The organism is Streptomyces sp. NPDC020742, assembly GCF_040641675.1.
Lineage (GTDB): Bacteria > Actinomycetota > Actinomycetes > Streptomycetales > Streptomycetaceae > Streptomyces.
In genome coordinates this window covers 395,411-452,266 of the sequence record NZ_JBFAEA010000002.1, presented here as the reverse complement: position 1 = coordinate 452,266, position 56,856 = coordinate 395,411, and the positions used below count along the sequence as shown (strand labels likewise).

The 56,856-nt window shown below is 69.5% G+C and carries 49 protein-coding genes and 7 pseudogenes (2 of these 56 only partly in view); 25 read left to right on the top strand and 31 right to left on the bottom strand.

What is annotated here, in order from left to right:
• A protein-coding gene (locus tag AB0G84_RS06050; protein ID WP_361316126.1) for an NmrA/HSCARG family protein crosses the window boundary here: on the top strand, positions 1–387 show its final stretch. 465 nt of this gene lie to the left of the window's left edge; 387 of the gene's 852 nt are visible here — the last part of the coding sequence; its start codon lies off the left edge, out of view; the stop codon is at positions 385–387.
• A 636-nt stretch (positions 388–1,023) separates the two neighbouring features.
• Here AB0G84_RS06050 and AB0G84_RS06045 read toward each other — a convergent pair.
• Positions 1,024–1,515, bottom strand: a complete 492-nt coding sequence (locus tag AB0G84_RS06045) for a hypothetical protein (protein ID WP_361316123.1) — start codon at positions 1,513–1,515, stop codon at positions 1,024–1,026.
• A 407-nt stretch (positions 1,516–1,922) separates the two neighbouring features.
• Between AB0G84_RS06045 and AB0G84_RS06040 the strand changes: the two genes are divergently transcribed.
• Positions 1,923–2,099, top strand: a complete 177-nt coding sequence (locus AB0G84_RS06040; protein ID WP_361316121.1) for a hypothetical protein — start codon at positions 1,923–1,925, stop codon at positions 2,097–2,099.
• Between the two features lie 118 nt (positions 2,100–2,217).
• On the opposite strand, the gene AB0G84_RS06035 is transcribed toward AB0G84_RS06040, so the two are convergent.
• Together AB0G84_RS06035 and AB0G84_RS06030 are read right to left on the bottom strand one after the other, a co-directional pair.
• Positions 2,218–3,879 (bottom strand): MFS transporter, encoded by a 1,662-nt coding sequence (locus AB0G84_RS06035; RefSeq protein WP_361316118.1) that lies wholly within the window; start codon positions 3,877–3,879, stop codon positions 2,218–2,220.
• Complete coding sequence (locus AB0G84_RS06030) at positions 3,876–5,426, bottom strand: FAD-dependent oxidoreductase (protein WP_361316116.1); 1,551 nt, start codon at positions 5,424–5,426, stop codon at positions 3,876–3,878. Before AB0G84_RS06030 ends, AB0G84_RS06035 begins: the two co-directional genes overlap by 4 nt.
• Positions 5,427–5,736: 310 nt before the next feature.
• On the opposite strand from AB0G84_RS06030, the gene AB0G84_RS06025 reads away from it, so the two are divergent.
• Positions 5,737–7,170, top strand: a complete 1,434-nt coding sequence (locus AB0G84_RS06025; protein ID WP_361316113.1) for an aminotransferase class V-fold PLP-dependent enzyme — start codon at positions 5,737–5,739, stop codon at positions 7,168–7,170.
• A gap of 169 nt (positions 7,171–7,339) precedes the next feature.
• Here the strand turns inward: AB0G84_RS06025 and AB0G84_RS06020 are convergent, their stop codons facing one another.
• On the bottom strand, positions 7,340–8,785 hold the full coding sequence (locus tag AB0G84_RS06020; protein ID WP_361316110.1) for an oxygenase MpaB family protein: 1,446 nt from the start codon (positions 8,783–8,785) through the stop codon (positions 7,340–7,342).
• A 412-nt stretch (positions 8,786–9,197) separates the two neighbouring features.
• Here AB0G84_RS06020 and AB0G84_RS06015 point away from each other — a divergent pair, with 412 nt between their 5' ends.
• Complete coding sequence (locus AB0G84_RS06015) at positions 9,198–10,550, top strand: cytochrome P450 (RefSeq protein WP_361316107.1); 1,353 nt, start codon at positions 9,198–9,200, stop codon at positions 10,548–10,550.
• Positions 10,551–10,737: 187 nt separating this feature from the next.
• Here AB0G84_RS06015 and AB0G84_RS06010 read toward each other — a convergent pair whose 3' ends face one another.
• From AB0G84_RS06010 to AB0G84_RS05990, 5 genes and pseudogenes are all read right to left on the bottom strand, one after another.
• Positions 10,738–11,922: an SGNH/GDSL hydrolase family protein gene (locus tag AB0G84_RS06010; RefSeq protein ID WP_361316104.1), complete on the bottom strand. Its 1,185-nt coding sequence runs from the start codon at positions 11,920–11,922 to the stop codon at positions 10,738–10,740.
• 78 nt (positions 11,923–12,000) lie between these two features.
• A pseudogene (locus tag AB0G84_RS06005) lies at positions 12,001–12,196 on the bottom strand (TetR-like C-terminal domain-containing protein); the annotation flags it as partial.
• A gap of 160 nt (positions 12,197–12,356) precedes the next feature.
• On the bottom strand, positions 12,357–13,049 hold the full coding sequence (locus AB0G84_RS06000) for a DUF4232 domain-containing protein (RefSeq protein WP_361316101.1): 693 nt from the start codon (positions 13,047–13,049) through the stop codon (positions 12,357–12,359).
• A 268-nt stretch (positions 13,050–13,317) separates the two neighbouring features.
• Positions 13,318–13,458, bottom strand: a complete 141-nt coding sequence (locus AB0G84_RS05995; RefSeq protein WP_361316099.1) for a hypothetical protein — start codon at positions 13,456–13,458, stop codon at positions 13,318–13,320.
• A 79-nt stretch (positions 13,459–13,537) separates the two neighbouring features.
• A complete protein-coding gene (locus AB0G84_RS05990; RefSeq protein WP_361316096.1) occupies positions 13,538–13,897 on the bottom strand; it encodes an excisionase in 360 nt (119 codons plus the stop codon).
• A 67-nt stretch (positions 13,898–13,964) separates the two neighbouring features.
• On the opposite strand from AB0G84_RS05990, the gene AB0G84_RS05985 reads away from it, so the two are divergent.
• Both AB0G84_RS05985 and AB0G84_RS05980 read left to right on the top strand, forming a co-directional pair.
• Positions 13,965–14,936 (top strand): Clp protease N-terminal domain-containing protein, encoded by a 972-nt coding sequence (locus tag AB0G84_RS05985; RefSeq protein WP_361316093.1) that lies wholly within the window; start codon positions 13,965–13,967, stop codon positions 14,934–14,936.
• Between the two features lie 182 nt (positions 14,937–15,118).
• Entirely contained in the window at positions 15,119–16,234 is a 1,116-nt protein-coding gene (locus AB0G84_RS05980; protein WP_361316090.1) for an FAD-dependent monooxygenase, read from the top strand.
• Between the two features lie 262 nt (positions 16,235–16,496).
• On the opposite strand, the gene AB0G84_RS05975 is transcribed toward AB0G84_RS05980, so the two are convergent.
• Both AB0G84_RS05975 and AB0G84_RS05970 read right to left on the bottom strand, forming a co-directional pair.
• Positions 16,497–17,423, bottom strand: coding sequence for an immunity 49 family protein (locus tag AB0G84_RS05975; protein WP_361316087.1), 927 nt, complete (start codon positions 17,421–17,423; stop codon positions 16,497–16,499).
• 447 nt (positions 17,424–17,870) lie between these two features.
• Positions 17,871–18,221, bottom strand: coding sequence for a hypothetical protein (locus AB0G84_RS05970; protein WP_361316084.1), 351 nt, complete (start codon positions 18,219–18,221; stop codon positions 17,871–17,873).
• 378 nt (positions 18,222–18,599) lie between these two features.
• Here AB0G84_RS05970 and AB0G84_RS05965 point away from each other — a divergent pair, with 378 nt between their 5' ends.
• The gene (locus AB0G84_RS05965) at positions 18,600–20,120 is read left to right on the top strand and encodes an FAD-dependent monooxygenase (protein ID WP_361316081.1); all 1,521 of its coding nucleotides are present in this window, start codon (positions 18,600–18,602) and stop codon (positions 20,118–20,120) included.
• Positions 20,121–20,614: 494 nt separating this feature from the next.
• Here the strand turns inward: AB0G84_RS05965 and AB0G84_RS05960 are convergent, their stop codons facing one another.
• Positions 20,615–21,220: a hypothetical protein gene (locus AB0G84_RS05960; protein WP_361316078.1), complete on the bottom strand. Its 606-nt coding sequence runs from the start codon at positions 21,218–21,220 to the stop codon at positions 20,615–20,617.
• Positions 21,221–22,674: 1,454 nt separating this feature from the next.
• On the opposite strand from AB0G84_RS05960, the gene AB0G84_RS05955 reads away from it, so the two are divergent.
• From AB0G84_RS05955 to AB0G84_RS05945, 3 genes and pseudogenes are all read left to right on the top strand, one after another.
• Entirely contained in the window at positions 22,675–23,703 is a 1,029-nt protein-coding gene (locus tag AB0G84_RS05955; protein ID WP_361316075.1) for a sporulation protein, read from the top strand.
• A gap of 96 nt (positions 23,704–23,799) precedes the next feature.
• Positions 23,800–23,913, top strand: a pseudogene (locus tag AB0G84_RS05950) (Tn3 family transposase); the annotation flags it as partial.
• Positions 23,914–24,002: 89 nt separating this feature from the next.
• Complete coding sequence (locus AB0G84_RS05945) at positions 24,003–24,626, top strand: histidine phosphatase family protein (protein ID WP_361316072.1); 624 nt, start codon at positions 24,003–24,005, stop codon at positions 24,624–24,626.
• Between the two features lie 146 nt (positions 24,627–24,772).
• Here AB0G84_RS05945 and AB0G84_RS05940 read toward each other — a convergent pair whose 3' ends face one another.
• The 3 genes and pseudogenes from AB0G84_RS05940 to AB0G84_RS05930 form a co-directional block, all read right to left on the bottom strand.
• Positions 24,773–25,135, bottom strand: a complete 363-nt coding sequence (locus AB0G84_RS05940) for a DUF6193 family natural product biosynthesis protein (RefSeq protein WP_361316069.1) — start codon at positions 25,133–25,135, stop codon at positions 24,773–24,775.
• 308 nt (positions 25,136–25,443) lie between these two features.
• A pseudogene (locus AB0G84_RS05935) lies at positions 25,444–25,655 on the bottom strand (pyridoxamine 5'-phosphate oxidase); the annotation flags it as partial.
• Between the two features lie 327 nt (positions 25,656–25,982).
• A pseudogene (locus AB0G84_RS05930) lies at positions 25,983–26,612 on the bottom strand (condensation domain-containing protein); the annotation flags it as partial.
• 1,137 nt (positions 26,613–27,749) lie between these two features.
• Between AB0G84_RS05930 and AB0G84_RS05925 the strand changes: the two are divergent.
• A complete protein-coding gene (locus AB0G84_RS05925; protein WP_361316066.1) occupies positions 27,750–28,292 on the top strand; it encodes a DM13 domain-containing protein in 543 nt (180 codons plus the stop codon).
• Positions 28,293–28,508: 216 nt separating this feature from the next.
• Here AB0G84_RS05925 and AB0G84_RS05920 read toward each other — a convergent pair whose 3' ends face one another.
• A complete protein-coding gene (locus tag AB0G84_RS05920; protein WP_361316064.1) occupies positions 28,509–28,766 on the bottom strand; it encodes a hypothetical protein in 258 nt (85 codons plus the stop codon).
• 309 nt (positions 28,767–29,075) lie between these two features.
• Here AB0G84_RS05920 and AB0G84_RS05915 point away from each other — a divergent pair, with 309 nt between their 5' ends.
• Entirely contained in the window at positions 29,076–29,291 is a 216-nt protein-coding gene (locus AB0G84_RS05915; RefSeq protein ID WP_361316062.1) for a hypothetical protein, read from the top strand.
• 13 nt (positions 29,292–29,304) lie between these two features.
• Here the strand turns inward: AB0G84_RS05915 and AB0G84_RS05910 are convergent, their stop codons facing one another.
• The 7 genes and pseudogenes from AB0G84_RS05910 to AB0G84_RS05880 all read right to left on the bottom strand — a co-directional run.
• A complete protein-coding gene (locus AB0G84_RS05910) occupies positions 29,305–30,063 on the bottom strand; it encodes a class I SAM-dependent methyltransferase (protein ID WP_361316059.1) in 759 nt (252 codons plus the stop codon).
• A 508-nt stretch (positions 30,064–30,571) separates the two neighbouring features.
• Positions 30,572–31,231 carry a YceI family protein gene (locus AB0G84_RS05905; protein WP_361316056.1) on the bottom strand — a complete coding sequence of 220 codons (660 nt, stop codon included), beginning with the start codon at positions 31,229–31,231 and terminating at the stop codon, positions 30,572–30,574.
• A 260-nt stretch (positions 31,232–31,491) separates the two neighbouring features.
• Positions 31,492–31,605, bottom strand: a pseudogene (locus tag AB0G84_RS05900) (VOC family protein); the annotation flags it as partial.
• A gap of 129 nt (positions 31,606–31,734) precedes the next feature.
• Positions 31,735–32,121 (bottom strand): annotated as a pseudogene (locus AB0G84_RS05895) (hypothetical protein); the annotation flags it as partial.
• A gap of 76 nt (positions 32,122–32,197) precedes the next feature.
• The gene (locus AB0G84_RS05890; RefSeq protein ID WP_361316053.1) at positions 32,198–32,662 is read right to left on the bottom strand and encodes a MarR family transcriptional regulator; all 465 of its coding nucleotides are present in this window, start codon (positions 32,660–32,662) and stop codon (positions 32,198–32,200) included.
• A complete protein-coding gene (locus AB0G84_RS05885) occupies positions 32,662–34,104 on the bottom strand; it encodes an MFS transporter (RefSeq protein ID WP_361316050.1) in 1,443 nt (480 codons plus the stop codon). Before AB0G84_RS05885 ends, AB0G84_RS05890 begins: the two co-directional genes overlap by 1 nt.
• Positions 34,105–34,275: 171 nt before the next feature.
• Positions 34,276–34,632 (bottom strand): annotated as a pseudogene (locus tag AB0G84_RS05880) (Tn3 family transposase); the annotation flags it as partial.
• A 288-nt stretch (positions 34,633–34,920) separates the two neighbouring features.
• Here AB0G84_RS05880 and AB0G84_RS05875 point away from each other — a divergent pair.
• The 7 genes from AB0G84_RS05875 (at position 34,921) to ppk2 (ending at position 41,631) form a co-directional block, all read left to right on the top strand.
• Complete coding sequence (locus AB0G84_RS05875; RefSeq protein ID WP_361316047.1) at positions 34,921–35,535, top strand: DUF1326 domain-containing protein; 615 nt, start codon at positions 34,921–34,923, stop codon at positions 35,533–35,535.
• On the top strand, positions 35,532–36,290 hold the full coding sequence (locus AB0G84_RS05870; protein ID WP_361316044.1) for a DUF2182 domain-containing protein: 759 nt from the start codon (positions 35,532–35,534) through the stop codon (positions 36,288–36,290). Before AB0G84_RS05875 ends, AB0G84_RS05870 begins: the two co-directional genes overlap by 4 nt.
• A gap of 610 nt (positions 36,291–36,900) precedes the next feature.
• Positions 36,901–37,944, top strand: a complete 1,044-nt coding sequence (locus tag AB0G84_RS05865) for a PP2C family protein-serine/threonine phosphatase (RefSeq protein WP_361316041.1) — start codon at positions 36,901–36,903, stop codon at positions 37,942–37,944.
• A 326-nt stretch (positions 37,945–38,270) separates the two neighbouring features.
• The gene (locus AB0G84_RS05860; protein ID WP_361316038.1) at positions 38,271–38,975 is read left to right on the top strand and encodes a CBS domain-containing protein; all 705 of its coding nucleotides are present in this window, start codon (positions 38,271–38,273) and stop codon (positions 38,973–38,975) included.
• A complete protein-coding gene (locus AB0G84_RS05855) occupies positions 38,972–39,838 on the top strand; it encodes a universal stress protein (RefSeq protein ID WP_361316036.1) in 867 nt (288 codons plus the stop codon). The genes AB0G84_RS05860 and AB0G84_RS05855 overlap by 4 nt, the downstream gene beginning before the upstream one ends.
• Positions 39,839–39,891: 53 nt before the next feature.
• A complete protein-coding gene (locus AB0G84_RS05850; protein ID WP_361316033.1) occupies positions 39,892–40,632 on the top strand; it encodes a pyridoxamine 5'-phosphate oxidase family protein in 741 nt (246 codons plus the stop codon).
• A 171-nt stretch (positions 40,633–40,803) separates the two neighbouring features.
• Complete coding sequence (gene ppk2 / locus AB0G84_RS05845; RefSeq protein ID WP_361316031.1) at positions 40,804–41,631, top strand: polyphosphate kinase 2; 828 nt, start codon at positions 40,804–40,806, stop codon at positions 41,629–41,631.
• A 142-nt stretch (positions 41,632–41,773) separates the two neighbouring features.
• On the opposite strand, the gene AB0G84_RS05840 is transcribed toward ppk2, so the two are convergent.
• The 3 genes from AB0G84_RS05840 to AB0G84_RS05830 all read right to left on the bottom strand — a co-directional run bounded on the left by AB0G84_RS05840 (position 41,774) and on the right by AB0G84_RS05830 (position 44,960).
• Positions 41,774–42,532 carry an STAS/SEC14 domain-containing protein gene (locus AB0G84_RS05840; protein WP_361316028.1) on the bottom strand — a complete coding sequence of 253 codons (759 nt, stop codon included), beginning with the start codon at positions 42,530–42,532 and terminating at the stop codon, positions 41,774–41,776.
• A 248-nt stretch (positions 42,533–42,780) separates the two neighbouring features.
• Positions 42,781–44,229, bottom strand: coding sequence for a HAMP domain-containing sensor histidine kinase (locus AB0G84_RS05835; RefSeq protein ID WP_361316025.1), 1,449 nt, complete (start codon positions 44,227–44,229; stop codon positions 42,781–42,783).
• A complete protein-coding gene (locus tag AB0G84_RS05830) occupies positions 44,226–44,960 on the bottom strand; it encodes a response regulator transcription factor (protein WP_361316022.1) in 735 nt (244 codons plus the stop codon). The genes AB0G84_RS05835 and AB0G84_RS05830 overlap by 4 nt, the downstream gene beginning before the upstream one ends.
• A gap of 144 nt (positions 44,961–45,104) precedes the next feature.
• On the opposite strand from AB0G84_RS05830, the gene AB0G84_RS05825 reads away from it, so the two are divergent.
• The 3 genes from AB0G84_RS05825 to AB0G84_RS05815 are packed head-to-tail and all read left to right on the top strand — an operon-like array spanning position 45,105 to position 47,712.
• The gene (locus AB0G84_RS05825) at positions 45,105–46,478 is read left to right on the top strand and encodes a ferredoxin reductase family protein (protein ID WP_361316019.1); all 1,374 of its coding nucleotides are present in this window, start codon (positions 45,105–45,107) and stop codon (positions 46,476–46,478) included.
• Between the two features lie 9 nt (positions 46,479–46,487).
• Positions 46,488–46,928 carry an FMN-binding protein gene (locus AB0G84_RS05820; protein WP_361316016.1) on the top strand — a complete coding sequence of 147 codons (441 nt, stop codon included), beginning with the start codon at positions 46,488–46,490 and terminating at the stop codon, positions 46,926–46,928.
• On the top strand, positions 46,921–47,712 hold the full coding sequence (locus AB0G84_RS05815; protein WP_361316014.1) for an FAD:protein FMN transferase: 792 nt from the start codon (positions 46,921–46,923) through the stop codon (positions 47,710–47,712). The genes AB0G84_RS05820 and AB0G84_RS05815 overlap by 8 nt, the downstream gene beginning before the upstream one ends.
• Positions 47,713–48,032: 320 nt before the next feature.
• On the opposite strand, the gene AB0G84_RS05810 is transcribed toward AB0G84_RS05815, so the two are convergent.
• The gene (locus AB0G84_RS05810; protein ID WP_361316011.1) at positions 48,033–48,983 is read right to left on the bottom strand and encodes a DJ-1/PfpI family protein; all 951 of its coding nucleotides are present in this window, start codon (positions 48,981–48,983) and stop codon (positions 48,033–48,035) included.
• A 364-nt stretch (positions 48,984–49,347) separates the two neighbouring features.
• On the opposite strand from AB0G84_RS05810, the gene AB0G84_RS05805 reads away from it, so the two are divergent.
• The gene (locus AB0G84_RS05805) at positions 49,348–50,148 is read left to right on the top strand and encodes an alpha/beta hydrolase (protein WP_361316009.1); all 801 of its coding nucleotides are present in this window, start codon (positions 49,348–49,350) and stop codon (positions 50,146–50,148) included.
• A gap of 102 nt (positions 50,149–50,250) precedes the next feature.
• On the opposite strand, the gene AB0G84_RS05800 is transcribed toward AB0G84_RS05805, so the two are convergent.
• The gene (locus AB0G84_RS05800; RefSeq protein WP_361316007.1) at positions 50,251–50,673 is read right to left on the bottom strand and encodes a hypothetical protein; all 423 of its coding nucleotides are present in this window, start codon (positions 50,671–50,673) and stop codon (positions 50,251–50,253) included.
• 651 nt (positions 50,674–51,324) lie between these two features.
• On the opposite strand from AB0G84_RS05800, the gene AB0G84_RS05795 reads away from it, so the two are divergent.
• A complete protein-coding gene (locus AB0G84_RS05795) occupies positions 51,325–52,362 on the top strand; it encodes a LysR family transcriptional regulator (protein ID WP_361316005.1) in 1,038 nt (345 codons plus the stop codon).
• A 242-nt stretch (positions 52,363–52,604) separates the two neighbouring features.
• Here the strand turns inward: AB0G84_RS05795 and AB0G84_RS05790 are convergent, their stop codons facing one another.
• Positions 52,605–53,057: a hypothetical protein gene (locus AB0G84_RS05790; RefSeq protein ID WP_361316003.1), complete on the bottom strand. Its 453-nt coding sequence runs from the start codon at positions 53,055–53,057 to the stop codon at positions 52,605–52,607.
• A gap of 425 nt (positions 53,058–53,482) precedes the next feature.
• A complete protein-coding gene (locus AB0G84_RS05785; protein ID WP_361316820.1) occupies positions 53,483–53,935 on the bottom strand; it encodes a PHP-associated domain-containing protein in 453 nt (150 codons plus the stop codon).
• A gap of 578 nt (positions 53,936–54,513) precedes the next feature.
• Between AB0G84_RS05785 and AB0G84_RS05780 the strand changes: the two genes are divergently transcribed.
• Positions 54,514–56,217, top strand: coding sequence for a cholesterol oxidase substrate-binding domain-containing protein (locus AB0G84_RS05780; protein WP_361316001.1), 1,704 nt, complete (start codon positions 54,514–54,516; stop codon positions 56,215–56,217).
• Between the two features lie 48 nt (positions 56,218–56,265).
• Here AB0G84_RS05780 and AB0G84_RS05775 read toward each other — a convergent pair whose 3' ends face one another.
• On the bottom strand, positions 56,266–56,856 hold the final stretch of the coding sequence (locus AB0G84_RS05775) for a M1 family metallopeptidase (protein WP_361315998.1). 753 nt of this gene lie beyond the right edge of the window; 591 of the gene's 1,344 nt are visible here — the last part of the coding sequence; its start codon lies off the right edge, out of view — the gene reads right to left on this strand; it ends in the stop codon at positions 56,266–56,268.

The following is a 56,856-nucleotide window of genomic DNA, read 5'->3' as shown; positions in this document are numbered from 1 at the left end:
GCGGAGCGCATCCGCAGCGGCGTTCTCGATCTGCCGATGCCGCCCGACCGGCCGTTGCACCAGTTGGCGCGCCCTGACCTCGGTGCGTTCGCGGCAGAAGTTCTGCTCAACCCCGCCCCCTACGTAGGGCGGCGGATCGAGCTGGCCAGCGATGCGCCCACGCCCGCCCAGATGGCGGCCGCGCTCAGCGCGGCGCTGGGCCGGGAGGTCCGCCATGAGCACGTACCGCTGACGGCAATCAGCAATCCGGACATGCATGCGATGTGGACGTTTCTGAACGGACCTGGCTATAGCGTCGACATTCCCGCACTGCACGACGCTCATCCGGAGATCCCCTGGACCGACTTCGCCGACTGGGCGCACGGCACGTTCGCGGGGGCCCGCTGACGAAGCCACGGTCCACGGGCGCCATGGCGGTGGTACGGAAACTGACGCGTGACCGCCCTGTTCGGCAAGCTGCCGGCTGTTCTCTACGGTCGATGGACCTGACACCCTGTCGGGTCGGCAGAACCTCTGGTTGGGCCGCCTCCGGCGCGGGGGGGGCCGCACCTGCTCGGCGCTCTCCTGCGGGTCCACCATGCGCATGACCTCGCCGGGCTCGTGCAAGGTGTGTTCCTCGATGGTGTAGACACGCACCTCGTGACCATCGGGGTCATGCAGCAGCGGCAGCAGCCATCCGCGCAGGCCGCACCAGACGCCGCCGTGCGGCTCACCGAGGACCTCCATGCGAGCGGCGAGCGCCTCGCTCGCGGCGCTGTCGGGCACCGCGAACGCGAAGTAGTCGAAGCCGGCGGCGGCCTCGGCCCGGCCCGGGTCGAGCCGCAGCGCCAGGTCCGGTCCGCCGGTCGGATAGCTCAGCACCATCTCCATCAGAGGCCTCGTTCACCCGCGGACGATGCCACAGGGTCGGGTCAACTGCCAGACGTCGCAAGGACGTTGCTGGTTCCCGCGCGACTCTCCGTGCGGCTTGCCCGGCCGGGGTGGTGCGGTACGCCGCGCGTTCCGATGGGAGACCTGCCACGCCTAACCCTTGCAGCTCTTCCCCCATTTGCGCAGCTGGGAGACGCCCATCGCCAGGAACACCAGCCCGAAGCCCAACCACAGTACGGACCCCAGGACCGCCCCGATGCCGACCTCCCGGAAGCGGCCGTCGCTGCCCACCCAGGACTCGACCACGTCATACTTCTCACCGGCAGCGTAGTCGCCCGCGTCCTCGAGCCTTCCGCTCCACCCGTCGTCGGCACTCCCGCCGCGAGGGGTGAAATCGCCACCGCACTCGTAGTCCGCAGTCTTCCCGCTGCGATTGGTATCGATGCAGTAGCCGACGGTGAAGGTACCGCGCGTGCCCACTAGGCCGGTGGCCTGCACCCCCTGGACGGCGTTGAGAAGGACACCTCCGGCGCCGACGAGGGTGAGGACGAGACCGAGCACCAGCCCGGTGATCCGCCACCCCAACGCCGGCTTCGGCTCTCGCTGCCGCTTCTTGCTCGACCCACGCGATATCGCACTGCTCACTCCAGCACCCTAGCGGTCAGGAGAGGCTGTCCACGCTTCGCGCAAGCGTCGCTGGGCGGCAGCAGCGGGACGTGGCCGTGACGCCCCGGACCCGGCCGTGAGGTGCTCGGATCGCGGTGCGGAAGGCACGGGTGGACCGCCGAAAGGATGAGACGGCCGCCGTCTCGCAGGAGGGTACCCACCGTCCGGTGGATGCCCGGCGGCCCGTCCGTCGCCGAGGGGGAGGTCATGGACGACGACTCCGCGCCCACCTCCGCAACCCACCCCGCACCCCGCCCGGGAGCGAGTCCCCGCCGGGAGCGCCGCCGCCCCGGGCCCGTGAGAGCGGGCGCGCTCGGAGCAGCCCTGCTCACGGTCGCGGCGGTCACACCGCCGAGGACCGGGTGCGGCTCCGGGTCGCGCCGCTGGTGTTCGAGCACGATCTGATGCCGATGCGGCGCATGATGACGGCCGATCACACCGCCGAGCCGGCCGAGGTGGAACGCGGCAGGCGCTACGACACCTCCGCGCAACCACGCCCGTACGGTCCGGAGAAGCCGTGTTCCGTCACGACCTGCGGCGCGGCCTCGACCGGGCCGGATTGACCGCCCCCTGGACAACTACCCCACGGGCGACGACGTCTGGTGCAGGACCTGTTCAGTCGCCAAAGGATGGCAGGGGCCGCACGTACCGCATCGCCCGTCCTCTCCCTCTCCCCTCGGGCTATGTACGGGCGACCGTCAGGTCCTGGCTGATCTCCTCAAGGGAGCGCTGTTTGGTCTCCGGGCATCCCCAGGCGAACACCAGCGCCGCCAGCAGCAGGGGAACCGCGCCGATCAGCGCGGTGGTGGCGATGGAGGGGACGGTGGCCGCGGCGACGGTGAGCGCGAGGATGAGGACGCCACCTGCTTTGGTCATCGCGGCGGCCAGGCCGGTGCCCCGCGAGCGCAGCAGGGTCGGATACACCTCGGCCGCGTACCCCGTCACCACGGCCGCCAGCGAGCTGACCCCGGCCAGCGGCACCACCAGCAGCAGCGAGAGCAGCAGTTGCCGGTCCGCCAGTGCGTCGCCGCCAACCACGAACCCCAGCAGGGGGACCACGGTGATCCCACTCACCGTGACGATGGTCTTGCGGCTTCCCCAGACTCCGTACATCCATGCCGTCAGCACGGTGAACGGCAGGCCCAGCAGGGCGGCGTTGCGTACGACGTAGTTTGATTTGACCGTTGAGTAGCCGAGGTGTTGCAGGTTGGTCGGCACCCACTGCTGGAATCCGTAGGTCATCAGCCCGACGCCGATGCCGAGGACGGTGATCCCGACGGTTGATCCCAGCAGCGGACGGCGGAAGAGCGTGCGGTAGCCGGCCTGCTTGAGCGGTACGTGTGCCTCGGCCTCCTCCGGCTCGGTCTCCTGCACCGCGGCGCCGTAGCGGGCCATGACGGCCTCGGCCTCCTCAGTCCGCCCACGGGCGAGCAGGAAGCGGGGCGACTCGGGGATCCAACGGTTCAGTGCGATGAAGATCAGCCCGGTCGGCAGGCCGATCAGCCACAGGATGCGCCAGCTGTAGGTGGGGATCAGCCATCCCGCCAGCCAACTCGTGATGATGTACGCCCCGGCGATGTTTCCGCCGATGAGCACCATCAGCCAGCCCCGGTGCCGGGCCGGGATGGTCTCGGCTATCAGAGCAAAGGTGATCGGCAGCATGCCGCCCGCGCCGATGCCCATAAGCAGGCACATCACCAGGTTCCAGGTGAAGCCGGGCATGGCCCCGCAGATGCTGGTGGCAACGAAGATCATCCCGGCGAAGATGAGTGAGGCGCGGCGTCCGATCCGGTCGCCGAGCGCGCCCCAGATCCACGAGCCGATGACGGTCCCGGTGATGCCGGCCAGCGGCAACCAGGAGACCGGGATGGTTCCTTGCGGATTGGCGGGCGACTTCAGCCCGTACTCCTCGGCGAAGCCCGGGGCCACAAAGGCCAGCGAGGTCGGCTTCATCACGTCGATCGTCACCGCGATCACCAGGACAATGACCAGTGCGATATGCGCGGGCCGGATCGGTGCGTCGTCCATCGCCCGGACCTGGATGCGGCCCGAGGAACGTTGGATCTCCCTGCTGCGCCGGGGAACGAGCCCGTACAGCGAGGCAAGCAACCCGGCGACGATCAGCACCATGCCGACGATCATTGCCGGGTCCGCCGGCATCCCGACGAGCTGGTAACCCATGTCGCTGGCGTGCAGATACATCGGAAAGTGCAGCAGCACCCCAGCGGTACAGGCCAGCGCGCCCGCCCAGAACGCCAGCGGATGTTCGAACCCGCGGCCAGTCGATGCGCGATGCCCGGGCTTTCTGCGCGTCGAGCCCGCGAACGCTGAGCCCTTCTTCATCGGACCCCTGCCGGCAACATCTCGGCGACCACGGCACGCACCGGCTCGTGGTACGTCTTGTGGTCGGTCCATTCGTTGTAGGCGTGCTCCGGCAGGTGTGTCACCGAGACCAGCTCGCCCGCGCGATAGCGGCGCACGACCGGATGCATATAGAGGGACTCATTCGCCGGATCGTCCTCCCACGCCCGGCCGGTCGCGATGTCGAACGGGTCGATCGCCGGGTATCCAGAGCCGTACTCCACATTGACGATGAGGTAGTCCTGGCCCGCACCGAATTCGGGACGGTGCGCGAGCTGGACGGGCACCTCTTCCCGTAGCCGCGAGGTGCCGTCGTCGTGCAGGACGAGGACGTCGCCGAGGAAACCGAACTGGTTCCACAGCCCGGAGCTACGGTTTATCCGCGCGAGCACGGCGTCCGCCACGGCGCTGGCGTCTGCCGGCAGGTCCTGGCCGGGCCAGGTACGGCCCTCGTAGCGCTGCTCCAGGAAACGGTGCAGCGCACGGGTGGAGTAGCGGAATCCGTGCAGGACACTGCTCGTGTATTTCCTGCGGTCGAGTACTTGGGTGATGGTCCCGGCGAAGAACAGGTCGGGTACGTTCGTCGACTCCCACGCGGGTGTTATCTCCGCGAACCGGTCGTTGAGGGCGAGCCGGGGACGGGCGCTGTCGGTGAAGATCGTCGTGTCCATCTTGAAGCCGGTGCACACGATGACCCGGTCGTAGACATGGGTCATGACCTTGGGCCGCCGGAGATAGCGCTGGGTGACATGGTATTCGGAACCATGCCGCTCGATCCGGTCGATCGTCGCGTCCATCACGAGGTTCTGGGACTTGAGTTGGTAGGTGTCGAGGAAGTTGTTGTTCACTGCCCGTAGATCGCCCGCGAAGTGGGTGCGCCAGGCGAAGGTCAGCGGCTTGGGGCCGAGGACGTGGATGACCGCGGCGTGCGCGATGAGGTTGTCGGCAGTCTCGAAGGCCGAATTTCCCTTGCCGATGATGAGGACGCGCTGATCGTTGAATTGATGCGGGTCCACGGACACATCGTTGTAGGACTCCGCCAATTCGATTCCGGGGATGTCCGGCACATACGGCAGGGCCAGCCCCGTCGCGACCACGACCCGCCTGGCCTGGAACGTCGTGCCGTCCTGCGTGGACACGTGGAAGTGGTCGTCACGAGTGATCCCGGTGACGCGGGTGCCGTACTGGATCCGGACCCCGGTCTGCGCCGCGAAGTCGGCGAAGTAGTCGACGAGCAGGTCCGCGTTCGGGAAGTAGTCCTCGCTGTACCGGGTGAAGCGCAGCTCAGGGTCGTCACTGAGCAGTGAATTCCAGTCCATGCGCAGGTTGAGTTCGGGGTCGCTCCAGCCCGTGTGCGGCTTGTTGATGGAGATCAACTGGCGGTGCCGGGGGAACCTCCGGAAGTAGGCTCCGGGCACGTCTTCGGCCTCAAGTATGAGGTAGTCGCGCCCGGTCTTCTCGAGGAAATAACCGAGTTGAAGACCAGCGGGCCCAGCACCAATCACCAGGTAATCAGTGGGTTCCGTCATCGCTCACTCTCCGTCTGCGCTCGTCGGGGATTCACGCAGGCGCGCTTCAACCCGAAGGGGGTCTGACGTCACGGCAATTGGACTGAGGGTGGCCGCGCGACCGCCGAGGGTCAACAAGTCTTGATATCTAGGCCAATTGACCTCTCGGTCACCGAGTGGACACGCGTGGTGCCTCCAGCAGGTGTGGCTGTTGCCGCCGGAATGAATGTACGCGACACGGCGCCATTTGCGCAGTGCGGGTGAACTCGGACTCTGGGCAAACTTCTAGACTTCCTGCCGCTTTCGGGAGAAGTCCCGTACGGTGTTTTCCGTGAGCCACCACTTCCCTCTGGAGCCGGACCGCGCAACCATGGCAGAGATGGGCGGTCTCGTCCTGGATCACGTCATGGATTTCATAACGGAACTGACGGATCGTCCGACAAACAATCCCGTTGGGCCGGCGGCGACAGCCGGCCTGGTAGCGGACTTTCTCGCAGCACCGCCGGAGCAGGCAGGAGACCTGGAAGAGCTGCTCGGCCGGCTCGGTCTTGCCGTCAATTGCGCGCTGGAGACCGCAGGTCCCGGCTACCTTGCCTATGTGCCAGGCGGTGGTCTGTACACCTCAGCGCTCGCCGAGTTCTACACCCTGGGCGTCAACCGCTACGGCAGCATGGCCTTCACCGCACCAGCGTTGGTTGCGTTGGAAGAGAGCGTGCTGCGGTGGATCGCCCAGGACGTCAGCGGCCTTCCGCCCGGGAGCAGCGGCCTGCTCACCACCGGCGGGTCCATGGCCAACTTCTCCGCCCTGGTGACCGCCCGCCACACCCATCTCGGTGAGGACTTCGGGGCCGGAACGGTCTACGTCACCCCGTTCGCAAACCACTCGCTGACAAAGGCGGCACGGCTGGCGGGAATCCGGGAGCGGAACATCCGCGTCGTGCCGTGCACCGACGACCTCCGGATGGATGTCGAGGCTGCGGCAGCCATGATCCGAAGTGATCGTGCCGCGGGACTGCGCCCCTTCCTGTTGATCGGTTCAGCCGGCACCACCCACACCGGCACCGTCGATCCGCTTTCCGCCATGGCAAGCCTGGCCCAGCAGGAGAAACTCTGGTTCCACGTGGATGCGGCGTACGGCGGCTTCTTCGGACTCACCGCGCGCGGACGGCGGCGACTGGCGGGAATGGAACGGGCCGACTCGGTGGCCCTGGACCCCCACAAGACGCTGTTCCTGCCCTTCGGCACGGGTGCCCTCGTCGTCCGGGATCCGGCCAGGCTCTTCGCCGCTCACGAGGGAACGGGTGACTACCTCCAAGACGTTGGCTCTTCCGGTGGGCTGCCCAATTACGCGCACCTGGGTCCTGAACTCACCCATGAGGTCCGCGGGCTGCGCGTCTGGCTACCTCTGCACCTGCACGGCGTGTCTGCCTTCCGTTGCGCTTTGAACGAGAAGCTCGACCTCGCCGAACAGGTTTATGACAAGCTGGCCTGCGTCCCGTCACTGGAACTGCCCTGGCGTCCGGATCTCAGTACGGTGGTATTCCGGATCCGGCCTCGCGACAGCAGTGCTACCGCCGTGGCCGAGGCGGACGAGGCGACCCGCCGACTGCTCGACCGGGTCAACGCAACAGGGCGTGTGCTGCTGTCCAGCACCGTGGTGGGCGGCCGCCAGACCATTCGGATGTGCATCGTCATCCATCGCACGCACAGCGACCGGGTGGCCGAGGCTGTTGAGCTGATCATTGCGGAAGCGCTCAAGGGCTGACCTGCCGCTCAGCCCGGTGGGCGGGTCGGCGCGCAGCCGGGTCTGCACGATCCGGTGCACCGTCAGGCCCGCCCGTGCGGGAGCCGCCACTGAGCCGCCAAGATCATCAGTGGCGCGCCGACGCGGTGGGCGGCGCGCCCTGCCCCGGCACCCTCGCCCGTATCGGGAGCTAGGGGCGTCCGAGGAGTTGGCTGCCGGCCGCATTGTCGGTGCGGGCGGTGAAGTAGTCGGTGAAGGCCTGGACGAATTCGTCTTCGGTGATGCAGCCGTCTCCATCGTGGTCGAGCTGGCGGAAGCCGTGGTTGAGTTCGGCGGGGTGGACCCGGGAGCCGCCGAAGATCGTGCGGTACTCATCGGCGCACAGGTGTCCGCTGCCATCGGTGTCCGCGGCGTGGAAGATCGCCCGCACCGCGATGTGCAACCCCTGCTCGAGATAGGCCGGCCCGGCGTCGATCCCGGTGAGCATGGCGGTGACGAACTCCTCGCAGGTCACCTGTCCGTCGTCGTCGGCATCCATGCCGGTCCGCAGGTGCTGCCACCAGGTCTCGAAGGCGGCATAGACGCGGGCTTCGCGCTCAGGGGTGAGTTCGAGCGGCCAGCACACGTTGTGCGCCATGGCCTGCAGATCGGCCGAGCTGATGCGGCCGTCGCCGGTCTGGTCGAGGACCTGGCGGAAGAAGGTCCGCAGACGCGCCGGGCGGGAATCGGCACCCTTGCGGCGGCGTGGTGCGGGAAGCCGGACAGGGCTTGCCTCCGGCGAGGAAGGACGGTCGGTGGAGACGGTGGGGGGTTGCGAAGTCGAGGAGTTGCCCGCCAGTGGGGTGCGGTAGCGGCGGTGCTCGGGCAGCGCATGCATCAGCACGCGCATGCCACGGTGCAGGAGGAAGGACAGCAGGGCCGCGCGGCGGGTGCGGGGCAAGTTGAAGCGCTCGCGGAAGGCTTCCGGCAGGTCCGCGATGGTCAGCGCACCGATCACGTGGGCAGCCAGCGTGCGCACAAGCGGCCAGGCCGGCTTCAGGTGGCCGAGACGGCGGGGTGCGGGTGCTTCACGGAGCATGTCGAAGAGCAAGTAGCGCACGGGTTCGCTGTATTCGAGGCGCTCGCGGATCGTGCGGTCCACGTACGCGGGCACGTCCGCGGCCGTGGCCGGGAGCAGGTCGTCGGAGAGGCCGAACTCGGTACACACGGCACGGAATTCTCCGTACATCTGGTCCAGTTCAGGCGGCGCCAGCGGGCGTCCGGACAGTTCCCGCATCGCCGTCATGCACTCGTACAAGGTGACCAGTACCCACACCCGCACCGCCGGGTCCAACGCTGTGAACGGCCTGCCCTGCTCGTCGGTCCCGGCCAGGCGGCGGTGCGTGCGCTCCAGACGGGCAACCTCACGGCGCAGCCCTTCACGGTCGGAGAAGAACAGCCGCTTCCCGCTGTCCATGGTGTGCTCGATACGCCGCCACGGGTGCGCGCGGTAGGTGGAGAAGTTGGCCATGCCGGCGGCGACCGCCGGATCCGCGGTCTGCAGAACCAGCAGCCGCCACGCCACCAACCCGATCCGCCACTCCCCCAGCGTGCGGCGCAGCAGCGAATCAGGACCAGGAAGATCAGCGGTAGCCAAGGGGACGTCTCCTCAAGCACGTGTACAGGAATGAGCAGGGGACGTCCGAAGAGCGATCATCCGGCTATCCGCCCAGCCCAACGGTCCTACCGGACTCCGGGAGCGGCCAGGTTCCCGAATTCACCCATCCGAGACACGCCACAGGGCCGCGGAACGGGCGATCCTCGCTGTGCACTGGGCGGCTCATTCCGGCCCCCGGCGCCCTCGACTGACCGAGATCCCGATATCGCACTGAGTGTCCATCGCGCTACCCTCCGTGCTGCATGCGCTGCTCGGCCTGCGGGGACGTCACCGGGCGGTTGGTTCCCGGTGTGACCCGAACGCCTGCACCCGCATCACCGGTCCACAACGTCCCAAGGAGTACTACTCGGTCGCCGGGCAGGCACGGGCCCGCGGCCAAAGGAAGGCACATATGGCCACCGCCGCTCGCCTCACGGCTCCTCCCACCGCTCCCGGACGCCTGCCGCTGATCGGCCACGCACTCGAAATGTGGCGGCGTCCCCTGGAGTTCCTCGATTCGCTCACCGCGTACGACCAGATCGTTGCCATCTACCTGGGACCCACGCCGACCTACGTCCTCGCCGGACCGGAGGTCGTCGACCGGGTGATGGTCGCCGAAGCCGGCCACTTCGCAAAGGGCCGCTCCTTCGAGAAGCTCCGCGACTACCTCGGCGAGGGCCTCGCCACCTCCGAAGGGCCCTTCCACCTCCGCCAGCGGCGCCTGATGCAGCCGGCCTTCCACCACCGGCAGATCGATCACTACGCACGAGCCATGGCGCGGCTGGCCGATGAACGGGTTGCCTCCTGGCAGGCCGGACAGGTCGTCGACGTCACCCAGGAGATGTTTGACCTCTCCCTCGCCATCGTCACCTCCACGCTGTTCTCCACCGCACTCGACGAGCACATTGCCGCGGACATCCGCCACGACGTGCCCGTCGTGCTCCGCGGCGTGTACAACCGGGCCATCGATCCGACCGGCCTCTGGCAGAAGCTCCCCACCCCTGGCAACCGCCGCCTTGCGGCCGCACACGACCGGCTGCGCCGGGCCATCGATCACCTCATCCGCACCCGACGCACCGGCCTCCCCGCCGAGCAGCCGGACCTGCTGTCGATGCTCCTACAGGCCCAGGACGCCGACAGCGGCAACACCATGACCGACCAACAGGTCTACGACGAACTCATCACCCTGCTGGTCGCCGGCACGGAGACAGTGGCAGGCGGGCTGGCTTGGCTCTTCCACGAGCTGGGCCGGCACCCCGCCGTCGACCGGGAACTCCATGAGGAGCTGCGGACGAGGAGCGGCGAGGCGCCTTCGTTCGAACACCTCGGCCGTCTCCCGTACACGCGGCGGGTGGTGGACGAGGCGCTGCGGGTGCGCAACCCCGGAGGCGTCACGATGCGACGAGCGACCACGGACGTCGAACTCGCGGGCTACCGGTTTCCCCCAGGTGCCGAGTTCATGTTCAGCACCCTCGTCCTGCACCGGAACCCGCACCACTTCCACGACCCCCTGACGTTCGATCCCGACCGTTGGCTGCCCGGCCAGAAGGCCGCTCCCCGCGGCGCGTTCCTTCCCTTCGGCGCCGGAAGGCACAGGTGCATCGGTGAATCCTTCGCGCGCGCGGAAATGACCACGGTGGTCGCGGCCCTGGCCCGCCGGTGGCGCCTGGAGCCGCTCCCAGGGGCGCAGGTACGGGGAGTCATGACCTCTACCAACCACCCCGCCAACCTCCTGATGAGAGTCGCTCCTCGCGAAGTGAGGTGACACCGGTGACACCTCGGCAGGCCGTCACCGGCGCACGGGCGACAAAGGCAACGGCGGCACCGCCCCGCCCCGACGGCAGGGGCGGAGCGGCCTGCCGGTGGCGGCCGGGGATCCGGGGGTTGTAGAGGCGCTCCGCCTCGTAGATCTGGCGCTGCTGATGACCGCGGCCAGATCAGGAGCCCGTGCGTCAGGAACGTTCGGCAGCGAACGGGCCGTTGGGGGCGAAGGCCAGGGCGGCGAAGCGTTCACCGATACGGCGGTGTGCGGCGGCATCTGGGTGGAGCTGGTCGGGCAGCGGCAGCTCGGCGAAGTCCGCCTCGCCGTAGAGCTCGCGGCCGTCGAGGTAGTGCAGGTTCGGGTCGTTGGCCGCCCGCTGCTTCACGAGGCGGGCCAGTTCGTCCCGGATGATGTTGAGGGTCAGTTTCCCGACGGCCGTTTCCGCGGGGTCGCCCGCGGCCCGGAACCGGAGCTTTCCCGCGCTGAGGTTGCTGAAGTCCGGGGCGGTGGGGCCGGGGGTGTCCTCGTGGATGGGGCACAGGGTAGGTGAGACGACCAGGAGCGGCGTGGTGGGGTGGCCCTCGCGGATGGTGTCGAGGAAGCCGTGCACCGCTGGAGTGAAGGCGCGCAGGCGCATCAGGTCGGCGTTGACGAGGTTGATGCCGATCTTGACGCTGAGCAGGTTCGCGGGGGTGTCCCGCATGGTCCGCGCGGTGAACGGGTCGAGCAGGGCGCTGCCGCCCAGGCCCAGGTTGATCAGTTCCACGTTGCCGAGACGGGCGGCCAGCGCGGGCCAGGTGGTGGTGGGGCTTGCGGCGTCGGAGCCGTGGCTGATCGAACTGCCGTGGTGCAGCCACACCCTGTGGCCCCCAGCCGGTATGGGCTCGATCGGGGCGTCGGTGCGCAGGGCGACGAGTTCGGTGGTCTCGTTGTGCGGCAGCCAGATCTCGACGTCCTTGACGCCGTCGGGCAGGGCGGTGAAGCGGAGGGTGCCGGCCGGGCCGGGCTGGTTCTCGGCGGTCCCGGTGGTCATGTCGATCACCAGGGTGTTGCCGCCTGTCACGCTGGCCTGGCCGGCCGGGCGGCCGTCCACGAGCAGGTCGTACACGCCGTCCGGGAGGGGCGGGGCGCCCACGTAAACCCGCTTGGTGGGCAGCGTGTCCAGTTCGACGGCGGTGGCCCGGGTGCGGAAGACCAGCCGTACGCCCGACGGCTGGGACTCGGCCATGGCCAGTTGCCCGTCGGCGCACTGGGCACGGGCCCAGGCGGGCAGCCGGTGCGGCAGCGCACCGTGCTCGGTGCGCTCCAGGTCGAGGGCACCGCGCAGGAGGTCTGCGGTGATGGGTGTGGTGAGCCAGTTGCGCTCGGTGTGCATGGTCCCAACCTGTTCTGGATTGTTCGGCTTTACCGATGCGCCGCGCAGGCAGTGGCCTCCGGTGGTACACGGTCCTGGTCAGGGTACGGGCCAATTCCGCAGCAGGGCGTCGAGGCCGTCCAGGATCCGTGACCAGGTTTCCTGCCTGTCGTGGGCGCCCTGGCCGAACCCTCCGCCCAACTCCAGGCTGACGTAGCCGTGGAAGAACGGCCCAACAGCCGGACCGTGTGAGTCCGGTCCGGCTCCTCAGGTCGTAGCCGCGCAGGATCGCCCGTCGTTTTCCAGCGCACCGCATGACGCGCACGGTCGGGAGGCTCCGCGCCCCTCCCAGGACCAGCCGGAAGCGATCGTCAGCACACCGCCGCCGTGCTGGTGGAGTTCGGGACGCACGATGCGGCGCATCCCGAACTGACGCGTCACTGGCCGACGGACCGTCAGAAGTCGTACGGCTTCTTGGTGTTCCAGTTCAGCACGTCGGCCTCGTTCCAGCTGAACTGCGGCTTCTGGCCCGTGAGGTCGACGGAGTAGGAGGGGCCGACCTGACCTTCCGCGCCGCGCAGCGCGAGGGCGAACGACTGCGCCGTGTGGTGCTTCGAGCCGTAGTCGAAGAGGTTCACCGCGCTGTATGCCTTCCCGCCCGGCTGGAGCGTGAGGCGCTTGCTGCCGCCCGGGTTGTCCTTCTTCGAGTGCGGCAGTGCGGCGCCTTCGTCGCCGAGCTTCACGGCCGGGTACGAGGTGACCCAGCACGGCTTGCTGCCCTTGTTCGAGGCGGTGACCAGCAGGTGGTCGCCCTGCTGCCCGGCGAACCGGTGCACCGCGGTGAGCAGCATCTCGTCGCCACGGCACTGCTGGGCGCCGGCCGTAGTGCCCTTGCTCGCGGCCTCGCCCGTCCCGCCCGCGGAGGTCGTCGAGTGCGCACCCTGCTTGGTGTCACCGCCGCTGTTGGCCTGCTCCGAGCCGCCCTTGCCGTCCCCGTTGGACGCGGACTGGCTCTGCGCGGTGCCGGCGGCGTTGTCGCCGCCCGCCGCCTTCGACCCCTCGTCCGCGCCGCCACAAGCGGTCAGGCCCAGCGCCAGCGCGGCGGTGACGGCGGCCAGGGTGGCGGTACGAATCCGAGAAGTACGCATGATCGGGTTCCCCCTGTGTTTCGTGCGGGAGTTTTCTTTGGTCGTTCCCGCGGTGTGGACACCACTTTTCCCGGGGCCACTGACGCTCCGGAAACGCCTCACTCACGTCCCACTAACGAACTGCGCGCAAACGGGTGAGACCGAGCCTCGGGCGGAGACCGCCTCGTAAGGGCACGTCGGCGCGGTCGTCCGCAGGGCCGGTCAACCGATCGACGAGGGAGACTCGGGTGCCCGAGCTTTGGTCGGGGACGGCTGCGGGCAAGGCCGCTCACCACAGCGCGGTGGTCGACACGGACGGGACGAAGGCGCTCTCGTGCCGCGTACCCAACAACGAGGCTGCGCTGCTGGAGTTGATCGGCTGGCCCTTGCGCGACTGGGATGAGATCGCGGTGGATCTGAAGATGCTCACCGCCCGCCGCTACGACCGCAGGCTGCTTCGGTGTCGGTGGCACCGTTCCGGGCCGGTGGCGCGGTGCTGCTCGCGCCGGTCACTTCCGTTCCAGTGCGGCCAGCCGCAGTTCGAGCTGATCAACCCGGTGTCGTAGCAGGGTGACTTGGGCTTCCAGGCTGACTTCCCGCTCCGCCCTGCGCTGAATGCGCGGTGAGGCGGCGGCGCGCTCGATCACCGCGTCCAGCTGGACCAGGCGCTGTGGCCCGTTCGGGCCGTCCACCAGCCGGGACCGGATCTCGCCGTTGCGGTACCAGGACCGCAGGGCCGAGCGGGAAACGCCGGTCTCGGCTTCCGCCTTGGCCAGTGTGACCCAGGGTGTCTCGTCCAGCCGCTCGAACAACTCCAGCTCGCTCTGCCAGCGCGCGAGCCGGTCCTCCCAGTCCGACGGTGTCTCCACAACACCCTCCCTTCAGCATGGCGCCCTATCAATAACAGTGTATTGACAGGGTTGAGAGCATGGAAGCATGTCATTTGAACGGTTCACGGTGAAAGCCCGCAAGGTGGTCGTCACGGCTCAGGAGGAGGCGAGGCAGCTCAAGCACCACCGCATCGGCACGGAGCACGTCCTGTTGGGGCTGCTCGACGCACCGGACAGCACGGCGGCGAAAGTTCTGCACCAGCTCGGGTACGACAAGGAGACGGCGCAGGCCGATATCGCCGCGGTGGTCAAGCCCGGCACGGAGGAGCTGAGCGGCCATATCCCGTTCGCGCCGCGGGCGAAGAAGACGCTGGAACTCGCCCTGCGCGAGGCGCAGCAGCTGCACCACAACCACATCGGTACGGAACACATCCTGCTCGCCCTCATCCGGGAAGGTGAGGGCGTCGGCGCGAAGGTGCTCGCCGAGCGGATCAACCCGCTCAGCAAGATCCGTGCCGCGGTGCTGGCAGCACTGGCGGGATCGCAGGACGTCGCGGCCGGCCCCTGGCCGGCCGGCACACCTGCCGCCGAGGACACCGTATCCACCGCCAGCGCGTTGGCCGGTGGCGCACCGGTCGGCAGCCATCACCTGCTCGAGGCGATGCTGCAGACGGAGAACAGCATGGCGGCCAGGGTGCTGCGCGAACTCGGCGTCGACCCGGACGCGGTCGCCGCCAAGATCGACGAACTGGATCCGGAGGCGACCACGGACGCGAACCCGGAGGAGGCCGCCGCGCGCAAGATGGAAATCCGGCTGGTCGACGATGAGGTGCACCTGATCCTGCGGGACCCGACAACGGTCATGGTCGCCAAGAAGGTCACCGAGCTGTCCGACGGCCCGGTCCAGGGCGTCGGGCCGGTCGCCGGCATGTTCGTCCCGCTCTGGCGCTCGACCAACCAACTGCTGCAGCAGATCCAGCGCATGCTCGAACCGGAACCCGAAGAAGAGGACGGATCCGCCGCGAGCAAGGTGGCCAAGGCCGTGCGCGCGGTGCTCGCGCCCCGGCTCCGCCGGTGAACCGGCTGATCAGAGGGCCGGAACCGGTCGGTGGGACGGGCGAGGACGGGGCGTGATGAGCGCCATCCTCGCCGAGGCGATCGGCGAGTCCGGGATCGCGTTCGGCGCCCCACCGGTGGCGGCCCGCGCGCACCACAGGTTGATGTCCCGTGAACCGGCAACACGATGGAATAGAGGCAACCATGACCATCAGCATCATCGGAGCCGGCTTGGGCGGCCTGGCCCTTGCCCGGGTGCTGCACGTGAACGGCATCGACGCCGTCGTGTACGAACGTGAATCGTCGCGCAGCGCGCGCGGTCAGGGTGGCATGCTCGATCTGCACTCCGGGACCGGGCAGCGAGCGATGCGCGAGGCCGGCCTGATCGACGAGTTCCACGCGATTGCCCGTCGCGAAGGCCAGGACATGCGCCTCCTCCAGCCGGACGGCACCCTGCTGCTCCAGGAGGACACGCCCGACGACGCTCCGCTCGATCGACCCGAGGTCGACCGTGCCGCTCTTCGCGACCTGCTGTTGGACTCGCTCCCCGAACACACGGTGCGCTGGGGGCGCGCGTTCGACTCCGCCGACGATGGCCTGCTGCACTTCGCCGACGGCAGTCGCGCGACGTATGACCTGCTGGTCGGCGCGGACGGCGCCGGCTCCCGGGTCCGGCCGATGCTCACCCACGCCCGACCAACGCACACCGGCCAAAACATCGTCGAGCTCGGTATTCCCGACATCGACCGCGCCCACCCCGACATCGCGGCGATGGTGGGGCGCGGCAACTACTGGGTGCTCGGCAACGGACAATCCCTGTCGGCGCAGCGCAACGGCGACGGCCGCGTACGCATCTACCTCAGCTTCTACAACAGCGCCGAGAACTGGTTGGCGGCCAGTGGGATCCCCTTCGGCGATCCGGCCGCCGCCCGGGTGCGGCTGGCCGAGCTGTTCACCGGCTGGGACTCACGGTTCACCGCACTGATCGCAGCCTGCGACGACACGGTCCTACCGCGGTCGATCGCCACTCTCCCGGTCGGCCTGACCTGGCCGTCGAGACCAGGCGTCACGCTGCTCGGTGATGCCGCGCACCTGATGCCGCCGGTGGGGCAGGGCGCCAACATGGCGCTGCTCGACGGCGCCCTGCTCGGCCTCGCGCTGGCCGCGCACCCGGACGACTATCCCGCCGCCGTCGAAGAATACGAGCGCGAGATGTTCGAACGCACCAGCGCCGCCGGTCGGCAATCCGCGCGCATCCAGGAAATCCTGACGTCGCCCGACGCCAGCCAGAAGATGCTTGCGTTCTTCCAACCGGGCTGAAGGAACGCCCCGCTCGCATCACGGGATGGCTGGGACTTCCACACGCCCCGGGTGCTCCGCATGGGAGGTTGCGGAACACCTGCGGGACAGCCTGCTGGCGCCCCGGTGTTCCGGAACCTCTTGTCGTCCGCTCCGAACCCCTCGTCGTCCGCTCCGGAACCGGCAGAACCGGGCGCGCTACACCGCGTGGACCCGGCGAGCCAGCCGGTCGACATCAACACTCATGCGGGGCAACGCCCGGGACAGTGGCGAAGGCACCAGTTCAGCCACTGATCGGCGGCGCGCCTTCCGGGGTGCTCAGCATGACCTGCGGAAGGTAGGCAGATCGGACGCGCAAGTCCCAGCCGTGTACTTGGACTGCCAGTGCGGCCAGGGCGATGGTCTTGTGCGGCAGGAGGCTGCGGGGCGCCGCATCGGAGGGTGCGCTCTCCCGGTGCTGAACGAGGCGATGCTCCAGAGCCTGCTCGAAGGCCAGCTGGTCATCCTCCAAGAGCACGCGCAGTAGGTGCTGATCTGGCGTCAGCGCCTTGAGGGTATCCAGTTGCCGCCCTGCCGCGGCGCGTTCGTCGGCGGTCGGCTTGCACAGCGTCACCGACGGCCAGTGCCGGGGCAGATGTCCTTCGGCCTGGGTGAGGTAGCCGCACAGGGCGTCCATCTCCGCCAGCTCGCCCGGGTCCGACGTCGATTGCAGCTTCGAATGCGGCAGACCGCGGTGGATGTCAGGCGCAAAGTCACCGCGCAGCAGCAGCCCGATGACCAGGTCCCGTTCCCAGATCATGCCGCTGATCACAGCCAGAGCGAATGCGTCCAGCCAGGTCCGCGCGGTTGCTGCCTGCTCCACAACGGCCTCGAAGTCCTTGTCCTCGCTGCTGAGCTTCTCGCCAACGAGGGTGAAGCAGATCTCTTGATCACCGTTGGGGTAGCAGCCCAGGCTCAGGAGTCCCAGGGCGCACTCGGCCGCCGTGCGCAGGACGATGCGTGACGGGGCGGTGCCGGGCTCGGCGCCAGCCACCGTGCGGGCGGCTGTGTGGTCGAGGAGTTCGTCGCGCATTCCCTGCAGCTCCTCGTCGGAGTAGCAGTCGTATTGCATGGTGTGCCAGCGGCGGTGGGCCCGCCGCTCGATGTCGTCCAGCGCCTGCTCAATCCGCTGCTCACTCACGTCATGCCGGGCTACATCCTTGATCGTCATAAGTGTCATCCTGGCAGCCAGCACTGACACCGTAGTACCCGGCCGTGACCACGCCCGAGGGGCTGATGGTCGCCATGAGCAGCTCCGCGCGGCGGGCGAACCAGGCAGAGGTCGAAACTCGAGTTGAGCTCGACGTCTAAGACGGTGTCCTATGGGGCACACGCCGAACTTCCTGGTCAACCAGCAGGGGACCGCCCTGCTGGTTGGTTCAGTGATGCTTTCTGGTCTCTTCACGGTCTTGCCCACGTCGTAGTGGGTGGCGGGTTGCCGGTTCTTCGAGCCAAGGGGCCTTCCAGGGTATGGAGTTGAGGGCCGCCTCAGCGTCCGGCGAATGCCCAGGCCAGCAACCCAGTTCGAGAAACATTTCGACGAACAAGCTCACATCTGGCCGACGCACCGTCTCGCCTTCGCTGGGGGCTGAGAAACGACGCCGTCGGGTGTGAGTGATCAGTCTCCCTGAGACCAAGCGGCGCTCGGCAGCGACAGATAGACGCCGAAGTCGACGAGCCCGGTTGCGGCGCGGATGTCCGCGTGCAGCGCATCCACGCGCTCTTGGCGGTTGGCTTCCCTGCTGGCGGACCACTTCGACTTGATCTCGATCGCCACCGTCAGGCCGCTACGGTCCAGCGGGCTCAGCGGCCGGAAGCGGATCTCGACATCCCCGGGTTGCAGCTCACCGTCGTACGGCTCCTCGGGGCACTCCACAGCCAGGGACACCAGGTGCGGCAGCACCGAGCCGAGTTCGCGTAGCTGGGGCTCGGGCACCGTGGGCGCATAGGTCACTTCGACAAGCGGCATCCTCGACACCCTAGACGGAGACCAGGCAAAACTGGCAGCCAGAGAAGACCCTGATCACCCTCCAAAGGTCGAAGGGTTAAAGAAGGAATCTGAGCGCCTGTTCGCAAAGCTCTGCTTCGCGTTTGCCCGGCTCATGAATCGAATCGAACGAGACGGTCCCTGGGGTTGAGACCTGTACCGCCCCTCCTGGCTGATCGGCGCTTTGACCAGGGGTGATCGGGCGGCGTAGCCGTGTGGCGTTGGTGGCCTGTCGGGGGTTGTCGGTCCGGTGTCGGTGGCGTATCGGGGCCTGTCGGTCCGATATCGGTGAGGGCTGGCACCTTTCGAGAGGTCCAGCCGGGTGCCCATCCGGCCGTGGGCTTGAGAAGGGGATCTCTTGTGCATGACGTAGTGATCGTGGGCGCTGGCCCGGTCGGTCTGTTCCTCGCCTGCGAGCTTGGCCTCGCGGGCTGCTCTGTCCTGGTACTCGAGCGGGAGCCCGAGCCCCACTCCCCGTTCAAGGCGAAGCCGCTCGGGATGCGGGGCCTTTCCGCCGCGTCGGTCGAGGCGTTCTACCGCCGCGGGATGCTGCACCAGGTTCTGACGGCGTCGGGCGTCCCCGACGTTCCGGACGCGGACGACGCCGCGGATGAGCCGTCACCCCCGCGTCACGGTGGGCACTTCGCCGGCATGGTGCTCGATCCGGCCAAGGTCGACGTAGCCGCCCTGCCGTACCGGCTTCCCAGCCCGGCGCAGCACGGCATGTTGACCTACCTTGGATCGCTCGAGGCGGTGCTGGCCGAGCAGGCGTCCACGCTCGGCGTGGAGATCAAGCGCGGCGTCACGGTCTCCACCATGGTCCAGAACGATGAGGCCGTGGTCGCGGGGGCCGGCGCGGACGAGTACGCGGCGCGCTGGGTCGTCGGCTGCGATGGCGGGCGCAGTGCGGTGCGTGGGCTCGCGGGCTTCGAATTCGTCGGCACCGAGCCGCAGTTCACCGGCTACACCGTGCACGCCACCGTCGCCGATCCCGAGAAGCTGCGCCCCGGGTTCAATCTGACGCCGACGGGCATGTACCTCCAGCCGCCCAACGCGGGGCACATCGGCATGATGGACTTCGACGGCGGCGCGTTCGATCGCTCGCAGCTGCCGACTCTCGACCACCTCCAGGCGGTTCTGCGCCGTGTGTCCGGCACCGACGTGACGCTGAGCGAGGTTCATCTCGTCTCGACCTTCACCGATCGGGCGATGCAGACGACGACCTACCGGCAGGGACGCGTCCTGCTCGCGGGCGACGCCGCGCACATCCACTCCCCCCTTGGCGGGCAGGGACTCAACACCGGCATCGGCGACGCCATGAACCTGGGTTGGAAGCTCGCGGCGACGGTGCACGGGTACGCACCCGACGGGCTTCTCGACACCTACACCAGCGAGCGCCATCCGATCGCCGAAAAGGTGCTCGACTGGTCGCGCGCCCAGGTAGCGGCCATGCGGCCGGACCCGCATGCCCAAGCGATCCAAGGAGTGATACGCGACCTGATCGGGACCCGTGACGGAGCGACCTACGTGTTCGGGAAGGTGTCGGGTTCGTCGATCCGCTACGACCTCGGCAGCGAGCATCCACTGGTCGGCCGCAGCGCCCCGGACCTTCGCCTCGAGGACGGCACTCGGCTCGGCGACCTGATGCGGGACGGACGGGGCGTCGCGCTCGATTTCAGCATCGACCGATGCCTGCGCGGTTCAGCGACGGGCTGGGAGAGCCGGATGCGGTACGTAGCCGGTCCGGCGAGAAACGACCTCGGATTGGGTGCCGTGCTTGTCCGACCCGACGGTGTGGTCGCCTGGGCAGGCGATCGCGCTCCTGATCGTGAAGCGTTCGAGCAGGCCGCCGGCCATTGGTTCGGTGGTCCGGAACTCTGAGTAGTGGCGGCCCTGCTGGAGATGCACCCGGTGACCTCACGGTAGGTGCGTCCCAGCTGGGGTCCGGGGTCGGAGTCCGGGGTCGGAGTCCGGGGTCGGAGTCCGGGGGGGCGTCGTGGTCGTCGTGGTCAGGGTCGCCGGGGCCGTCGTGGTCGGCCCGTAGACGCGTCGCCGCAGCAGTACCCCGTCTCCGCGTCCACCGGCTCCCCCTCTCGCCCACCGCTGACGGCCGCCGGCTCGCGCTACGCCCCCACCAGCACGCTCAGCGGGGCGCCGAGCAGCATCGTCGGCCCGAACGGCACGGTGGGCTTCCGCCCGGCCCGACGCCGGAGGACCGGTCTCCCGCTGCAGACCGGCAGAGAGCCGCGGTACGGATCGCCCACGGCGGCCGGGCCACACGACCTGGCCTGCGGGGTGAGGGCCCGGCCCGGCCGCGCGCAGAACCGCACGAGCCTCGATCGCCGAGGACCGGGCAAGCCGAGACGCCACAGTGCTCAGCGGTACGGGCTCCAGCGGCCAAAGTGGGCCAGCAGCTTTCGCGCCGCGTCCTCGTCCAGGCCGAGGGCAGCGGCGGCCTGTTCGGGTGTCGTTCCCTGCCGGGCGTCGTGAGCCGGCCAGTACCCGACCTGCGCGGCAGCCACCTCCAGCCGGCGGGCCGCCCGCACGGCCGCCAGCGGTGAGGTCTTCGCCAGCTTCTCGATCTCCGCCTGCAGTTGGGCCAGCAAGGCGATGACCGTCTCCGGCAGCGGAAGGGTCGAGCGCTCCACCTCGGCGGTGTGCTCGTCCCAGTCCTCCAGGCACGTATCCGCCGTGCCGCCCGCCGCCTCGATCAACTCCTGGTCGCCGATCGCGTCCCAGTCCAGCTCGTGCTTCGGTCCGTGCCAACCGCAGGAACACACCGCGCGCAGTGCGGCCGCCCGCGGTCCGCGCGCGAAGCTGCCGTCATAGACGTTCCACTGCGACACCGACTCTCCACCCGCACCAGAGCTCATCCCGAAGAAGACGGGGGCCGGGACGGTGCCGTCGGCCAGGAGCACACCGACCGCGCCCGCGTGGGACGAGCCGAACTCCTCCGTCGTCCACGTCTCCCGCCCGCCCATGGCACCCCTCCCGCTGCGATTCCTGTATTCGATGATCCCTGTCTGTGGCACGGAGACGACAGTGCCGCAGCCCCGGGCCGCCGCACTACCGGATTCGAGAAATAAGCGCCCGCCGGCTCTACCAGAATGCCCGGGAGCGGCGCCGGGCATTCTGGTAGAGCCGACGGAACCGATGATGGGGACGAGGGCTGCTCGGCAGCCGGTCGCCGACCTGCGGCGGAGCCGGCCGCACCCTTCGCGTCGGGACCTTGCGGTTCTCGGCCTGGGTCCGGACGGACCGGGGCGTTCGATGATGTGTCGGCCACGCCGCGAGTATCGGGGGCGGCTGGCCGGTGCGGAGGTGGATCGGCCAGTTGCCACCGCATCGAGTGGCTAGCGGTCGCACTCTCTGGTGAAGCCGCGCTGAGGGCCGAGTTGGTCCGGCAGTGTTCGCGGCCCAGTCGTCCGTGCATTTCGCCTGGACTGCCAGCCCTGCACACCGCGCGTACGAGCGGACGACGTCCCGCTCGCCTCGGCGCCTCATCGCCCACCACCATGCACGGGCTTGGCAGCGCCTGCGTGACGGGCTTCACCGCTCTGGGCCCACGCCGGACCCGTCGGTCGGTCAGGCCGTGTCCGGCCCGTCGTGTGGCCGCGTTGCGGCCTCCCGCGCTCCGCCTACGGCTGTGAAGTCGCCTTCGCCAGTGCCATCGGCTTCCCCGTATTCCCCAGCCGGATACAGCACGGCAAGGACGCCAGGAAGGACGAAAAGAGCTGCCGACATCCAGAGCGGCAACGCGTCAACGACCGCCGCGCCGGCCGGCGCAGCCACTGCTGCAAGCAATCCTGCCGCATTCCGCCTCGCCCGCGAGCCGACGGAAGTCGCCCTTTCCTCCGCCGTCGCCTCTGGCACGTTTCGCTGCACTTTTCCCATGGCCCTCACCCGTTTCTGATGCATCGTTCTCGAACTCTCCCGACACCAGGAGAGCAAGGGCGGTGCGGGAGCGCAGGGCTCACGGCCGGGGCTCACGAATCGCGGTCCGCACGTAGATGAACTCCCCTGCCATACGCTGGACTTGGGGTAGGTCGAGCCGACCGGACGATGAGCGAGGGTGAGGCTGATGGCGGCGGGAACGGACACCGGGCACAAGGCGAACACCCAGCTGGAGGCGCTGATCTCCGAATCGGGGATCAGCCACAAAAGGCTGGCTCACCGGCTGAATCAAATCTGCTTGTCGCAGGGGCTGTCCACCGAGTACACCCACACCTCCGTGGCGAACTGGTGTCGCAGGGGGATGATGCCGAAGTGGCCGATTCCACGACACATCTGCACGGTGCTCACGGAAAGCCTGGGCCGTGCAGTCGATCTCGCCGACATCAGAATGGAGTCGGCGAACACCGACCGCAGTGTTGGGCTGGGCTTCCCGAGGGAACATCAGAACGCATTGTCCGAAGCGGCTTCGTATTGGAGCGCCTTGAACAGACGAGATTTCCTGACGACAGCGCCGTTCGTGGCCGCCGCGTTCTCCGAACCGGTGACCCGATGGCTGATCAGCCCGGCCGAACCCGTGGTGCGGCCGACCGGCCGCACCACGGTCGAGCGCGGGCACATCGAGGAACTGCGCGAGGCAGCCGAGGCGGCACGGGCCTGGGACTCGCGGTTCGGCGGGGCCGCGTGGAAGTCGCAGTCCCTGACCGAGTACCTGTACGAGAGGGTCACTCCGCTACTGAGGGCCCGGTACACGGAACGCGACGGTCGCGACCTGTTCTCGGTGACCTCCGAGATGGCTCGGCTCGCCGGCTGGACGGCCTTCGACGCGGGGCACCATCAGACCGCGCAACGGCACTACATCCAGGCGCTCCGGCTGGCCAAGGCCGCCGGTGACATCCACCTCGGGTCCTACGTCCTCACCACCATGGCGATGCAGGCGCTGATGCGGGGCTTCCCCTCCCAGGCGATCGACATGGCCCAAGGAGCCTACGAGCGGGTACCCGGTGCCGACCCCCGGGTGCTGGGGTTCGCCAAGCTGATCGAGGCACGAGCCCACGCCCGGGCCGGGGACGGCCGGTCGGCATGCGCCTGCCTGTCCGCTGCCGAGCGCCTGGAGGAACAGGGGACGGCGGAAGGGCCCGGAGAGCGCACCTGGATCGAATTCTTCAACCGGCAGCGGATCATCACGGACGCCACCGAAATCTTCCGCGACCTCGGCCGCCCGAGGTCGGTCTTCGCGTGGCACGCGCTGGGGGCGATGCCCGGCGACGCGTTCGCAAGGTCGCGCGGCGTCCGGCTGTCCGTCCTCGCCACTGCGCACGCGCAGCAGGGGGACTGGGAAGCCGGCATACAGCTCGGGCGCGAGTCCCTGCAGCTCTTCACCAGGCTCCAGACCGTACGGGGCGGGGAGTACATCAAGATCTTCACCACGTCTCTCCACCAGTGGCGCCACGAAAAGCCCGTGGCGGCCTACCTCGCCGAGGCGAAGGCGATGGGCTCCCGCCGACCATGAACACCACCCGCAGGCCAGGAGCCGCTCCGGCCGGCGGCCGGGTTCCACCTACGCGAGGCGCCGAGCTCAGCGTCCCCAGTAACGACCCACACCTACCCGGGCCTGGTGTTCGGCCTGTTCAAGATCCTGGGCTACCCCTTCTCCCCGCGGTTCCGGGACCTGGACGACCAGCGGTTCCTCCGAACCTTGCGACGCGCTGATCCGGCTTGAACCCGACCCAAGCCCTTCGTGGAACCGGCCCGCGTGGGGCAGCGTCCCTCCATGAATCCGCAAGATCTACTTCGCTGAAGGACGCGCCCATGACCCGTACGGCCGCCCGCTACCTCTATCTCACCCGCCACGGCGAGGCATCACCGGACGAAAGCGTACTGACGGATGCAGGCCGCCACCAGGCCGCCCTGCTCGGGGAACGGCTCCGCGGGGTCCCACTGGCGGCGATCCACCACGGCCCTCTCGCCCGTACCGAACAGACCGCCCAGCTGGTCGGTGCACAACTCGACCGCGTCCCTCGCCGTCGCTCCGCAGCAGCCGGCGACTACGTTCCCTACCTGCCGACACGCGAGGAACTGCCACCGGAGGCGGCCGACGACTGGCTCACATTCCTGGGCCAGTTCACTGCCGAGGAACGCGAGCGGGGACCCGCGCTCGCGGCGGCGGCGCTCGCGGTTTTCACTGGCCCCGTCGTCGGCGACAAGCCGCGCCACGATCTTGTCGTCACCCACAACTTCCTCATCGGCTGGCTCGTCCGAGCCGCCCTCGACGCGCCGAAGTGGAGGTGGCTGGGCATCAACCACGCCAACGCGGCCCTGACCGTCATCCGCTACGCACCCGACCGCCCCCCGACGGTCCTCCTCTTCAACGACACCGGCCACCTCCCCGCCGCGCTCCGCTGGACCGGGTTCCCGCAGGAACTCCACGTCTGAGTCCTATGGGCGAGAGGGATGTTGATCCACCGGAAGAGGCCTCCGATCGTGTCGGCAAACGATGGCGAGCCTGGTGGATGTTCACGAGAACGGGTTCTGGCTCAACCTCTGTGAAAACTGTCGCTCGGCAGATCGCGGCCCGATCGTCAGCGTTCCTGTGTCAAAGCGGCCAGATCGTGACGGTTGCCGACAACCGCTCGACCACAGCCCGGAGGCAGACGGTCTACCACCATCTCCACGGCTGCCTCAGCGGTGTCAGCCTCACCGACGAACTCCACCCTGGACGGCCCCGCCACGACGAAGCCCCCACCCGGTCGTGGGGCGATGTAGGGCACGTCCCACGTGCAGGGATGTTCGGTGCACCGGCTGAAGTGCAGCTCCCACATGCCAACCCAGGGGAAGAGCTGCCGCAATCTGGGTTCGGCGTAGGCGGACCGCACCAGATCACCGTCCACGCGATCTGAATCGAGTAGCCTCGTCCACTCGGCCTCGATGACGTGCTCCGCCATGCCCGTTGAGTCCATAGGGGAAGGGTGTCAGAACCCTCGCATCGAGCGATGGGGCGTGCAGCAAGCGCCTCGCCCTCCGCAGGTGCAGCGCCCAACTCCACAGAAGTTGAGCCAGAGCCCGAGAACGGGAGGCATCCCGTCACTGGCGGGCGTGGCGTGTAGGCCCGGTCCCTTTGGTGAGCGTGGAGCCCGTGCCGGTGGCTTGATCGGTCCGCAAGTCTTGATCGCTACCGAGCCCGCTGCTTAGTACTCCAGCCGTAGATCGTGATCTTGCCAATGGGGAGAGGGGTGTCAGCCGGGGACTGCCACTATTCCAGCCACGTCCCGTCGCGCATGATGACTCTGCCGCGTAGTTCCGGTACGCCGCGCCAAGCGCGCACACTCTTCGGCACCACGGCACATACAGGAAGGAACCCTCCTCCGCACGCGGGTCCCACCCGAACTTGGCGGCGAACGCCTCCGCCGCGGCTTCGGGCACATCCTGGTCCAGGAAGCTCTCCGCCTCACCCTGGAGAAGAACTGCCGGGCCTCGGTGGACACCTGGCGCAGGAGCTCCTCGCCGCTCATGCCGGGCCGGACGTCCAGCAGGAGCGGCAGTTCGTTGGACATCGGCCCACGGATGCCTCGTCCGCTGCCGGTCCTCCCGGTCACCGGGATGCCGAGGGCCACCTCCTCGGCGCCGGTCATCCGGCTGAGGTAGACCGCCGCGGCAGCCATCAGGACAACGGGGAGGCCGACCCGTGACCGGGCGTGCCGACGCCCGCAGGGCGTCCACGGCCGCGGACGGCAGCTGTGCGATCTCCCGCAGAACGCTCCGCGGGACCCCGACCACCCGGTCCGCGAGGCTGGGCGGCTCGGGGCGGCCCGCCAGCCGACCCAGCCAGTAGTCCCGGTCCCGCGCATATCGCTCCGAGGCGCGGTATGCGGCTTCGTCGTCCAGGAGCAGGTCCAGTGAGCCGTCGCCGTCGTCCTGCCGTACCGGCGCCCCGTGCAGCGCAGCCGTGTAGACCTCGGCCAGCCGGTGCACGAACAGCGCACACATGTACCCGTCGGTGACCAGGTGATGGCCGCGCAGATAGAAGAAGTACCGGTCGGTACCGGCCCGCAGCAGCGCCAGGGTGAACGTGCGACCGGACTCAAGGCTCACCGGCCGTCCCGTTTCGGCCCGCATCCACGCTTCGGCGGCTGCCCGCGGATCCGGTTCCGTGCTGATGTCCACGACGGACAACCCCTTGTCCGCCGGCTCGCATACCTGCCGGAGCTCCTGGCCGTCCTGAGTGAAGCGGACGTTCAGCGTGTCGGTCTCCGCCACCACCCGCCGCACCGCTGCGTCGAGCAGCGCCACATCGATCCAGCCCGCTATCTCCAGGTACTCCGCGATGGTGTAGCTCGGGCTGTCCTGGTCGAGCTGCTGCGCAAACCAAATACCACGCTGCGCAAGGGACAACGGCCAGCTGCGGTGCTGAGGACGGGACACTTCACACCAATCTTTCCAGAAGTCTGTGGCAAACCCTCAGGTCGTCGGCTGGCGGTTCAAGGGCCCCGGCTCGACCGGGCGGAGGGATTGCGGACGTGCTCGGAGCTCGACATCAGCAGGGATGTCAGCGGTGCTGGCCTCAAGGCATTTCGGCAGCTCTGATCAGCGAAGTAGGGAGGTCTCGCCGCTGAAAACCGGAAAGGGCCGGGCACCCTTGTTTCACGAGTGCGTGCACACTCCGACGAGGTACGGACCGGCAGAATCCTCGGTGTTCTCAGGATCGTGCCCGGTCTGGTTCAAGGCCGTTGTCGAACCGGGCCGTCCACACGGCCGCATGGGCCTTGTCCTCGAAAGAACTACCAAGTCGGCACGGTGGGGAGGACCTTGGGGCTCCAGAGGGAACACGAGTTTCTGGTGCCCTGACGCCCTCCGCCCTTCCCTGACCGCAATGCCACGAGCGCCGTCTCGCTCCTGTCACTTCGGTCCTGCTCTCCTGCCAGAGCTGCTCCAAATTTAAAGTGCGTCATTTTCTCGAAGTACTCCACATGCAGACAATCGCCGGGTGGCCAAAATGGATCACTCGTGAACGCTGCACCAGGAGCCCCAGTAGATGTCATTTCAGCCAGCTGCGCCCGCTGTGCCGTCCGTGTATGTGGCTTGCAATCGCCCTCGCTCCCCGTCGCCCTCCGGGCCTCGTGCCAGGCACCCGCCCCGTATCGGCCGGAGGGCGGAGTCTCCACCTCCACGGGACAGCACGGCGGCGCCAGGCCCGGCCCCTGCAGCCGTGCGAACCATCACGGCTCGGTCCCCGCAGTCCCCGCTCGCACCCCGGCATTCACTCACCTACCGGCGCTCGGTCCAGCGCGCCGTACCATCGGAGCCTTCCCACCCCCGCAGCAGGGGCAAGGGCGACAGCCGCCGGAGCGAAGGGGACTGCCGCCGGGGCGAAGGGGACAGCCGCCGGGGGGAAGGCGACGAAAGCGCGGGAGTGTTCCGACTCCGGCCCACGGAACGTGATTACCGGAGTCTTACGCGGGACTCCGCAGGAGCCCCCGTGGGGCCGGCCCCTGGTTTCCTGGGCGCGTGATGATGGGGGTGGCCACCGGGTCGCCCCGCCCCGCACCTCAGGAGGCCTTTGTGCCGCGCCGTTTTCGGCTGTCCCGCCGTACCCTCGTACCCGGCTTCGTCGTGCTGCTGCTCGCCGCCGGCTTCGGGCTCTACCTCTTCCAGCCGTGGAAGGCGCTCACCAGCACCACCGTGAACGAGGCGCTGCCGAGCGCCTCCGCGCCCTCGGCGAAAGAGCCGGGAACATCCACCGCCCAACCGGCAGGGCCCCGGAACCTCGCCGAGGGTCGCTTCGTCACGCATGAGCACGCCACCACCGGTACCGCCCGCACCGTGCGGCTGACGGACGGCGGCCAGGTGCTGCGGCTGGAGGACCTGAAGACCTCGGAAGGGCCCGACGTACGGGTCTACCTATCGACCCGGGAGGCCGGCGCGGTGAAGACGGGACTCGGCGACGGGGCGGTCGAGCTGGGGAAGCTCAAGGGCAACCTCGGCAACCAGAACTATGCCGTCCCGAGAGGCACGGACCTGTCGAAGTTCCGCTCCGTCGTGATCTGGTGCGCGAGGTTCTCGGTCTCCTTCGGCGCCGCCAACCTCGCTTCAGCTGCGGCCTGACACACGGAACGCATCCCCGGGGGGAGTAAGCCACCCGGCACCGGCCCCCACCGTCCTTGGCGGCCCCCGGGTTCACGGCCTACAGCCCTCACCGCAGGGTGGGATGGTCGGCCACGGGACGCCCCGACCCCCCGCAGCCTCACCGCAGCCTGACCGCCCGTCAACGGCACGCCCCGACCAATGACCGGCCGATCCAAACGAAATGCGCCGTCGTGGTCAGGTGTCTTCGGGATCCAGCTCGAAGGTGAAATAGATGCTCAGGCAGTAGGGCTCGTCCTCGTCGTGGAAGAAATCCCACGACACGTCTGACAGGCGAATTTTTTGATCCCGCACCCACTCATAGGCCTTCTTGAAGGCTTCCGCGGCGGTGGTGGCGGGGAACAGCTTCCTGGCCATGGGGTGCACCCCCGTCTCAGCGTCCGAGTCGTCGAAACCCTCCGGAACGTCCAGGCAGAAGTTGGGATCGAGTTCCATGGAGTGCGCCCTTCCAGTCGGTCTACCCATACGAATCGACAGAGGTTGCCCTCTGAGCACCACGCCCGGCAGGACCGCCGCACACCCCGAAGGGTTGCCTCTGCGGACCGTCCGTAGGCCACTCGGACGTACCGAAGCAGGCAACTCCCATGATGGTCAGGGAGGTTGAAGGCGACGGACCCTCTCCGAGCCCGACGAGGTCGGCTTCCCAGGCCAGCCCGGGCGTGATGTAGGCATGGCAGGCCGATGACCGTTTCTCCGATATCGCTTCGCAGCGTCGTTGAGCAGGGGTTTGTGCCCTGGGCGCGCATGATTGCCGACACCTACGGCATGGACCGCTCTGCGGAGGAACTGGCCTACCAGCGAGCGGCGACGGACCTCGGGCGTACTCTGGCCGCCTTCGACGAGGGCGTGCCGGTTGCCGGAGCCTCCCTCTACAGCCGGGGGCTGAGGCTGGTACGGCCCCCGGCACCGGCCCTGCACCAGGCCGCTCACGCCGGGTGCAGTGGGGCGGTGGGACGGTGAGAGGGAGTGCGGGTCAGTTGCCCACGATCAGCCGTACCGCCCCGTGGAACTCGGGCTGCGTCCGGTGGGAGCCGTATTTCTCGTCCCAGGCGCCGGAGGTCAGATCGGCCTCCAGCTCGGCCATCGCGCGCTCCGCCACGCCGGGTTCGAGGAACGTCCAGGCGGACTGGGCACGCCGTACTGCCGGGTCGAGGAAGGACTCGGGACGGGCGTAGAAGGCCTCGGTGAATCCGTCCACGCAATCGATCGGGATGGGCACGGAGTGGACCTCGGTGCCGGGGCCGAGGGCATCGGTGATCGTTTTGATGGCCGGGTAGCGGCCTGCCTCCGCACGCCGCAGTTCCGGGACGTAGTCCATCAGCCACATCCTTCCCAGTTCGTCGCCGTCGAAGGTCAAGACGACGACCGGGCCGCGGGCGACCCGGCGCATCTCGCGCAGCCCGGCGACCGGGTCCGGCCATTGGTGGAGGGTGACCATGGCCATGGCGGCGTCCACCGAGTCATCGTCGAACGGCAGCGCCTCCGCCACTCCGTGAATCGCTGGCGCGAGGTGAGCCGGACGCTGGGCCCGCATCGCCGAGGACGGCTCGACCGGCAGGACATGTCGGCTCTCCGGTTCGTACGAGCCCGCGCCAGCACCGACGTTCACCACCGTCCGTGCGTCGCCCAGCGCATCGTGGACCAGGGCGGCAATCCGGGGATCGGTCCGGCGCACGCGGCTATAACTCTCGCCCACCAGCCCGTAGTCCGTGTCACCCATCACCTGCGACATACGCTCTTCCCCTCAACTCACCTGCATACAGCGGAACATGATGGCCTCATCGAACCACGACGACGAACCCTGACCGCTGACGGCGTCAACCCTGCCGCCCGCAGCGCGGGTCTGACGGATGAGGTCGCCGACGAGCGCCGACCGGACCCGCCGCGGGCCACGACGTCCCTGCCCGCGCCTGGCGCGCGAGCAGGTCCGCACCGCTGTGCACCACGCATGCGACCCCTTCGACGACGCCACCGAGGAACGCGGCCCAGCGCCGCCACCTCGCCGCGCTCGATGAAACCGGCCTTGAACGCCACCGGGCACTCGGTCAGCCAGCACTCCGGCCCGCTCGTCAGCGACGACCGCCCTACACCCGAAACCGGCTGATACGGAGAAAGCCCCGCGCCTGAAGGGGCGGGGCTTCCTTGTACCGTGCCGATCCCCTCGGCGGCTCGTAGCTCGCCTCGTCGAGGGCGTGGGCGTGGGCATGGGCGTGCGGAACGCAGGGGACCTTCCGGGGCAACTACGCCGGGGGCACGGACCGGATCGCGGAGATATCGAACTGCAGCCGAACCCTTTCGCTCACCATGGCGCCACCCGCCTCCAGGCGTTGGTTGTAGACCAAGCCCCAATCGGTGCGGTCGATGGTGGTGGTGGCGTCAAAGCCGGCCCGCTCATAGCCGAACGGGTCCAAGACCGAGCCGAGGTAGGCGAGTTGCAGCTCGACCGGCCGGGTGACGCTGCGGATCGTCAGATCCCCGGTCATACGGAAGCTCTCTGCGTCCTCCTGGGTCGTGGAGGTGCTGCGGAACACCATCTCCGGGTAGCGGCGTGCATCAAAGAAGTCGGCGCCTACGAGGTGCGCATCCCGCTGTTCTACGCCCGTGTCGACGCTGCCGACCCGAATGACGAGTTCGGCCCGGGACTCGGAAGGCTGGGCTCCGTCGAAATACAGCGCGCTGTCGTAATCGGCGAAAGCCCCCCGCACCGTCGTGACCATCGCGTGACGCACGGAGAACCCGATGCGACTGTGCGGGCGGTCGATGGTCCATTGCCCGGTGAGCGCACGAAAATCTGGGTCGAGCGCGACTCCGGTGGCACCGGCCGCCGGAAAAGGCGTGCGGGGGCCAACGGCCTGCGTCGGCTCGATAGTCGCGCTCTGGCGACGGCTGAAGATACCCATGCGGTCGTAGCCTCCCTCGAATCGGATTACTCCGTGCTATCACGGCATGGACACGCGCTCCCCGGCGAGATGGGCGGCCTCGTCCGGATTCCATGCCCCCAACTGCAAAGATGCACAGGATCGACACGAATAGGGAATGCGCTGATGAACAGCCCGTGATCCGTGGGATGTCCTCCCAACGCCACCCGATTCTCTCGTGGTTGCTCCGGCCACGGTCCACGTCCTGGAAGGCACCCCACTCACACTGACCGGCACTACTTGGTCACACCGGGTCCCTCACTGGAAACACCCCAGTCGAGCGCCGCCGCCCAGAACCGGCCCAGCGCCGAGTCATCCCGGGCTTTGAAATGCACCTTCGCACGTCGCAGCGCCATGGCTCCAACCCGATGCCCAAGTGATCAACTGACAGTCGAGACCGTCGAATTCGGAAGGGCGGCCGGAAGCAGCTGTCCCGTAATGACCGTGCGGAACGGCATCGCAGACGACACCCAACTGACTGTGGGTCAGTCCAGGCTGGTCGCCCATGCCGTCAGCACGGCGAAGTCGTCGACGGTGAGGCCGCACCGGGGATCGACCCGGTGTAGTAGGGCGGGGCCGTTGTGCTGCTCCTCCACCCAGGTGCGGTCTGCTTCTGTGATGTCGTCGTCGACCCAGGCGAACGCCCGGCCCTTCGCCCACACGACGATCTCCGGCGTCTTCCAGAACACACCGCCCCCGGGCGTGGGTCGCGGCAAGGACCAGGCAACGAAGGGCAGTTCGGGCAATCCCAGGACCGGTGCGACGAAGGCGTTGGCCTCTTCCTCCCACGTCGTCGCCCACACCAGTTCGAAGGGCAGCGCGGCCAGTGCCGGGCCGTGATGCGGGTTGAGCCACACCCGCAGCGGCTTCACCGGCTTGTTCGGCAGCTACGGCCGGATCCGTAACGTCCGCGGGAAGGGAGACGAACGAATCGTCAACCTCCCAGGCTCAGTTCAGGAGTTTCGACACCACACGGTCGAGTGCCTGGATGTCCTCTGGGGGCAGGGCGAGCAGGGCGTCGGGCGGGGTGGTGAGGATGTCGATGGCGCGGGCAGCCTTCGCCTGGCCCTCATCCGTGAGGTGGACCAGCTTGGACCGGCGGTCGTCGGGATTGGTGATGCGTTCGGCGAGGCCGCGCCGCACGAGGTCATCGACGATGACGGTGGCGTACGGCGGGTCGGTGGTCATCCGGTCGGCCAATTCGCGCAGGGTGATCGGGCCGGCGGCGAGACGGCGCAGCGCCCTGACGCGGCTGAAGCTCATGCCGAGGGCTTCCGCAACGGCCTTGCGGCGGTTGTGGCGCTCCATCAGGAGCGTGTTCAGCCCCTGCCAGGCCCGAGCCGCCGCTCTGGCGATGGCGTCGTCCCCCTGGTGGGCCCTCTCGGGGTGTTCGTCGGCATGAAGGCGCTCCATCAGGCGTTCACTGTCTCCTCGGTCTCCTCGGCGGCGAGCCGCTGCGCTGTGCGCTGGGCCGTTGCCGCGGCCCAGCGGCCGGAAGTGAGCGTACCCATGACCAGCACGACGGCGCCGCAGCCGGCGATGATCCACCACACCGTGCGGCCCGCGTCGGTGAAGGACGCCGCGTTCGCGTGCGCTGTGCCAGCCATCAGGGCACCGATGACGGCCACGCCGAGGGACTGGCCGATCTGCCGGCTGGTGGAGGCCACAGCTGCCGCGACGCCGGCCTGCGAGCGGGGCATTCCTGAGACGGCGGTGTTGGTGATGGGCGCGTTGACCAGGCCGAAGCCGGTACCGAAGAGCAGGTACGCGACGACCAACAGCGTCGTCGGAAGGTGATCGGAGTAGGTGAGCGCTTGCAGCACGGCGCTGGAACACAGCGCCGTCCCGGCGAGCACCAGGGGCGTACGCGGCCCCCGCGAGGCCACCATGCGGCCGGACAACGGCGCGGTCAGCAGCGCCATGACCGCCATGGGCAGCATGAACAGCCCGGCGTGCAGCGGGTCGAGCCGTCGCACGTCCTGCAGGTACAAGGAGCTGATGAACAGGAAGCCGCCCAGACCGGCGAACGCGGCGACCGCGGTCACGGTGGCGCCCGCGAACGGCGCGGAACGGAAGAACCTCAGCTCGATGAGGGGATCGGTGCGCCGCGGTTCGTACCACAGCAGGCCCAACAGTGCGCCCAGCGCCGCGGCCACGCACCCGACGACGAGGGGCGAGGTCCAGCCGCGGTTCGGCGACTCGATGATGGCGTACGTGAGAGTGGCCAGCAGGACGACGATGAGCGCCTGGCCGACCGGGTCGGCGCGGCGAGGCCGCGGCGCCCGTGATTCCGGCACGTACCTGCGGGTCAGGAACAGCGCGGCCAGACCGATCGGGATGTTGATCCAGAAGACGGCCCGCCAGCCGGCCGACTCCACCAGCGCTCCGCCGATGAGGGGTCCGGCGGCCATGCTGATGCCCACGACGCCGCTCCACACACCGATCGCGCGGGCACGTTGCCGGGGGTCGGTGAAGGTGTTCGCGATGATCGACATGGCGACGGGGTTCAGCATCGACCCGCCGACCGCCTGGAGCATCCGCCCGGCGACGAGCCAACCGAGCCCAGGTGCCAGGCTGCACAGCAGCGACGCCGAGGTGAAGAGCACCAGCCCGGTCTGGAAGGTGCGGCGGCGGCCCACGCGGTCGGCGGTCGAGCCGGAGAGCATCAACAGGCTCGCCAGCACCAGCGTGTAGGCATCGACCGTCCACTGCAGTCCGGACACCGATGTGTGCAGTTCATGCTGGATGGAAGGCAGGGCGACGTTCAGGATCGTGTTGTCGAGGCTGACGATGAGCAGGCTCATGCAGCAGATGGCGAGCACAAGCCACGGCCGTCGAAGAGCGGCGTCTGGCACGACAGGTCTCCCCCAGATTGTTTGTGTTGTTGTAATCATTGTGAGCGTACAACTAAATCTTCGGAGATGGGAGATGGCGTGCGAGAGCGGCGACCAGGACGGGCAGAACGGCGGCCAGCAGCGCGTCGGTCACACCATCAGCAGCCGTAGCAATCCGGTGGGTCGGTCCTGCTGGTCGTCCGTGTCGCGGAACCGCGGGGAGAAGGTGTATCCGAGGGTCTTGACCAGGCCGAACACCACGTCGGAGTACGGGGCGTTGTCGGCGACCCCCCTCTCCGGCGTCACCCCGCCGTCCGGGTTCAGCAGCACGTCCAGGAGGTGCAGGGAGTCGCACGGGGCGCCGGGGCACGACCAACTGCCGCCCGCGACCCGGTCGTTCACGGCGTTGAGCCACCTGATGCCGCGGTGGAACCCGAAGTGCTGCGGTGACGACGCCGCGCTGATGGTCCGTACGAGGACGACCAACCGCGGCCCGTCGACCGACGCCGGCGGGCCCTCGCCCCAGAACCCGACGAGGGGCACCTCGGCCAGCACGCCCACGCCGGGCAGCAGCACCCGGTGACGGTGCAGCCAGGCCCACCGCCTGGTGGAACAGCGCCTGCGGCTCCTCAGCGTGCGTCCACGCCCGCCCGTGCAGGAAGGTGCGGAACCTGCGGCCCCACTCGGCATCCTCCTCCTATGACGGCGAGCGGCCGGCGGCGGATCTGCGCGACGGGCGTCGGCGGGAATAGCCTGGAGAAGAGCGGCACCGGGACGGGGCGGACCCTCCCGATGCAGTTCCCTTCGCGGAGGGGCGCGAGACAGGGAGGAAGAGCCATGCCCTGGAATCTGAACGGCACGTACCTGGAGAGCTGCAACTGCGACGTGGTGTGCCCCTGTACCACCTCGGGCTTCGCCGCTCCGGCCGACCACGAGCGCTGCCAGGTGACCTTCGCGTTCCACGTGGACAGCGGGAACGTGGACGGAGTGGACGTCTCCGACCGCAGCGTCAGCGTCTTCATCGACGGGCCCCGGGTGATGGCCGAGGGCGGTTGGCAGGTGGCGCTGTACATCGATGCTTCGGCCGACGACGGCCAGGCGGAAGCGCTGGGCAAGGTCTTCTCCGGCCAGGCCGGCGGGCCGATGGCGGCGCTCACGCCGCTCATCGGCAAGGTGCTCGGCGTGCAGCGGGTCCCCATCGAGTACCGCGACGACGGCCGCCGCCACGCCGCGCGGGTGGGCGACGCCATCGACATCGAGATCGAGGACCAGGTCGCCCCGCAGTTCGGCGAGGACGGTCCGGTGATGAGCCTGACCGGCATGTTCCACCCGGCGAACAGCACGCTGACGATCGCCCGGTCCACCCGGGCGACGGGCGAGGGCGTGTACGGCCGGTCCTGGGACTTCACCGGCGGCAACGGTCACTCGGCACCCTTCACGTGGGCCGCGTGACCAGCAGGCCGGTTACCGTCGGCCGCAGGGCGGGCCCCGCCGGGCTGCTGCTGGTCGCTGCGGCCGCCGCCTGGGTCTGGGTGGTGACGGGCTGGGGCGGCATGCGGGCGGTGCCCGGCACCATGGGTCTGGGCCTGCCCGCTTTCCTGGCCGTGTGGGCGCTGATGATGGCCGCGATGATGTTGCCCGCCACGACGCCCGTCGCCGCGTTGTACGCGCGCACCATCACCGTGCACCGGGCGCCGCGCATGGTCGTTTTCACGGTCGCCTACCTGCTCGTCTGGGCCGCGGCCGGGCTACCGGCGTACGCGCTGGCTGTCGGTTTGGGCCGGGCGACGAGCCTCCCCACCATGGCGGGGACCGCAGTGGCCGCGGCCGTGTTTGCGGTCAGCGGCGTCTACCAGCTCACGCCCCTCAAGGACCGCTGCCTGGCGAGGTGCCGCTCGCCGCTCGGGCTGATGCTGCGCTACGCCTCGTACCCGGGACGTTCGCGCGATCTGCGTGCCGGAGCCCACCACGGGGCCTTCTGCCTGGGCTGCTGCTGGTCGCTGATGGTGCTGCTGGCGGCGTTCGGACTGATGAACCTGTGGGCCATGGTGGTGCTGGCTGCCGTGATCAGCGCCGAGAAGCTCGTTCCGGCCGGCCCCCGGGTGGCCCGTGCCGTGGGGATCGCCTCGATCGCCCTGGCCGTCGCCGTCTTCTGGGTCCCGGCGCTGGCTCCGGGCCTCACCGGTGGCGGTATGACCGGGATGTGAGCGGTCCAGCGCACGGGCAATCAGGGCCTCGGCGAGGGCCCGGTCGTCGGCGAGGGCCCGGTCGTCGGCAAGGGCACGGTCGTCGGCAAGGGCACGGTCCTCGCGGCACTGCAGCCACAGGATGAACCCGGCCGCGTAGCTGGGGCGGGTGGCGTAGGAGACGACGCCGAACACGTGGCCCGCCTCCACCTGCGGGGATGGCCCTCCCCCACCGGCGAGCAGGACAACACGGTCGGCGTGCTGCCGACCACGCCCCCGGAACCCTCATCGCGAGTGACGAGTCCTGCCGGAGGAACGACAGCAGCCAGCCCCCCGTCCGACGGTCCGCCTCAACTACCTTCTTCTGACAGGTATCTGGCCACGAACGGCGATGTTGTGCCCGAACAGGCACGGCCGTCCGGGCCACGCGCGGGTCATGAAGGAGCCCGGCACCGCTCGGTCGTGGCACCATCGCCCAGCAGGGTGCACCGTCCGGACGCAGGCGGCCGACTCCGGCCGACCAGAGCGGCATGTCCCACTCTGCGTAGATATCCTGCGAAGCGTGATCAAACCTGGACGGCTGCGCCTCCGTCGTCGCCAAGGCCGGGGGCCGCTTACTCTGCTGTCTCCGGTGATCCTGACCGTTGTCATCGCCGGCCTGGCGTACGCCACTCCCCCAGAACTGGCTTTCAGCCGGCTCCTGCCCGCGGCGCCGGCCCTCGCCGCCGCCATGTGGCCCGTGCTCCCCACCGTCCTGCTGGGGACGGTCTGCCTTCTTCTCATGATCGGCCTCGGCATCGTGTTCCCCGACCTGGGGACGTGGTGGACGGCGGCGGGCGTCGTCGCTGTCACCGTGGCGGCCGCGTACGGAAGCCATGTCCGGCTCCGGCGGGAGCAGACCCTGTTCCAGGTCCGGCTCGTCGCCGACACGGCGCAGCAGGTGGTCCTGAGCCCGATGCCGCGCCGTTTCGGGGGCATCGAGATCGAGGCGCTGTATCTCGCGGCCGCGGCGGAGGCCAGTATCGGCGGCGACTTCTACGAGGTGGTCGACACGGAGTACGGGGTGCGGCTGCTGATCGGCGATGTGCGGGGCAAGGGTCTGCCGGCGGTGGGCACGGCCGCGGCGATGGTCAACAGCTTCCGGGAGGCAGCCTACGACGAGGCCGACCTGGTCAATATCGCCCGTCGCCTGGAGGCCAGCAGCACCCGCTACCACGCCGCTTTTCCCCCCGAGGGCATGATGGAGCGCTTCGCCACCGCCCTTCTCGCCGAGATCCCTCACGGGGGCGGCAGCATCGGAATCCTCAACTGCGGACATCCCCCGCCGCTGCTCCTGAACCACGAGGAAGTCCGCGCCCTGGAGCCCACCGTTCCCTCTCCGCTTCTCAACCTCGCGGACCTGATCGGTGATCACTACAGCATCGACACCTTCGCCTTCGCCCCTGGCGACCTGCTGCTCCTCTACACCGACGGTGTCGCCGAGGCGCGCGACCGCGACGGCGCGTTCTTCCCGCTGGCGGCGTGGTTGCACCGGCAGCCCCCGGGGCGGCCCGGCGAACTGCTCAACGCTCTCCACCGTGACCTCCTCCACCACAGCAGAGGACGCCTCGACGACGACATCGCCGCCCTCGCCGTCCGCTTGTGGAGCGATCGTCACGACCTGTCGATCAGCTGAGGGCTTCAGGCTGCGTCGGCGGCACGGTCTGAAGGTGCTGGCGGTCGGCCTCGCAGAACCTGACGTTGCGCTGCCGATGTTCCCTGGCGGAGCCGATGCGGTCCAAGCCGAGGGTCGCCAGATTCGACACGCTGCGAGTGAACCATGTACGTGCCCTGGAACAGGGCCGCAGCTCAACGCGGTACGTGCGTAGCGCCTGGGCCGGTTCGTCCTTCGGGGACGGACGGATGGTGGGTGGGGCCGAGTGGCTCAAGCGGGCGTCGTGCGGGTCTCGTCACGCTGGAGACGTGGCGCATCACCGGCCGCAGCGGCGGAAGGAGCCGGACATGGAGCACCGCACCGTAGGTGAGCTCATGACCAGGAAGGTCGTGAGCGTCCAGCTCGACACTCCGTTCAAGGACGTCGTGCAGATCCTGAGCGACAGCGCGGTGAGTGCCGTGCCGGTGCTCGACAGCCTCGGGCGGCCGGCAGGCGTCGTCTCGGAGGCCGATCTGCTGCGGAAGGCGGCGGACCGGCCCGATCCGTCGGGGAGGACCCCGCTGCCTCATCTGGAGGCGTGGGAGCGGGCCCGGGCGGAGGGCCGTACCGCCGGTGAGCTGATGTCGGCTCCCGCGATGTGCGCCCACCCGGAGTGGACGGTGGTGGAGGCCGCACGCCTGATGGAATCACAGCAGGTCAAGCGGCTTCCTGTGGTCGACGAGACGGACATCCTGCTGGGTATCGTCAGCCGGAGCGACCTGCTGCGCGTCTTCCTGCGCAAGGACCACGCGATCCGGGAGGAGATCACCCGGGAGGTCCTCGGGCGCACGGCTCGCCTCGGCGCGTCGAGGGTCACCGCGGAGGTCCTGCGGGGCCAGGTGACCCTGCACGGCACGGTGACGAATCCATTGCTGATTCCGGTGCTGGTGCGGATGTGCGCGAGCGTCGACGGGGTGGTCGCGGTGTCCGATGAGCTGACACCGGCGGCAGCTCCGGGCGGGAACAACGTCGCCGCGGAGGCATCCCAGGTGGAGAAGGGGGTCCCGACATGAGGAACGTCGTGACCGTCGGTGTGGATGGAACTCCCCAGGCGCTGGCGGCGGCACGGTGGGCGGCGCACGAGGCCCAGCTGCGGCAGGCGCGGCTGAGGATCCTGACCGCGTGGTATCCGCTCGACTCCGGGCCCTCGGGTGCCCCGCCCGACGGCCCGCAACCCCAGCGGTGGCCGGACGGCGTACTGGAAGAGGCCAGGTCCACGGTCGAGGGGGTGCACCCCGGGCTGCCGGTGGAGCTGTCCTTGGTGGACGAACCGCCGCTGGCGGCGCTGGCCGAGGCAGCCGAGCTGACGGACCTCCTGGTCCTGGGGTCGCGTGGGCTGGGCCCGGCGGCGCGCTTCGCCCTCGGAGAGACCGGCCTCAGCCTGGTGCCCCGGGTCGGCGTTCCCGTCGTCCTGGTCCGGGCCCGGCAGGACATCCCGAACTCTCTGAGCAGCAACGACATCGCGGTCGGTGTGAGCCTCCACGCGCCCTGTGAAGGGCTGCTGGAGTTCGCCTTCGAGACCGCCGCCCGCCGGGCCGTGCCGCTCCGCGCCGTCCACGGCAGGGACCTCCCGCTGTACGCCTACGGCCGGGGCGGAATCAAGGAACGGGCCCTCGCGGAGGAAGCGGAGAACGCCGCCCGCCACGAACTGTCCGAGGCCCTACGCCCCTGGCAGGAGAAGTTCCGGGACGTGCGGGTGGAGGAACACGTGGTGATGGAGAGCCCGGCACCCGCCCTCCTGCACGGCGTGGCGGACGCCCAGCTGCTGCTCGTGGGCCGGCGTCACATCGGCCACGCGGTGCCCCGCATCGGGCACGTCGTCCACGCGGCCGTGCACCACGCCCCGTGCCCGGTGGGGATCGTGCCGCACGACTGAACCCTCCGCACGGACGCGGACGGGCCCCCGCCCACCGAGAGGATGTGTGCGTGATGACGACCGACAAGGCACCCGGATCCGCCGCGGAGCCCGGGGCGCCCCGGAGCGACCTGGGCCGGCGCGCCGCGCTGCGCAGGCAGCAGCTGGGGCTGACGCGTGAGGAGGTCGCTGCCCGGGCCGCCGCCTCGCCCGGCTATCTGCAGTACGTCGAGGAGCGCTCCGCCCAACCCGGCATCGCGTTCCTGCTGCGCCTCGCCAGCGCGCTGAACACCACGGTCGCCGAGCTGACCGGCGAGACCACCGACCTTCCTGCGGGCCTGGGCCAGGCCGCAGCGCACCCCGAGGTACGGGTGCTGGGCCCCGCCGAATGCCGTGAACTGCTCTCCACGCACGGTGTCGGGAGGGTGGCCGTCACCACCGGCGACGGAACCCCCGCCGTCTTCCCCGTCAACTACACCGTCGTCGACGACATGATCGCCTACCGGACCCAAGCCGACTCCGGACCGGCGTCGGCCGCCGGCCACGAGATCGCGCTGGAGGTCGACCACATCGACGAGGCCTTCAGCCAGGGGTGGAGTGTGCTGGCAGTGGGCCCCGCGGAGCGCGTCACCAGCGTGCATGCGGCCCGCAAGCTGGACGAGCAGGCGTACACGGCGCCCTGGGTGGGTGGTGGCGGCTACCAGTGGATCGTCATCCGGCCCACCCGGATCACCGGGCGTCGCATCCACGTTCCCGGAGCGCCGGTCCCGCCGGCCGCTGGCACCGGGCGGGGCCGGGGAACGTCCGGGGCGTGACCCCGCGCCGGGCGTCTCGCGCCGTGACACCACGTGGCCGTCGTGCCAGGAGCGGAGCCACCACGGTCCGCCCCGGCTCCCATGGCACGAATGCGCGCCCGTCCCGTCCCGCCCCACCCCATTCGGCCCTCGTGCCCGGCCTCAGCGGGCCGGGCTCCGTACCGTCGACGTATGGCGGACAAACAGGAGGACGGCGGCCGCTCCCGCGGGAAGCTGTCGAAGCCACGCTACGAACGGGAGCTCTACCGCCTGCAGACGGAGCTGGTGAAGCTCCAGGAGTGGGTGCGCGTCGAGGGGGCCCGGCTCGTGGTCGTCTTCGAGGGGCGTGACGCGGCGGGCAAGGGCAGCACCATCCAGCGCGTCACCCAGTACCTCAATCCCCGGGTGGCGCGGATCGTGGCGCTTCCCAAGCCCACGGAGCGTGAGCGTACCCAGTGGTACTTCCAGCGCTATGCGGAGCACCTCCCCGCCGCGGGCGAGATCGTGCTCTTCGACCGCAGCTGGTACAACCGGGCCGGCGTCGAGCGGGTCATGGAGTACTGCACGCCCGTCGAGTACCAGCGCTTCCTGCGTCAGTGCCCGGTCTTCGAGCGCATGCTGGTCGAGGACGGCATCCTGTTGCGCAAGTACTGGTTCTCGGTCAGCGACGACGTACAGGAACGTCGCTTCCAACAGCGTCTGGCGGATCCGACCCGTCGGTGGAAGCTCTCCCCCATCGACCTGGAATCGCTCACCCGATGGGAGGAGTACTCACGGGCCAAGGACGACATGTTCGTCCACACCGACATCCCCGAGGCCCCGTGGTACGTCGTCGAGAGCGACGTCAAACGCCGTGCCCGACTGAACATGATCGCGCACCTGTTGTCGACGGTGCCGTACCACGAAGTGCCGCCACCGGTCCTGGAGTTGCCGTCCCGCCCGCCCGGCACCGGCTACCGGCGACCACCTCGCGACCTGCAGAACTACGTTCCCGACCACACCGCCGGTCTGGAGGGGTGAGGTGCCCGGACGCGGCGGTCAGGGGGTCAGGGCGGTGCGGGAGATGCTGCCGCCGGCGGGTGCGGCGCCGGCGTGGTCGGGCCTCCACTCGCCCGCCGGGGCGTGGGCGGGTCCGAAGCCGTTCCGGGTGGGCCGTGGGGCCTCACGTGGCCGCAGGAGCCCCGGGACCGGCGGCCCAGGCGATGCCGTCTTCGAATGCGTCGTAGGCGAACCGCCGCACTTCGGCTCGGACCAGGTGGTTCGCCAGCTGGGGCAGCAGGGCGGCGACCTTGGTGTCAGCCACCAGAGCCACCCTTTCGACCTTCCGGTGATGGTCGCGGATGAACCGGACGTGGCGCACAAGGCTCCCGACGTTCTCCCAACCGGGAAAGGCGCGCATGTGGATCACGACGCCCGCCAGTGCGTCGTGCGCGCGGAGCCAGCTGTCCGCGGTCTCCGCGAGAGCGTCGAAGTCCTGGGCGCGCAGGGGACGTTCGACCTCGATCACGAGCACACGGGAAGCGGGCAGGAGGCGGTGGGAGATGCCGGGCCCTTCGGGGAGTGCTGCCAGCCAGCGCAGGGCCTCCTCACGTTCCCGGGTGCCGAAGACGCACACCGGACACGGCATGAGGAAACGCACCGTCCGGGTCGTCGCACGGATCCATCCCGCGTCGCTGACCACGGCGCAGCCGTCGCACAGCCGCATGGCTCCGGGGCCGACCTTGAGGTCCTCCCAGACGGCTCCGGGAGTCACCGACCGGAACTCCGGCCCGACGTCGCACAGCACACGGAGGCGTCGCCCCTCCGTGCGCGCCTCGTCGACGAGTGGCTCGACCACCGTCTCGTAGTCGCTCTTCGACACGGTGCCGATCGCCTTCACCACGTCGACGCCCGGGGGCGCGCCTTCCAATCGCATCAGCATGTGCTCTCCCCCTCCGAGAAGGGACAAGGAGCGTCTGCCGGGGAGCCGGCCCGTCCACGCGGGGAAGGCGCCGGGCCGCTGCACCCGACTCTCCGTACTCCTGTCTCCCAGTGTGGCTCCTCGGCATTCCGCTTGCATGCCGGAAACAGCGCCGGTGGGCCGCTGACGGGAGGCCGAGTGACAGGGCCGGCCGTCTGGGGTGGAGGGTCGGGGCGGCCGTCTGAGGTGGAAGGTCGAGGCGGCCGGGCTCAGCGGGCCCCGGAACCGATCGACGCCGCGGGCAGGACCACGGTGAAGGCGGTGTGTCCGGGGCGGCTGGCCATCATGACCCGTCCGCCGTGGGCCGTGACCACGGCTTCCACGATGGCCAGTCCCAGTCCGGTGCCGCCGGCCGAGCGCGAGCGGCTGTGGTCGCCCCGTACGAAGCGGCCGAAGACATCGCGCTGGACCTCCTCGGGCACGCCGGGGCCGTCGTCGACGACCGCCAGCCGGGTTTCCCGGCCATCGGGCGTCAGCCGCACCGTCACGGTGGTTCCCGCCGGGGTGTGCGTCCGGGCGTTGGCGAGCAGATTGCCGACGACCTGGTGCAGGCGGTGCTCGTCGCCGGTCACGCTCACCGCCGTCTCCGGCAGGTCGAGCAGCCACCGGTGCTGCGGGCCGGCTGCCCGCGCATCGTCGGCTGCGTCGAGGACCAGCCGCGTCAGGTCCACCGACGTGTGCTCCAGGGCCCGGCCGGCGTCCAGGCGGGCCAGCAGGAGCAGATCGTCCACCAGGCGGCTCAACCGCTCGGACTCCGCCTGGATCCGTTCCAGCGAGCGGCGGACCTCCCCGGGCACCGGTCCCTTGTGCCGGAGGGCGAGTTCCGCATGGCCTCGGACGTTGGCCACCGGCGTGCGCAGTTCGTGGCTCGCGTCGGCGGCGAAGTGCCGCAGCCGTTCCTCGCTCGCGTGACGCCGCTCCAGCGCGTTGCCGACGTGACCGAGCATCCGGTTGAGGGCGGTGCCGACCTGCCCGACCTCGGTACGCGGATCGGCCACCGGCACCGGCGCCGGCATGGCCACCTCGCCGCTGGCCAGAGGCAGCTCGGCCACCCTCCCGGCGGTGGTCGTGACGCGGCGCAGCGGACGGAGCGACAGCCGTACCCACAGGGCGCCCAGGACGCCGGTCACCAGGAGAGCCCCGCCGAACACCCCCGCCTCCACCGCCATCAGCCGGTGCACCGTCTCCTCGACCGGGCGGAGCGGCAGCCCGGTGATCAGCACGTCGCGGTCGTCGCCCGCCACCGCATTGACGCGGTACCGGCCCAGGGCGGACAGCCGGATGCCGTGTCCAGAGCCGTCCGTGGGGAGGCTGGCCAGCGCCCGCCGGTCGGCGGCGGACAACGGCACCGCGGCGTCCGTCCGGTCTCGTACCACGGCCGCCTGTGCCGGTGTGCCGTGCAGCAGGCGGGCGCCGAAGGTGCCCTCGGACTGGCCGCGGGTGTCCGGCCGGTTATCGGCGTCCGGCCTGGACTCGTGCTCCAGACTCACCGCGAAGCGCCCGGCGGAAGCGGAGAGCTGCTGGTCCAGGCGGCGTACCAGGAAGCCTTCGAGCGCGACGACGGTGGTGACGCCGACCGCCAGGCAGGCCAGCGCCAGCAGCGCGACCAGGCCGGCGGTCAGCTGGCTGCGCAGGGTACGGGGGACGAGCCGGCTCACACGGGCTCCGGCTTGAGGACATACCCGACACCGCGGACCGTGTGGATCATCGGGGCCCGCCCGGCGTCGATCTTCTTGCGCAGATAGCTGATGTAGAGCTCGACGACGTGCGAGCGCCCGCCGAAGTCGTAGGACCAGACCCGGTCGAGGATCTGCGCCTTGGACAGCACCCGCCGGGGGTTGCGCATCAGGAACCGGAGCAGCTCGAACTCGGTGCGGGACAGCTCGACCGGATCGCCGCCGCGGACGACCTCCCGCGCCTCCTCGTCCATGACGAGGTCCCCGACGACCAGCCGGTCACCGTCCGGTTCGTACGCCATGCCGGCCCGGCGCAGCAGGCCGCGCAGCCGCGCCAGCACCTCTTCCAGACTGAAGGGTTTGGTCACATAGTCGTCGCCGCCCGCGGTGATCCCGGCGATCCGGTCCTCGACGGCGTCACGCGCGGTGAGGAACAGGACGCAGACCGTCCGCAACTCCTCACGCAGCAGGTGCAGCACTTGCAGACCGTTGATGTCGGGCAGCATCCAGTCCAGGACGACGGCGTGCGGCCGGAAGGTCTGGGCGACGGCGAGCGCGGAGCCGCCGTCGGCCGCACTCCGTACCTCCCAGCCCTCACCCGTGAGGGCGCCGGCCAGCACCTCGGTGAGGTCCGGCTCGTCGTCGACCACCAGGACGCGCACCGGCGAACCATCGGCGCTGCGCAGCGGGGCAGGGGTGCGGTGAGTGTGCATGGTGCCTCCAGCATCCCTCCCCACGGTGCGTCCGCGGGTATGAGCCGGCTCTGAGTTTCCTGTGAATCCCCGGGTGGGTCCCCTTCGCAGAAGGTCTTCAGAGGTTGCGCTGCGACGCTGGCGCCGACCACGGAAGGGGAGCCCATGAGCACCATCTCGCACACCCGACGCGGTGCCCCACGCGGCGCCCCTGCCGGCGCCCCGCCACGCCGCTGGCCGTCCCCGGCCCCGTTGCTGCTGCGGGGCGCCATCGGGGCGGGGGCCTGCGGCGTCCTGGCCCTGTGGTGGACCGGCACGGCGTCCGTGGTGGGCCCGGCGGGCTGGCTCACCGGCGGCGGCCGGATCACCGGCCTGCTCGCCGGCTACTCCTGCGCGGTCCTGATCGCGTTGATGGCCCGCGTTCCCCTGCTCGATCACCATCTGGGCAGCGACCGCCTCGCGCGTTGGCACGCCGCGGGCGGGCGCTACACGATCTCGCTGGTGCTGGCGCACACCCTGCTGATCGTCTGGGGCTACACCCTGACCTCGGGGAGCGGCGTACTGCACGAGACGACCACGCTCGTCCTCGATTACCCGGACATGCTCAAGGCCACCGCGGCCTTCGTGCTGCTGGCCGCCACCGGCTTCCTCTCGGCACGTGCCGCCCGGCGCCGCATGAGCTACGAGACCTGGCACTACCTCCACTTCGCGACCTACCTCGCCGTCTTCCTCGCCTTCGGCCACCAGCTCTCCGACGGCGCCGACTTCGTGGGCCGGCGCCCCGCACAGCTCGGCTGGTACGCCCTGTACGCGGCGGTGGCGGCGCTGGTCCTCTGGTACCGCTTCGCGGTTCCGGTGCGACGGGCGCTACGTCACCGACTCCGGGTCGTGGAAGTGCGCCCGGAGGCGCCGGGCGTGGTCTCGGTGCACCTCACAGGGGAGCGACTGACCGAACTCGGCGCCCGGCCGGGGCAGTTCTTCCGTTGGCGTTTCCTGGCGCCCGGCCTGTGGTGGACCGCCAATCCCTACTCCCTCTCCGCTCCGCCGCTCCCCCACCACCTGCGCATCACGGTGAAGGAGGCCGGTAAGCACAGCGCGGCCCTGGCCCGGCTGCGCCCCGGCACCCGGGTGTGGGCCGAAGGGCCGTACGGTGCCTTCACCGAGGCCCGTCGCCGATCGGCCAAGGTGCTGCTCCTCGCGGGCGGCGTGGGCATCACGCCGCTGCGGGCGCTCTTCGAAACTCTCCCCGGCGAGGTCACGCTCGTCTACCGGGCACGGCGGCCGGAAGACCTCGCCCTGCGCGCCGAGCTCGATGCGATCGCGGCCGCTCGCGGCGCGACCGTCCACTACGCCGTCGACGAACCGGCCAGGTACTCCGCGCCGTTGACCGCCCGCGCACTGAAGTCCCTGCTCCCGGACCTGGCCGCCCACGACGTGTACCTGTGCGGTCCCCCCGGTATGACCAGCGCCGCCCGTCGCGCCCTGCGCGGGGCCGGTGTGCCCCGGCACCGCATCCACCACGAGTCGTTCGAGTTCTGAGGAGCCCCCGTGCGCCGAGCCGTCCTGACCGCAGCGTCGACCAGCGCGTTGGTCGTCGTGCTGCTCACCCTCAAGCCGCACCACCCAGCCGGTCTGCCCGGCAGCGCCGCACCGGCCGGCGCCGTTCCGGCCCCGTCGGCCGCCGGCCGGTCCCCCCGGGGAGGACACCCCGTCAACGGCACCTACACCGGTACCCCGATCACCACCCGCTACGGCACCGTGCAGGTGGCGGCCACCCTCAAGGGCGGCCGGCTGGCTGCGGTCAAGGTACTGCGGGCCCCGTCCCACAACGGCCGCGACCGTGATATCGCCGCCTACGCCCTACCCCGCCTCACACGGGAGGCGCTGGGCACGCACAGCGCCGTCATCGACGCGGTGTCCGGCGCCAGCTACACCAGCGAGGGCTACATCCGGTCGCTGCAGAGCGCCCTGGACCGGGCCGGTGTCTGAGCCCGGGCGCGGACTGCGCCACGTCGAGCAGGCGATGGGCACAGTGTTCTCCTTCGACATCCGCGACGCCCGCACCCCCGCCATCGAGTCCGCACTGCAGGACGCGGTCGCCTGGCTCCACCACGTCGACGCGGTCTTCTCGACCTACCGTTCCGACAGCGTCGTCAGTCGTCTCGGCCGGGGAGAGGTGGCACTCGTCGACTGCCCCACGGAAGTCCGCGAGGTCCTCGTGCTCTGCGAACGAGCGCAGCACGCCACCGGCGGCTGGTTCAGCGCCACCGCCAACGGCTGCCTGGACCCCAGTGGACTCGTCAAAGGGTGGGCGGTCGAGCGTGCCGCTCGGATCCTTCGGGCGGCAGGCGCCCACCACACCTGTGTGAACGGCGGCGGCGACCTCCAGCTCACCGGAGAGGCGGCACCCGGCGTGCCCTGGCGCATCGGGATCGCCCACCCGCTGCGTCCGGGCGAGCTGTGCACCGTCGTCACCGGAGCCGACCTGGCCATCGCCACCTCCGGCACCACCGAACGGGGTGCCCACATCTTCGATCCGCATACCGGCGCTCCGGTGACCCGGCCGGCCTCGGTCACCGTCGTCGGAAGCACCCTCACCCTGACCGACGCCTATGCCACGGCGGCCTTCGCCATGGGTGCGGGAGCCCGCCCTTGGCTGGAGGGGCTCGACGGTTACGAGGGTCTCGCGGTCGAACGGGACGGCGAAGGCTGGACCACCCAGGGCTTTCCGGGAACCCCGTGCGAAGGAACCCGGGCCCAGGCGCCAGCGTGACGCGGTGGAGCCCCGCCGGCGCCGGTGTCCCGGCCGATAGCCGGCGGGTACCCGGGCGCAAAGCCCTGGGGCACGGTCGGTCTCGACCGGATCACCGCCTCCAGGAGCGTCCTCTCACGGGTGACCCCGCTCAGTGGCCCTCTGCTCCAGCGGCCGCGGGGTCCGCCAGGCCGCCGTCTCGCGGATGGCCGCCCGGCCCCGCACCGGATCCTGCCCCGAGTGCAGGTGGAACACCGAGTCCGCCGTGTGGAGTTCGGCAATGCGGTCAGGGTCGCGGGCCTCCCCGCATGCGTGGTAGCGCTCGAACCGCGAGGCCGGGGTCAGGAGCTGGTTGTCTGCTGGAAGGCCCGCCGATAGGCGGACGGCGTGGTGCCGAGGGAGTCGCGGAATCGGGCGCGGAGATTGGCGCTGGTACCAAGGCCGCTCTGTGCGGCGACTTGCTCGATGCCGAGGTCGGTGACTTCCAGGAGCTCGCGGGCGTGGTTGACGCGGGCGGTGAGCAGCCACCGGTGCGGAGTAATGCCGGTCTCCTGACGCCACATGCGAACCAGGGTGCGGGCGGAGACGCGAGCGTGCCGGGCAAGAACCTCCAGGGTGAGCGCTTCGTCGAGGTGCCTCAGGGCCCAGTCGCGGGTGCCGGCGAGGCTGTGAGCGGTGGGCTCGGGCAAGGACCGGGCGATGTACTGGGCCTGGCCACCGCCGCGGTGCGGTGCGGCCACCAGTTCGCGGGCGATCTCGTTCGCCACGGCAGCTCCGAGGTCCTTGCGGACGAGGTGGAGACACAGGTCGATCCCAGCGGTCACGCCCGCGGACGTCAGCAAGGGATCGTCGTCGATGTAGAGGACGCTGCGGTCCACCCGGATCCGGGGATAGAGCCCTTCGAGTTCGTCGGCGCTGGCCCAATGCGTGGTCACCGTACGGCCGTTGAGCAACCCTGCCGCGGCGAGCGCGAAGGCGCCGGTGCAGATCGAGGCGATGCGGGCGCCTCTGCTGAAGGCACGCTTCAGGGCCTCCGTGACCTCGGGCTCCGGCGGCCGCTGATAGTCCCAGTAGCCGGGCACGATGATCGTGTCCGCCCGGGCCAGAGCCGGCAGTCCGGCCGTACCACCCACCGTGAACCCGGTGCTGGTCGTGATGCTGCCACGGGCTCCACCGCACACCGTGAGTTCGTACGGGGTGATCGGCCGCGCATTGAAGATCTGCGTCGGGATGCCGAGATCGATGGGAAGCACGCCGGGCAGCACCAGGACCGCGACGCGATGAGGAGCCATGTCTCCGATGCTACGGCCGCAACTTCCCTGCCAGCCCTCAGGGATGTCCCGTGATCCTCGACGGACGACAGACTGCGGGAACGGGCCTTCGGCGCAAAAGACAGCCGAAGGCCGAAGCTCCGACGGCCCCGGTCTGCTGGGTCCTGTCATCGCGCGGCCCGACGTGGCTGTGGCTGGTCCACGAGCGACCGTCCACGTCGCGTGTCGCGAAAATTGCGCATGCTGGCACACGAGCACGTGGTCGATCGAGCGAGGCCGGGCGACGATCACGTCATGAGCAGCACGGCCCAACCGCCGGGCTCACGCCGGCAGCGACCGCAGCAGGGCGGCGCCGCACCGGCCCAGGCAAGGACATCTCACCGTCGTGACCACCCACACCCCGATCGGCCGCTACTTCAACGTGCAGGACGGGCGGATCTACGGCCACGTCCGCGAGGGCGACGGCCCGGCCCTGGTCTTCCTCCACTACTGGGGCGGCTCCCACCGCACCTGGCGGCCGGTCATCGAGCACCTCAGCCCCACACAGGCATTCGTCTCTCACGACCACCGCGGCTGGGGTGAGTCCACCGAGGCGCCCGGCCCTTACGGCATCGAGCAGCTCGCCGACGACACCGAACGGGTCGTCGACGAGCTCGGCTACGGCGAGTACGTCGCGGTGGGCCACTCGATGGGCGGAAAGGTGGCCCAGGTCCTCGCTTCCCGCCGCCCCGCCGGGCTGAGGGGCGTGGTGCTCGTCGCACCCGCTCCGCCGGCTCCGGTCGGCGTGACGCCCCAGTTCCAGGAGGTGCTGGCGCACGCCTACGACAACGACGAGACCATCAGCCACAGCATCGATCAGGTACTGACCAGCGGTGGGCTGTCCGCCGGGGCACGCCGGCAGATCCACGAGGACAGCTCCCGGGCCGGCGAGGCGGCCCGCATGGCGTGGCCACGGCAGGCGCTGATCGAGAACTTCGCGGACAGGGTCGGTGCGATCAACGTTCCCGTACGGGTGCTGGCCGGCAGCGACGACAAGGTGGACCCCCCGCAGATCCTGCGCGAGCACCTGCTTCCCCTGATCCCCACCGCCACCCTCACCGAACTCCGCGGTACCGGCCACCTCTCGCCACTGGAGGTGCCCGACCAGATCGCCTCTCACCTCACCGCATTCGTCGCCCGCCTCTAGGATTTCGCGCACCGCGGCGGGGCGGCATCGCTCTCCTCTCTCCTTTCCGAGCGACATCCGCAGGGCACGCCGGACTGTCGCGGCTCGGTGCCCGGAACGGCCTCAGTGGATCCCGAGCATCGGCAGGTTCCAGGGGCGCGGGTCGTCGCACGACGGGTCTGCCATCACCGAGAGGTGGAAGTGCTTGGTGTGCGGGTTCGGGCCGCTGTACGGCATCCACTTCCAGGGGTGGAACTCCGGGCGGGTGTCGAGAATCAGTCGGTTGGCGATGATGTATTTGATCCTCGGGTCCCGGCTCGCCGCCAGTTCGTCGGTGATCCGGTTGATGTCCATACTGTGGGCCGGGTCGTGGGTGAAGTCGCGGGCCGTGACGATGCCCGGCCCGTACCAGGGGTTGTGGTCACTGTCCCGATTCTGATGGTTGCTGTCCCCGATGGAACCGTCGCTGCTCTTGTCCCGTTGCGGAAACCGCGCGTTGAACTGCTCCAACAGCACGTCCAGACTGCGTGCGACACGCCAGTCCATATTGCCCTCCCCGTTGTGTTGTCGATCTATGTCCCGGTGGGCCCCGTCACATGACGTGAGTCACAGGGGCTTTGTGTAGTGGCGGTCTGACGCGAGACTGCCTGCGCCGGCCGCCACGTCAGTCGAGGGTGCCCTGATGTGCCACCCCACCGCTTCCCGAGGGAGCGAGTGTGACACCGGGCCCGTTCCCCAGCACGCCCAGCTCAGAGTCGGAGGCCGACCCGCGGAACCCCGCCGCGGAGCCCTCGTGCGGTGCCGTATGGATGCGCACGCCGGACGGAGCCATTCCAAGCCGCCATGTGTGCCCGCCTCCGGACCCACCAGGTACGGCGGCAGGCCCGGGACCGCTTCCCCGCGGTCAGACGAGCGTCGTGCCGGGGCCGCTGCCGATCGGAGCGGCCTGCGCCGTCATCGCCGTCATGCCCACCAGCGTGCCCGCCAGTGTCGCAGCGATTCCCCATTTCCTGATCCCCCTTCCCCCTGTGGTGCGATTCAGTGCGGTCGACGACCTCGACCACCGGACGGTCACCGCTCGGTGGCCGGAACGCTGGATTGGCCGCGCAAGACGTGGATCATTCCCACGCTTTCGTTCAGCCCGGCCTCCCCCTGCAGCTTTCTCTCGTGCCCTCCAGGGCAACTTTCGGGACCAGCATGTCGAGTACGCCGATAGCGAGTAAAGAATTTTTCGATGCAAGCAGCATCAGGATTGATACCGTGACGGGCATGACGGCAGGTGGGGCACGCGACTTATCCAAGGCTTCGGAAGAGCCGCCCGCGAATAGCCATGATCCAAGCGTGCATCAACTACGTTTGTTCGTCGCACTGGCCGAGGAGCTGCACTTCGGGCGCGCCGCACACCGCATGTTCATCAGCCAGCCGGCCTTCAGCAGACAGATCCGGGCGCTGGAGCGGCGACTGAAGGTGGACTTGATCGCCCGTTCCACGCGGCAGGTGGAGCTCACGGCAGCCGGCCATGCGCTGGTGGCCGAAGCGAGGGCAGCTGTTGAGGCGATGCACCGTGTACGCAGGGCTGCCGAAGTTCATGCTCGCCAGGTAGACGGCCGACTGGTGATCGGCTCCATCGGGGCGGAGATGCAAAGACCCTTCACGCGGGCAGTTCTGAAGGAACTTCATTCCCGCCATCCGAAGATCACCTACGAGGTACGCAGCCTTGACATCGCCAGCCACATCACAGCGCTCACCCAAGGTACGGTCGATGTCGCCTTCCTACACCCGCCGATGCCGCCCGAGATCGAGACCCTGCAACTGGCCACGGAACCGCGGGTAGTCTGCCTACCCGCCCATGACCCGTTGACCACTCGCCAGAGCGTAAGCCTGGCAGACCTGGCCGGACACCGCGTCGTGGACGTTCCGCCGGAGTGCCCCCGTGTGTGGTGGAACTTTTGGGCAGTCGACCCGCGCCCTGACGGCACACCTGTCCGCTACGGACCAGTCGTCCCAGACGTGGAGACCCTTTTCCATGCTGTATCCCATGGACAAGCGATTTCTTTCCTACCTGCCGCCGCACGCACATACTTTCCGCGCCCCGGCGTGAGATACCTGGATGTCTCGGACCTGACACCGTGCACCTCAGCTCTGGCTTGGGAACTCAAAAACCGCAGCCTCCCCACGATTGCCGCCGTCCGCCGCGTTGCCGAATCTGTTCGACAACACCTTCCCTCGGCATAGTGGACCGCCCGAGTTTCGTGGGATCCAGTGGTCTTAGTTAGGCAGTCCGAAGGGGGACGAACATGTCGAACATGACAGGGGGCTCACCGATGGTGGATGACTGCCGAGGAGGATGCACGTCCCGCGGGGAAAGCACTCCCTCGAACTCTGCGACGCCTTGGCCGAGTTGGCCGAGTGCGCCTGCCGCCTGATCGGGTGGAGGTGCTTCAAGAGGACCCGACTCCCCACCCTATGACGGACTTTCAGGGGTGGTGGGGCCGCGTGGCGGTCTGCGGTGTTCGTACGCCCAGGACGCTGTGCTGCGCCGCTGCCGCGGCCGTCGAGCTCATGTCGGTGCGCAGGGCGGCGGCCATGCGAGTGCGGAGGTCCTCCGCCCTCTCGTCGAGGAGGACGGCCGAGATCACCAGCTCGAGCGTGATGCGGTCATAGTCCGCCGAGGCGCTGCGGTAGCGCTCGGGATCCGATTCCACGAGCGCGGACGTGATGCGCCACCCGCCGCCGTCCACCTTTGCGAACGTGGCCTCGTACATCAGGTATCCGGTCCAGCTACGGTGCAGGAAGAGGCGGTCGTCCTCCGCGTAGATGGTCCACTTCTCGTCCATGCTCGCGGCCCGGTACCCGAGTTGAATGCGCTGCCACTCGCTCTCGGACCACACACGATCGGGGACGTCCGGCATCGGGCGCGGAGCCAACATGGTGTGCGCCTTACGGAGGGATGATCGCGTCACGGGCATCTGCTGGGACATACCGGCAGCCTATCCCCCGGCACCGCGGCGTCCGAGGGCGTACCGAGGGGCGTCGTTCCCCGTACGTACCGGCCGTCGTCCAGGACGAGCAGGGCGCAGCAGATCGCGGTCTCCGCTCGAAGAGGCCAGACGCAGCGAGGGTTTCCGGAGCGGTGCGGCTCGCCTGGCGGCGTCCCGGGCGGCGGGGCGCGGGAGACGGACGCCCGAACCGGCGCCGGCGATGCGGACCCGAAACATCCGGGTGTCACCGGCGCCGAACACGCCCACCGAGGCCCCTGCCATGGCAGGGGCGCACAAGGCCCCTCCAGCGCAGGCCACAGCCAATCCGCCTGATCTCGTTCAGTTCGGGTCAGGTCAGGTCAGGTCAGGTCAGGTCAGGTCAGGATGATCGGATTGCTGAGCGCCGCCATGTGACCTTCGGGATGGCGTACCTCGATACGGACGAACGCCGAATCCGCCGCGCTGAGGTGCCACTCCACGGCATTCGACCCCGCGCGGGCAAGCGACGCGCGGTGCACCATTCCCTGCTCGGTGTGAAAGCTGACAGTGCCCGACGGCACACCGCGTACGTCCGCTCTTGCTACGACTGGCTCATCGCCGGCTACCAACCGTTCACCGATCCCGGCACTCTGATCCCCCGCAAAGACCGTGAACGACAGCTCGACTGCGACCGATTCGGAGATCCAGCTCCGGCCCGCGCGGATCCCGGCGAGGATCTCGTTTGCACTGAGATCCTCGGCCAGCACGACGGTGTGCGGGACGCCGATCTGGCCCTCAAGGTGGGTGTCGCTGTTACCCATCGCCGGCCTCCACCGTCGCTGGCGGATGTCCGCAGCCAGGCTTCGCCCTCATTCGGCCAGGGCTGCCTCGTTGTCCGCCTGCCATGGCACGTCCGAACTCCACTGCCCGTTCCACACCTCAACCACATCGAACCCCTGGTACGGGTACATGAAAGTGCCTGAAGGGGGCCACCAACGCCGGTGAAGATCCCAACTCTGACACCCACTCCCTCTGCCGCCTCATGGGGAAGCTCGAAGTGCGCGAACCCGGCACCTGCCTTCGAGATCGCCCCCTGGCCCCCTTCCGCGCCTGCCTCGGTCGCACCTCGTAGTCCGGGTAAGCGCGATCTACGGGCGGCCTGCGCGGGCGCATCGGGTCGGACCCCGCGGCTGGGTACGCGCGATCCCGTGTGCAGTGCATCCCCCGATGCCGTCGCTGATCGCATCCATCGACCACGATCGACGCGTCCGTGGTCGCACGCCCAGCCCCGCACGACCATTGCACCTGATGCCCCGTCAGCCTACGCTTCCGGCACCCCCACCGCACCGGGGCGCTCGTACGGTCTCACTCCTACGATCCGTGCGCGGTGCAGCGGGGCGACGCGCCGCGTGCCGGAAGGGCAGCCATGTCCGACGACAGCGCTCGACGCATCCCCCTCACCCGCCGCACGCTGCTGACCGCGACCGCCGCAGCCGGGCTCGCCGCCGCGGCCGGCCTGCACCCCTCCCACCGCATCCCCGCCGGCAGCGCCGCGGCCACCCTCACCCCGCCGCCCGAATTCCCCGCCGGCATCCCGCTCTCCCAACAGGCCTTTCGCAACTGGTCGTTGGAGATCGTCATCGAGAACGTCTGGACGGCCTCGGCCCGTACCCCCGACGACGTGGTGACCCTCGCGAACTGGGCCCACGAGCACGGCTACCGCATCCGGGCCCGGGGCAAGGGGCACACCTGGTCGCCGCTGGTGGTACCCGCCGGCGCCGACACCTCCCGCACCCTCATCGTCGACACCACCTCCCACCTCACCGCGGTCAGTGTGCGCGGGGGCAATCCCGGGAGCGTCACCGCGCAGGCCGGGGCGACCTTCGACACCGTCCTCGGCCGCCTGGAGGAGTCGGGGCTCGGCCTCGCCGCCACCACCGCGCCCGGCGACCTCACCATCGGCGGGGTGCTCGCCATCGGCGGCCACGGCACCGGACTGCCCACCGCCACCGAACAGCCGCCCGCGGGCTCCGGCTTCGGCACCTTGAGCTCTCTGGTCACCTCCCTCACGGCCGTGGTGTGGAGCGCGGCTGAGGGCCGCTATGTGCTCAAGACCTTCGCTCGCTCCGACCCCGACCTCCGGGCCTTCCTCGTCCACCTGGGCCGCGCCTTCATCACCGAAGTGACCCTGACGGCCGCCGCCAACAACCGGCTGCGGTGCCAGAATTGGTTTGACGTCAACATAGGCACCGTTTTCGGTCCCCCGGGCACCGGCGGTCGGACGATCAGCTCCTATCTGGACGGCACCGGACGCATCGAGGCGATCTGGTTCCCGTTCACCGATGTGCCGTGGCTGAAGGTGTGGCGGGTGGCGCCGAGCAAGCCGCTGCTGGCCAAGCAGATCGACGCGCCGTACCCCTACACCTTCGCCAACCGCGTCACCGAGGAGATGTCGGCGCTGCTCGGGCAGATCGCCGCGGGCGGGGGCGACAAGACGCCCGCCTTCACCAAGCTCGCCATGTCCATCGTCGGATCCGGCCTGATCGTCACCGGCACCTGGGACGTCTGGGGCTGGTCGAAGAACAGCCTGCTGTACGTCGAACCCACGACCCTGCGGATCGTCGAAGCCGGCTGGGCGGTACTGACCTCCCGGGCCCAGGTCCAGCGCGTGGTGAACGACTTCTACGGTCACTACCAGAGCGTGCTGGAGGCTCACCGGAGCCGCGGCTCCTACCCCGTCAACGGCCCGATCGAGCTGCGCATCACCGGCACCGACCCGCACGACGGCCCCCTGCTCTCACCGGCCCGGGCCCGCCCGGACCACCCCGAGTGGGACACCGTGGTGTGGCTCGACTTCGCCACCTATCCCGGCACTCCCGGCGCGGCCCCCTTCTTCCGCGAGATGGAGCAGTGGATCTGGCAGAACTACACCGGTTCGTACGCGACCGTGCGCCCCGAGTGGTCCAAGGGCTGGGCCTATACGGACAGCGGGCCGTGGACGGACCCTGCCGTGCTGGGCACCACCGTGCCGGCCGCGTTCGACGACTGGCGCACCGCCCGGGACACGTTGAACTCCTACGATCCGGCACGGGTGTTCTCCAACACCTTCCTCGACACCCTGTTGCCATGAGGCGCGAGCGCCGCACGGTGCGAGCGCCGAGCCAGCGGGTGGCGGGACTCAGAGGGGCAGCGGGGGTAGGGCAGGCTGCTGTAGCCAGGCGTGGAAGAGTGCGTCCAGCGGGGCGGCCGCGTACTGCCGGGCGTGCGCGAGGAAGTTCGCGGTGCTCACCGTGCCGTGGCGGTGCTTCGTGGTCCAGTCCCTGAGCAGGCGGAAGAAGGCGTCCTCGCCCAGGGCGCGGCGCAGGGCATGGACCGCCAGGCCTCCTCGTTGGTAGAGCCGGTCGTCGAACATCAGGTCTCTGCCGGGGTCGGCCAGTCGGAGGTCCTGCGGAAGGCCGGCCAGCAGGGCGTGCGCGGTCGCGGCGCGCGCGGCCGCCGTGGGGCCGCCGGCGTGCTCGGACCACAGCCACTCCGCGTACTTGGCGAAGCCCTCGTTGAGCCAGATGTGCCGCCAGTCGGCGATCGAGACGCTGTTGCCGAACCACTGGTGGGCGAGTTCATGGGCGATCAGGCGTTCCGACGTGCGGGTTCCGTCGAGGTGGTTGCTGCCGAAGGTGGCCATGCCCTGCGCCTCCACCGGGACGTCCAGTTCCTCGTCGGCGATCACCACCGCGTACTCCCCCAAGGGGTACGGCCCGAACACGTCCTG

Excerpts from the sequence above, each read along its gene's own strand:
- AB0G84_RS06035 (WP_361316118.1), bottom strand. The coding sequence starts at position 3,879 with ATGAAGAAGGGCTCAGCGTTCGCGGGCTCGACGCGCAGAAAGCCCGGG.
- AB0G84_RS06030 (WP_361316116.1), bottom strand. The coding sequence starts at position 5,426 with ATGACGGAACCCACTGATTACCTGGTGATTGGTGCTGGGCCCGCTGGT.
- AB0G84_RS06015 (WP_361316107.1), top strand. The coding sequence starts at position 9,198 with ATGGCCACCGCCGCTCGCCTCACGGCTCCTCCCACCGCTCCCGGACGC.
- AB0G84_RS06010 (WP_361316104.1), bottom strand. The coding sequence starts at position 11,922 with ATGCACACCGAGCGCAACTGGCTCACCACACCCATCACCGCAGACCTC.
- AB0G84_RS06000 (WP_361316101.1), bottom strand. The coding sequence starts at position 13,049 with ATGCGTACTTCTCGGATTCGTACCGCCACCCTGGCCGCCGTCACCGCC.
- AB0G84_RS05985 (WP_361316093.1), top strand. The coding sequence starts at position 13,965 with ATGTCATTTGAACGGTTCACGGTGAAAGCCCGCAAGGTGGTCGTCACG.
- AB0G84_RS05980 (WP_361316090.1), top strand. The coding sequence starts at position 15,119 with ATGACCATCAGCATCATCGGAGCCGGCTTGGGCGGCCTGGCCCTTGCC.
- AB0G84_RS05975 (WP_361316087.1), bottom strand. The coding sequence starts at position 17,423 with ATGACGATCAAGGATGTAGCCCGGCATGACGTGAGTGAGCAGCGGATT.
- AB0G84_RS05970 (WP_361316084.1), bottom strand. The coding sequence starts at position 18,221 with ATGCCGCTTGTCGAAGTGACCTATGCGCCCACGGTGCCCGAGCCCCAG.
- AB0G84_RS05960 (WP_361316078.1), bottom strand. The coding sequence starts at position 21,220 with ATGGGCGGGCGGGAGACGTGGACGACGGAGGAGTTCGGCTCGTCCCAC.
- AB0G84_RS05945 (WP_361316072.1), top strand. The coding sequence starts at position 24,003 with ATGACCCGTACGGCCGCCCGCTACCTCTATCTCACCCGCCACGGCGAG.
- AB0G84_RS05940 (WP_361316069.1), bottom strand. The coding sequence starts at position 25,135 with ATGGCGGAGCACGTCATCGAGGCCGAGTGGACGAGGCTACTCGATTCA.
- AB0G84_RS05920 (WP_361316064.1), bottom strand. The coding sequence starts at position 28,766 with ATGGAACTCGATCCCAACTTCTGCCTGGACGTTCCGGAGGGTTTCGAC.
- AB0G84_RS05915 (WP_361316062.1), top strand. The coding sequence starts at position 29,076 with ATGATTGCCGACACCTACGGCATGGACCGCTCTGCGGAGGAACTGGCC.
- AB0G84_RS05910 (WP_361316059.1), bottom strand. The coding sequence starts at position 30,063 with ATGTCGCAGGTGATGGGTGACACGGACTACGGGCTGGTGGGCGAGAGT.
- AB0G84_RS05905 (WP_361316056.1), bottom strand. The coding sequence starts at position 31,231 with ATGGGTATCTTCAGCCGTCGCCAGAGCGCGACTATCGAGCCGACGCAG.
- AB0G84_RS05890 (WP_361316053.1), bottom strand. The coding sequence starts at position 32,662 with ATGGAGCGCCTTCATGCCGACGAACACCCCGAGAGGGCCCACCAGGGG.
- AB0G84_RS05875 (WP_361316047.1), top strand. The coding sequence starts at position 34,921 with ATGCCCTGGAATCTGAACGGCACGTACCTGGAGAGCTGCAACTGCGAC.
- AB0G84_RS05860 (WP_361316038.1), top strand. The coding sequence starts at position 38,271 with ATGGAGCACCGCACCGTAGGTGAGCTCATGACCAGGAAGGTCGTGAGC.
- AB0G84_RS05855 (WP_361316036.1), top strand. The coding sequence starts at position 38,972 with ATGAGGAACGTCGTGACCGTCGGTGTGGATGGAACTCCCCAGGCGCTG.
- AB0G84_RS05850 (WP_361316033.1), top strand. The coding sequence starts at position 39,892 with ATGACGACCGACAAGGCACCCGGATCCGCCGCGGAGCCCGGGGCGCCC.
- ppk2 (WP_361316031.1), top strand. The coding sequence starts at position 40,804 with ATGGCGGACAAACAGGAGGACGGCGGCCGCTCCCGCGGGAAGCTGTCG.
- AB0G84_RS05840 (WP_361316028.1), bottom strand. The coding sequence starts at position 42,532 with ATGCTGATGCGATTGGAAGGCGCGCCCCCGGGCGTCGACGTGGTGAAG.
- AB0G84_RS05830 (WP_361316022.1), bottom strand. The coding sequence starts at position 44,960 with ATGCACACTCACCGCACCCCTGCCCCGCTGCGCAGCGCCGATGGTTCG.
- AB0G84_RS05825 (WP_361316019.1), top strand. The coding sequence starts at position 45,105 with ATGAGCACCATCTCGCACACCCGACGCGGTGCCCCACGCGGCGCCCCT.
- AB0G84_RS05810 (WP_361316011.1), bottom strand. The coding sequence starts at position 48,983 with ATGGCTCCTCATCGCGTCGCGGTCCTGGTGCTGCCCGGCGTGCTTCCC.
- AB0G84_RS05800 (WP_361316007.1), bottom strand. The coding sequence starts at position 50,673 with ATGGACTGGCGTGTCGCACGCAGTCTGGACGTGCTGTTGGAGCAGTTC.
- AB0G84_RS05795 (WP_361316005.1), top strand. The coding sequence starts at position 51,325 with ATGTCGAGTACGCCGATAGCGAGTAAAGAATTTTTCGATGCAAGCAGC.
- AB0G84_RS05790 (WP_361316003.1), bottom strand. The coding sequence starts at position 53,057 with ATGTTGGCTCCGCGCCCGATGCCGGACGTCCCCGATCGTGTGTGGTCC.
- AB0G84_RS05780 (WP_361316001.1), top strand. The coding sequence starts at position 54,514 with ATGTCCGACGACAGCGCTCGACGCATCCCCCTCACCCGCCGCACGCTG.